The organism is Rheinheimera fenheensis (assembly GCF_039871805.1).
In the GTDB taxonomy this organism is placed as follows: domain Bacteria; phylum Pseudomonadota; class Gammaproteobacteria; order Enterobacterales; family Alteromonadaceae; genus Alishewanella; species Alishewanella fenheensis.
In genome coordinates, this window is the sequence record NZ_JBDPJM010000001.1 from 230,686 (window position 1) to 286,421 (window position 55,736).

General features: G+C 50.3%; 63 protein-coding genes (2 of these 63 only partly in view). 32 read left to right on the forward strand and 31 right to left on the reverse strand.

The window, feature by feature from the left end:
- From ABGI61_RS00850 to ABGI61_RS00865, 4 genes are all read left to right on the forward strand, one after another.
- Window positions 1–329 carry the 3' portion of a pseudouridine synthase gene (locus ABGI61_RS00850; RefSeq protein WP_347595435.1) on the forward strand. 328 nt of this gene lie to the left of the window's left edge, so 329 of the gene's 657 nt are visible here — the last part of the coding sequence; its start codon lies beyond the left edge, outside the window; its stop codon occupies window positions 327–329.
- Window positions 330–508: 179 nt separating this feature from the next.
- A complete protein-coding gene (locus tag ABGI61_RS00855; RefSeq protein ID WP_347595438.1) occupies window positions 509–1,591 on the forward strand; it encodes an OmpA family protein in 1,083 nt (360 codons plus the stop codon).
- 227 nt (window positions 1,592–1,818) lie between these two features.
- The gene (locus ABGI61_RS00860) at window positions 1,819–2,157 is read left to right on the forward strand and encodes a hypothetical protein (RefSeq protein WP_347595441.1); all 339 of its coding nucleotides are present in this window, start codon (window positions 1,819–1,821) and stop codon (window positions 2,155–2,157) included.
- A 92-nt stretch (window positions 2,158–2,249) separates the two neighbouring features.
- The gene (locus tag ABGI61_RS00865; RefSeq protein ID WP_347595444.1) at window positions 2,250–2,987 is read left to right on the forward strand and encodes a DUF3530 family protein; all 738 of its coding nucleotides are present in this window, start codon (window positions 2,250–2,252) and stop codon (window positions 2,985–2,987) included.
- Here ABGI61_RS00865 and djlA read toward each other — a convergent pair.
- Window positions 2,982–3,788 carry a co-chaperone DjlA gene (gene djlA / locus ABGI61_RS00870; protein WP_347595447.1) on the reverse strand — a complete coding sequence of 269 codons (807 nt, stop codon included), beginning with the start codon at window positions 3,786–3,788 and terminating at the stop codon, window positions 2,982–2,984. The two genes, ABGI61_RS00865 and djlA, sit on opposite strands and share 6 nt — an antisense overlap.
- A gap of 160 nt (window positions 3,789–3,948) precedes the next feature.
- On the opposite strand from djlA, the gene ABGI61_RS00875 reads away from it, so the two are divergent.
- The 7 genes from ABGI61_RS00875 to ABGI61_RS00905 all read left to right on the forward strand — a co-directional run bounded on the left by ABGI61_RS00875 (window position 3,949) and on the right by ABGI61_RS00905 (window position 12,573).
- A complete protein-coding gene (locus tag ABGI61_RS00875) occupies window positions 3,949–6,207 on the forward strand; it encodes an LPS-assembly protein LptD (RefSeq protein ID WP_347595450.1) in 2,259 nt (752 codons plus the stop codon).
- An 11-nt stretch (window positions 6,208–6,218) separates the two neighbouring features.
- The gene (surA, locus tag ABGI61_RS00880) at window positions 6,219–7,508 is read left to right on the forward strand and encodes a peptidylprolyl isomerase SurA (protein WP_347595453.1); all 1,290 of its coding nucleotides are present in this window, start codon (window positions 6,219–6,221) and stop codon (window positions 7,506–7,508) included.
- Window positions 7,509–8,504, forward strand: coding sequence for a 4-hydroxythreonine-4-phosphate dehydrogenase PdxA (pdxA, locus tag ABGI61_RS00885; RefSeq protein WP_347595456.1), 996 nt, complete (start codon window positions 7,509–7,511; stop codon window positions 8,502–8,504).
- Window positions 8,497–9,309: a 16S rRNA (adenine(1518)-N(6)/adenine(1519)-N(6))-dimethyltransferase RsmA gene (rsmA, locus tag ABGI61_RS00890; RefSeq protein ID WP_347595459.1), complete on the forward strand. Its 813-nt coding sequence runs from the start codon at window positions 8,497–8,499 to the stop codon at window positions 9,307–9,309. The genes pdxA and rsmA overlap by 8 nt, the downstream gene beginning before the upstream one ends.
- Window positions 9,306–9,683: a Co2+/Mg2+ efflux facilitator ApaG/CorD gene (gene apaG, locus ABGI61_RS00895; protein ID WP_347595462.1), complete on the forward strand. Its 378-nt coding sequence runs from the start codon at window positions 9,306–9,308 to the stop codon at window positions 9,681–9,683. The genes rsmA and apaG overlap by 4 nt, the downstream gene beginning before the upstream one ends.
- The gene (locus ABGI61_RS00900) at window positions 9,683–10,483 is read left to right on the forward strand and encodes a symmetrical bis(5'-nucleosyl)-tetraphosphatase (protein WP_347595465.1); all 801 of its coding nucleotides are present in this window, start codon (window positions 9,683–9,685) and stop codon (window positions 10,481–10,483) included. The genes apaG and ABGI61_RS00900 overlap by 1 nt, the downstream gene beginning before the upstream one ends.
- 77 nt (window positions 10,484–10,560) lie before the next feature.
- Window positions 10,561–12,573, forward strand: coding sequence for a methyl-accepting chemotaxis protein (locus ABGI61_RS00905; protein WP_347595468.1), 2,013 nt, complete (start codon window positions 10,561–10,563; stop codon window positions 12,571–12,573).
- Between the two features lie 84 nt (window positions 12,574–12,657).
- Here the strand turns inward: ABGI61_RS00905 and ABGI61_RS00910 are convergent, their stop codons facing one another.
- From ABGI61_RS00910 to rplU, 5 genes are all read right to left on the reverse strand, one after another.
- Window positions 12,658–13,038 carry a DUF3718 domain-containing protein gene (locus ABGI61_RS00910; protein WP_347595471.1) on the reverse strand — a complete coding sequence of 127 codons (381 nt, stop codon included), beginning with the start codon at window positions 13,036–13,038 and terminating at the stop codon, window positions 12,658–12,660.
- Between the two features lie 62 nt (window positions 13,039–13,100).
- Window positions 13,101–13,592 (reverse strand): type 3 dihydrofolate reductase, encoded by a 492-nt coding sequence (gene folA, locus ABGI61_RS00915; RefSeq protein WP_347595474.1) that lies wholly within the window; start codon window positions 13,590–13,592, stop codon window positions 13,101–13,103.
- Window positions 13,593–13,601: 9 nt separating this feature from the next.
- Entirely contained in the window at window positions 13,602–14,759 is a 1,158-nt protein-coding gene (cgtA, locus tag ABGI61_RS00920; RefSeq protein WP_347595477.1) for an Obg family GTPase CgtA, read from the reverse strand.
- 163 nt (window positions 14,760–14,922) lie between these two features.
- Window positions 14,923–15,180: a 50S ribosomal protein L27 gene (rpmA, locus tag ABGI61_RS00925; protein WP_008220951.1), complete on the reverse strand. Its 258-nt coding sequence runs from the start codon at window positions 15,178–15,180 to the stop codon at window positions 14,923–14,925.
- A 15-nt stretch (window positions 15,181–15,195) separates the two neighbouring features.
- Window positions 15,196–15,504 carry a 50S ribosomal protein L21 gene (rplU, locus tag ABGI61_RS00930; RefSeq protein WP_040551912.1) on the reverse strand — a complete coding sequence of 103 codons (309 nt, stop codon included), beginning with the start codon at window positions 15,502–15,504 and terminating at the stop codon, window positions 15,196–15,198.
- A gap of 209 nt (window positions 15,505–15,713) precedes the next feature.
- On the opposite strand from rplU, the gene ispB reads away from it, so the two are divergent.
- Window positions 15,714–16,685, forward strand: a complete 972-nt coding sequence (ispB, locus tag ABGI61_RS00935) for an octaprenyl diphosphate synthase (protein WP_347595482.1) — start codon at window positions 15,714–15,716, stop codon at window positions 16,683–16,685.
- Between the two features lie 65 nt (window positions 16,686–16,750).
- Here ispB and mdh read toward each other — a convergent pair whose 3' ends face one another.
- Window positions 16,751–17,689: a malate dehydrogenase gene (mdh, locus tag ABGI61_RS00940; RefSeq protein WP_347595485.1), complete on the reverse strand. Its 939-nt coding sequence runs from the start codon at window positions 17,687–17,689 to the stop codon at window positions 16,751–16,753.
- Window positions 17,690–17,900: 211 nt separating this feature from the next.
- Here mdh and argR point away from each other — a divergent pair, with 211 nt between their 5' ends.
- The gene (argR, locus tag ABGI61_RS00945; protein WP_347595488.1) at window positions 17,901–18,368 is read left to right on the forward strand and encodes a transcriptional regulator ArgR; all 468 of its coding nucleotides are present in this window, start codon (window positions 17,901–17,903) and stop codon (window positions 18,366–18,368) included.
- Window positions 18,369–18,372: 4 nt separating this feature from the next.
- Here the strand turns inward: argR and ABGI61_RS00950 are convergent, their stop codons facing one another.
- The 3 genes from ABGI61_RS00950 to ilvC form a co-directional block, all read right to left on the reverse strand.
- Complete coding sequence (locus tag ABGI61_RS00950; protein ID WP_347595491.1) at window positions 18,373–19,296, reverse strand: Dyp-type peroxidase; 924 nt, start codon at window positions 19,294–19,296, stop codon at window positions 18,373–18,375.
- 644 nt (window positions 19,297–19,940) lie between these two features.
- Window positions 19,941–20,387, reverse strand: a complete 447-nt coding sequence (locus tag ABGI61_RS00955; RefSeq protein WP_347595494.1) for a methylglyoxal synthase — start codon at window positions 20,385–20,387, stop codon at window positions 19,941–19,943.
- Window positions 20,388–20,543: 156 nt separating this feature from the next.
- Window positions 20,544–22,022: a ketol-acid reductoisomerase gene (gene ilvC, locus ABGI61_RS00960; protein WP_347595497.1), complete on the reverse strand. Its 1,479-nt coding sequence runs from the start codon at window positions 22,020–22,022 to the stop codon at window positions 20,544–20,546.
- A gap of 141 nt (window positions 22,023–22,163) precedes the next feature.
- Here ilvC and ilvY point away from each other — a divergent pair, with 141 nt between their 5' ends.
- Window positions 22,164–23,078 carry an HTH-type transcriptional activator IlvY gene (ilvY, locus tag ABGI61_RS00965; RefSeq protein ID WP_347595500.1) on the forward strand — a complete coding sequence of 305 codons (915 nt, stop codon included), beginning with the start codon at window positions 22,164–22,166 and terminating at the stop codon, window positions 23,076–23,078.
- Between the two features lie 20 nt (window positions 23,079–23,098).
- On the opposite strand, the gene ABGI61_RS00970 is transcribed toward ilvY, so the two are convergent.
- From ABGI61_RS00970 to zapE, 8 genes are all read right to left on the reverse strand, one after another.
- Window positions 23,099–23,512: a ClpXP protease specificity-enhancing factor gene (locus ABGI61_RS00970; RefSeq protein WP_347596634.1), complete on the reverse strand. Its 414-nt coding sequence runs from the start codon at window positions 23,510–23,512 to the stop codon at window positions 23,099–23,101.
- A gap of 5 nt (window positions 23,513–23,517) precedes the next feature.
- Window positions 23,518–24,156 carry a stringent starvation protein SspA gene (sspA, locus tag ABGI61_RS00975; protein ID WP_347595503.1) on the reverse strand — a complete coding sequence of 213 codons (639 nt, stop codon included), beginning with the start codon at window positions 24,154–24,156 and terminating at the stop codon, window positions 23,518–23,520.
- 75 nt (window positions 24,157–24,231) lie between these two features.
- Window positions 24,232–24,969 (reverse strand): cytochrome c1, encoded by a 738-nt coding sequence (locus ABGI61_RS00980; protein ID WP_347595506.1) that lies wholly within the window; start codon window positions 24,967–24,969, stop codon window positions 24,232–24,234.
- Complete coding sequence (locus ABGI61_RS00985) at window positions 24,969–26,243, reverse strand: cytochrome b (RefSeq protein WP_440590646.1); 1,275 nt, start codon at window positions 26,241–26,243, stop codon at window positions 24,969–24,971. Before ABGI61_RS00985 ends, ABGI61_RS00980 begins: the two co-directional genes overlap by 1 nt.
- Window positions 26,243–26,833 (reverse strand): ubiquinol-cytochrome c reductase iron-sulfur subunit, encoded by a 591-nt coding sequence (petA, locus tag ABGI61_RS00990; RefSeq protein ID WP_347595509.1) that lies wholly within the window; start codon window positions 26,831–26,833, stop codon window positions 26,243–26,245. The genes ABGI61_RS00985 and petA overlap by 1 nt, the downstream gene beginning before the upstream one ends.
- A 258-nt stretch (window positions 26,834–27,091) precedes the next feature.
- Window positions 27,092–27,484, reverse strand: coding sequence for a 30S ribosomal protein S9 (gene rpsI / locus ABGI61_RS00995; RefSeq protein WP_040551910.1), 393 nt, complete (start codon window positions 27,482–27,484; stop codon window positions 27,092–27,094).
- A gap of 12 nt (window positions 27,485–27,496) precedes the next feature.
- On the reverse strand, window positions 27,497–27,925 hold the full coding sequence (gene rplM / locus ABGI61_RS01000; protein WP_347595513.1) for a 50S ribosomal protein L13: 429 nt from the start codon (window positions 27,923–27,925) through the stop codon (window positions 27,497–27,499).
- Between the two features lie 202 nt (window positions 27,926–28,127).
- Window positions 28,128–29,219 carry a cell division protein ZapE gene (gene zapE, locus ABGI61_RS01005; protein WP_347595516.1) on the reverse strand — a complete coding sequence of 364 codons (1,092 nt, stop codon included), beginning with the start codon at window positions 29,217–29,219 and terminating at the stop codon, window positions 28,128–28,130.
- A 144-nt stretch (window positions 29,220–29,363) separates the two neighbouring features.
- On the opposite strand from zapE, the gene ABGI61_RS01010 reads away from it, so the two are divergent.
- From ABGI61_RS01010 to ABGI61_RS01020, 3 genes are all read left to right on the forward strand, one after another.
- Window positions 29,364–29,804, forward strand: coding sequence for a Z-ring associated ZapG family protein (locus tag ABGI61_RS01010; protein WP_347595519.1), 441 nt, complete (start codon window positions 29,364–29,366; stop codon window positions 29,802–29,804).
- An 88-nt stretch (window positions 29,805–29,892) separates the two neighbouring features.
- Window positions 29,893–31,242 carry a DegQ family serine endoprotease gene (locus ABGI61_RS01015; protein ID WP_347595522.1) on the forward strand — a complete coding sequence of 450 codons (1,350 nt, stop codon included), beginning with the start codon at window positions 29,893–29,895 and terminating at the stop codon, window positions 31,240–31,242.
- 48 nt (window positions 31,243–31,290) lie between these two features.
- A complete protein-coding gene (locus ABGI61_RS01020; RefSeq protein WP_347595525.1) occupies window positions 31,291–32,418 on the forward strand; it encodes a trypsin-like peptidase domain-containing protein in 1,128 nt (375 codons plus the stop codon).
- Between the two features lie 10 nt (window positions 32,419–32,428).
- Here ABGI61_RS01020 and murA read toward each other — a convergent pair whose 3' ends face one another.
- The 7 genes from murA to ABGI61_RS01055 are packed head-to-tail and all read right to left on the reverse strand — an operon-like array spanning window position 32,429 to window position 36,954.
- Window positions 32,429–33,688, reverse strand: a complete 1,260-nt coding sequence (gene murA / locus ABGI61_RS01025) for a UDP-N-acetylglucosamine 1-carboxyvinyltransferase (RefSeq protein WP_347595528.1) — start codon at window positions 33,686–33,688, stop codon at window positions 32,429–32,431.
- Between the two features lie 6 nt (window positions 33,689–33,694).
- Window positions 33,695–33,952 (reverse strand): BolA family protein, encoded by a 258-nt coding sequence (locus tag ABGI61_RS01030; protein WP_347595531.1) that lies wholly within the window; start codon window positions 33,950–33,952, stop codon window positions 33,695–33,697.
- 9 nt (window positions 33,953–33,961) lie between these two features.
- Window positions 33,962–34,255, reverse strand: a complete 294-nt coding sequence (locus ABGI61_RS01035) for an STAS domain-containing protein (protein WP_347595534.1) — start codon at window positions 34,253–34,255, stop codon at window positions 33,962–33,964.
- Complete coding sequence (locus ABGI61_RS01040) at window positions 34,252–34,899, reverse strand: MlaC/ttg2D family ABC transporter substrate-binding protein (protein ID WP_347595537.1); 648 nt, start codon at window positions 34,897–34,899, stop codon at window positions 34,252–34,254. Before ABGI61_RS01040 ends, ABGI61_RS01035 begins: the two co-directional genes overlap by 4 nt.
- The gene (gene mlaD, locus ABGI61_RS01045) at window positions 34,899–35,363 is read right to left on the reverse strand and encodes an outer membrane lipid asymmetry maintenance protein MlaD (RefSeq protein WP_347595540.1); all 465 of its coding nucleotides are present in this window, start codon (window positions 35,361–35,363) and stop codon (window positions 34,899–34,901) included. The genes ABGI61_RS01040 and mlaD overlap by 1 nt, the downstream gene beginning before the upstream one ends.
- Window positions 35,364–35,365: 2 nt before the next feature.
- On the reverse strand, window positions 35,366–36,148 hold the full coding sequence (gene mlaE / locus ABGI61_RS01050) for a lipid asymmetry maintenance ABC transporter permease subunit MlaE (RefSeq protein WP_347595543.1): 783 nt from the start codon (window positions 36,146–36,148) through the stop codon (window positions 35,366–35,368).
- Window positions 36,145–36,954 carry an ATP-binding cassette domain-containing protein gene (locus ABGI61_RS01055; RefSeq protein WP_347595546.1) on the reverse strand — a complete coding sequence of 270 codons (810 nt, stop codon included), beginning with the start codon at window positions 36,952–36,954 and terminating at the stop codon, window positions 36,145–36,147. The genes mlaE and ABGI61_RS01055 overlap by 4 nt, the downstream gene beginning before the upstream one ends.
- A 247-nt stretch (window positions 36,955–37,201) precedes the next feature.
- On the opposite strand from ABGI61_RS01055, the gene ABGI61_RS01060 reads away from it, so the two are divergent.
- Genes ABGI61_RS01060 through ABGI61_RS01110 form a run of 11 tightly spaced genes read left to right on the forward strand, consistent with a single transcriptional unit; the run spans window position 37,202 to window position 44,925 of the window.
- Complete coding sequence (locus ABGI61_RS01060; protein ID WP_347595549.1) at window positions 37,202–38,179, forward strand: calcium/sodium antiporter; 978 nt, start codon at window positions 37,202–37,204, stop codon at window positions 38,177–38,179.
- Between the two features lie 16 nt (window positions 38,180–38,195).
- Window positions 38,196–39,164, forward strand: coding sequence for a KpsF/GutQ family sugar-phosphate isomerase (locus ABGI61_RS01065; protein ID WP_347595552.1), 969 nt, complete (start codon window positions 38,196–38,198; stop codon window positions 39,162–39,164).
- Entirely contained in the window at window positions 39,165–39,719 is a 555-nt protein-coding gene (gene kdsC, locus ABGI61_RS01070; RefSeq protein ID WP_347595555.1) for a 3-deoxy-manno-octulosonate-8-phosphatase KdsC, read from the forward strand.
- Complete coding sequence (gene lptC / locus ABGI61_RS01075; protein ID WP_347595558.1) at window positions 39,716–40,270, forward strand: LPS export ABC transporter periplasmic protein LptC; 555 nt, start codon at window positions 39,716–39,718, stop codon at window positions 40,268–40,270. The genes kdsC and lptC overlap by 4 nt, the downstream gene beginning before the upstream one ends.
- Entirely contained in the window at window positions 40,260–40,745 is a 486-nt protein-coding gene (lptA, locus tag ABGI61_RS01080; RefSeq protein ID WP_008220883.1) for a lipopolysaccharide transport periplasmic protein LptA, read from the forward strand. The genes lptC and lptA overlap by 11 nt, the downstream gene beginning before the upstream one ends.
- Window positions 40,742–41,464 carry an LPS export ABC transporter ATP-binding protein gene (lptB, locus tag ABGI61_RS01085; protein WP_008220880.1) on the forward strand — a complete coding sequence of 241 codons (723 nt, stop codon included), beginning with the start codon at window positions 40,742–40,744 and terminating at the stop codon, window positions 41,462–41,464. The genes lptA and lptB overlap by 4 nt, the downstream gene beginning before the upstream one ends.
- A gap of 49 nt (window positions 41,465–41,513) precedes the next feature.
- Window positions 41,514–43,004 carry an RNA polymerase factor sigma-54 gene (locus tag ABGI61_RS01090; protein WP_347595563.1) on the forward strand — a complete coding sequence of 497 codons (1,491 nt, stop codon included), beginning with the start codon at window positions 41,514–41,516 and terminating at the stop codon, window positions 43,002–43,004.
- Window positions 43,005–43,030: 26 nt separating this feature from the next.
- The gene (gene hpf / locus ABGI61_RS01095; RefSeq protein ID WP_008220877.1) at window positions 43,031–43,318 is read left to right on the forward strand and encodes a ribosome hibernation promoting factor; all 288 of its coding nucleotides are present in this window, start codon (window positions 43,031–43,033) and stop codon (window positions 43,316–43,318) included.
- Window positions 43,319–43,342: 24 nt separating this feature from the next.
- Window positions 43,343–43,798: a PTS IIA-like nitrogen regulatory protein PtsN gene (gene ptsN / locus ABGI61_RS01100; RefSeq protein WP_347596640.1), complete on the forward strand. Its 456-nt coding sequence runs from the start codon at window positions 43,343–43,345 to the stop codon at window positions 43,796–43,798.
- Window positions 43,795–44,652: an RNase adapter RapZ gene (gene rapZ / locus ABGI61_RS01105; protein ID WP_347595567.1), complete on the forward strand. Its 858-nt coding sequence runs from the start codon at window positions 43,795–43,797 to the stop codon at window positions 44,650–44,652. The genes ptsN and rapZ overlap by 4 nt, the downstream gene beginning before the upstream one ends.
- Window positions 44,653–44,655: 3 nt before the next feature.
- Window positions 44,656–44,925: an HPr family phosphocarrier protein gene (locus tag ABGI61_RS01110; RefSeq protein ID WP_347595570.1), complete on the forward strand. Its 270-nt coding sequence runs from the start codon at window positions 44,656–44,658 to the stop codon at window positions 44,923–44,925.
- 20 nt (window positions 44,926–44,945) lie between these two features.
- On the opposite strand, the gene ABGI61_RS01115 is transcribed toward ABGI61_RS01110, so the two are convergent.
- Genes ABGI61_RS01115 through ABGI61_RS01140 form a run of 6 tightly spaced genes read right to left on the reverse strand, consistent with a single transcriptional unit; the run spans window position 44,946 to window position 50,778 of the window.
- A complete protein-coding gene (locus ABGI61_RS01115; RefSeq protein ID WP_347595573.1) occupies window positions 44,946–45,314 on the reverse strand; it encodes a Na+/H+ antiporter subunit G in 369 nt (122 codons plus the stop codon).
- Between the two features lie 8 nt (window positions 45,315–45,322).
- Complete coding sequence (locus tag ABGI61_RS01120) at window positions 45,323–45,592, reverse strand: K+/H+ antiporter subunit F (protein ID WP_008220865.1); 270 nt, start codon at window positions 45,590–45,592, stop codon at window positions 45,323–45,325.
- Complete coding sequence (locus ABGI61_RS01125; protein WP_347595577.1) at window positions 45,586–46,122, reverse strand: Na+/H+ antiporter subunit E; 537 nt, start codon at window positions 46,120–46,122, stop codon at window positions 45,586–45,588. The genes ABGI61_RS01120 and ABGI61_RS01125 overlap by 7 nt, the downstream gene beginning before the upstream one ends.
- A complete protein-coding gene (locus tag ABGI61_RS01130; RefSeq protein ID WP_347595580.1) occupies window positions 46,119–47,630 on the reverse strand; it encodes a monovalent cation/H+ antiporter subunit D in 1,512 nt (503 codons plus the stop codon). The genes ABGI61_RS01125 and ABGI61_RS01130 overlap by 4 nt, the downstream gene beginning before the upstream one ends.
- Window positions 47,630–47,983 carry a Na+/H+ antiporter subunit C gene (locus tag ABGI61_RS01135; RefSeq protein ID WP_347595583.1) on the reverse strand — a complete coding sequence of 118 codons (354 nt, stop codon included), beginning with the start codon at window positions 47,981–47,983 and terminating at the stop codon, window positions 47,630–47,632. Before ABGI61_RS01135 ends, ABGI61_RS01130 begins: the two co-directional genes overlap by 1 nt.
- Complete coding sequence (locus ABGI61_RS01140; RefSeq protein ID WP_347595586.1) at window positions 47,983–50,778, reverse strand: monovalent cation/H+ antiporter subunit A; 2,796 nt, start codon at window positions 50,776–50,778, stop codon at window positions 47,983–47,985. Before ABGI61_RS01140 ends, ABGI61_RS01135 begins: the two co-directional genes overlap by 1 nt.
- A gap of 324 nt (window positions 50,779–51,102) precedes the next feature.
- Between ABGI61_RS01140 and ABGI61_RS01145 the strand changes: the two genes are divergently transcribed.
- From ABGI61_RS01145 to ABGI61_RS01160, 4 genes are all read left to right on the forward strand, one after another.
- Complete coding sequence (locus tag ABGI61_RS01145; RefSeq protein ID WP_347595589.1) at window positions 51,103–52,482, forward strand: class II fumarate hydratase; 1,380 nt, start codon at window positions 51,103–51,105, stop codon at window positions 52,480–52,482.
- Between the two features lie 140 nt (window positions 52,483–52,622).
- Window positions 52,623–53,708 (forward strand): YjgN family protein, encoded by a 1,086-nt coding sequence (locus ABGI61_RS01150; RefSeq protein ID WP_347595592.1) that lies wholly within the window; start codon window positions 52,623–52,625, stop codon window positions 53,706–53,708.
- On the forward strand, window positions 53,708–54,745 hold the full coding sequence (locus ABGI61_RS01155) for a M48 family metallopeptidase (protein ID WP_347595595.1): 1,038 nt from the start codon (window positions 53,708–53,710) through the stop codon (window positions 54,743–54,745). Before ABGI61_RS01150 ends, ABGI61_RS01155 begins: the two co-directional genes overlap by 1 nt.
- 91 nt (window positions 54,746–54,836) lie before the next feature.
- Window positions 54,837–55,736, forward strand: the 5' portion of a protein-coding gene (locus ABGI61_RS01160; protein WP_347595598.1) for an amidohydrolase. It continues 750 nt past the right edge of the window; the window shows 900 of its 1,650 coding nt (coding positions 1–900); it begins with the start codon at window positions 54,837–54,839; the stop codon falls past the right edge of the window.

Genomic DNA, 55,736 nt, shown 5'->3' on the forward strand with positions numbered 1-55,736 from the left:
GCATAGATTTGCCGCTCATTTGTGACTGGCCGAACCGACCAAAACAGCACATTTGTTATCTGTACGGCAAACCTTCACTGACGCATTATCAGGTTCTGAGCCGCTCAGACAACGAAAGCCGTCTTAAACTAATGCCGGTAACCGGCCGCTCACATCAGTTACGCGTGCATTTGCAATGGCTGGGACACCCTATTCTGGGCGATAAGTTTTATGCCGACAGCAAAACGGTAGCGACGGCAGCGAGGTTACAGCTACATGCCGAGCAACTCTGCTTTTTGCATCCGGAACATTCCAATGCATGCTGCTTTATTGCTCCCTGCCCGTTTTAATCATAAAAAACTCATTTTTATATTAACCTAACGTTCATTTAGCTCGTATATCATTGTGGCATAATGTTGTTAAACAAATAATTTGTACTACTTTTTTATTAAAGTATTTTGTTAATCACAGTAATCTGCATATTCAATAATCTGCAATTAAGGTGTCTGGTAAATCTAAGGAGATATGGATGAAACTTAATAAAACGTTTTTAGCTGTTGCTGCCGCACTTCCGTTATTCAGCACTGCCGCTTTTGCCGACACAGTTAGCGCCGCTGATTTAAAAGAGCGGGTGTTTGGCTCAGTGTTTGGCGAATACTACATGCCCGATACAGATAAAACCGAGTCAGCAGCCTGGAACTACATGGAAAAAGATTGGGGTTACGGTTTTGAGTTAGGTTATTACCTGACTGAAAACTGGGCACTGCGCGCTGAATTTGCCAAACTGGATCTGAAATCAAAGTTAGATGGCTCAGATTCTGACGGCGATCGCATCGGTATCAATGCGATGTATCATTTACCTTCTATGTCTTCTGTTTATTTAGTGGGTGGTTTAAACCGGATGGACGCCATACAAACCACTACAGCAGTAAACCTGGGTGTAGGTTACAAACATTTCTTTAATCAAAACTTTGGCGTCTTCGCTGAGGCGAACCGTTATCAGGGTATCGACGAATCATACGGCGATGCCGGTATTAAACTGGGTCTGACTTATGCATTTGGCTCTGCAGCCGCTAAGCCTGCTCCGGCACCTGCACCAGCGCCAGCCCCTGCTCCTGTCCAGGCAGCACCGGCTGACTCAGATGCCGATGGCGTGGTAGACACCATGGACCGCTGTGCAGATACGCCAGCCAACCACAAAGTGGATGCCACCGGCTGTACAGTGTATGAAGAGAAAATGGCCGCTGTTGGCGATATCGACATTGAAGTTCGCTTCCCGTTCGACTCAGCCGTAGTGCCGCAAAGCCAGCGCTCAGATGTTGAGAGCCTAGGCGCCTTTATGCAGCGTTTCCCGGAGTCTACCGTGTTAATTGAAGGCCATGCGTCTAACACCGGTAACCCGGCGTATAACATGCGCTTATCTGAGCGTCGTGCTAATGCTGTGGCTGACATGCTGAAGAAAGACTTTAATATCGCGGCGTCACGCATCACCGCTGTTGGCTTTGGTGTCACCCGGCCACGAGTGGAAGGTAACACTGCCGAAGCTCATGCTGCTAACCAGCGCATTGAAGCTAAAGTAACGGCTAAAGTGAAAGAGCCAGTACTTCGCTAAGAGTACTGTGCTAAGGTAAGACCTGTTAAAAAGCCGCTGAAAATCAGCGGCTTTTTTTATGCTGCCAACAATCGAGCATTTTTATAGTGCCGCAGCCGAAAAAGCTGTGTTAGCATGCCCTGCTGGTGTGCTGAGATGGCCGCCATGATATCACAGCACGTCTGTTAAATTTACCCGCAACGCTGGCGCAGGAGGCAGATACCGGTAATGTGGAGTGGGAGTTTATTATGCTTAAATATCATCGTCTGCTGGCTATCGCAGCTTGCTGCTATACGGCTAGTGCCGTAGCACAACAACCTGCTATCGTCTCGTTAAGTGCTAATGCGCATGTTTGCAATGCTGAAGCGGAAACCGCCCGGCTGGCACAAAACCCGCAACTACGCGAAATGGCCAGAGCATTGGTCGAGTTTAAACCTACCAAATTTTGCTTTATTTTGCCTGACGCTGCCACTGTCACCTTACTGGAGCAGCAACCGGGTTACATTAAATTCGATTATAAATCGCAAGTGTTGTTTACCTTTAGCCAGTATGTCGTCTCGGGCACCACGCTAGCCAGTAAAGGATAAAGTTTTCGCCGGCTAAGCCGACACCATGTTATTGGTGTTCGAGTTAAGTGTATAGAATGCGTTTGATGACATCGTCCTTCAAGCAAGCTGTTGTGCTGGCTGCAGTTCTGCTAATGCTGCCGGCAATGGCCAACGAACAAAATAATCTGATGGATTTGCAGCGACAGCTACCGGCTGAAGAGCTGCTGCAGCTGAGTGCCCAGCAAGAAAATTTTTGGGTACTGCAACGCGATACCCTGACCAGCTACACCAAAGGCACTGCCATTTTATTACCTGATACCAGTGAACACCCGGCCAGTCCCAAACATATTGATCACTTGCGACAACGACTGCCGCTGCATGGCTGGCATACGCTGGCGCTGATGCCGCCGGAACTGAGTACCCCACTTGTCGACCAGAACCAGACCGATTATCACCAACGGTTGCTCAGCCGGTTACAGGCCTTGCAACAGCAGGCGCTGAAGCAGCCCGGCAGCCTTATTATTATCGCCCAGGGCAACAGTGCGGCAGTGGTCAACCGGCTGTTGGCCGATGGCGAGCTTGCCGAGCCGGTTGCTTTTGTTATGCTGGGAGCTTATCTGAATGACCCACAATTAAACCGCAGCATTGCTGAAGCACTGGCACAGCAACAGGTGGCTACACTGGAGTTGGCGCACCAGTTTGACAACCCACGCGTGGCGCAGCAGCTGTTACGCCGCCAACAACTAGCCAACAAAGCATTAAAAGCAGTGTACCGGCAGCGGCAGCTGACCGGCTCGGCCTATCATGCCGACATACAAGAGTGGGTTGAAAAAGAAATTGTCGGTTGGCTAAGTAGTATTGGCCTATGACGAGGCTTTTGGACGCTGTTGTTTAATCAGCTCATAAGCGGCCTGTATGTCTTGCGTGCGGCGCTTTGCCACGTCAAGCATTTCAGCAGGCACGCCTTGCGCCATCAATTTATCCGGATGGTGCTGCGCCATCAGTTTGCGATAGGCCTTTTTCAGCCCGGCATCACTGACATCTTCCGCCACACCAAGCAGCTGATAAGCATCTTGCAACCTGCTGCTGGCTGCCTGTTTTGCCGGCCCAGACGAGAAACGATTTTGCGCCTGATAGGCCCGCAGTAACAGCTCCAGTTGTAGCTGACTGAAATTAAGGTAACCAGCCACCTGCTGTAATAAGCTGTATTGCGTCTCTGTCATCTGGCCATTAACACAAGCGGTGCTAAGCTGTATCTCTAAAAACAGCTGTAACACGTCTTTACGTCTGCGGTAGGTTTGATAGAACTGGCCGAGCTGTTGCCGTAGCGGAAAATTTACCGCTTTACCGTCACGAAAGGCGGCCTGTGCTTCGGTTTGCTGTTGTGCCGTCAGGCCCAGTTGCTGCATGAACTGCGTTGCCTGTTGAATATGTGCACTGGTCACCACACCCATCGCTTTAGCAATGTGTCCCATAGTGGCGAAGGTGGTATAACGGAACAAACTCTGTTCGTCGGCATTATCACTGAACAAACCGGAAAAGCCGCCATGGCGCTCAAATTGCTGTTTAAAGGTTCGGTCAAACCAATGTCCGATTAACAGACCAAGCAGTAACCCGGGTAGTTTAAGTAGTGCCAGACCGAATAAGGCACCAAGAATTTTGCCCCACACTTTACTGTCCTTAAGCTTGTCGCTGCATACACCCTGCGCCAGAGGGCAGTATTAATAACGCTACTATATCGGATTAGCAGGATTTCTAAAATTGATTTATCATAGCCAGTCCGCTGTAGGCATATCGCTGTTAGAACTAAAGTAAGGCAAGAGTAGCTGCATGAAGCATGGGTTAGCTGTGGTTTTTTTTCTTCCGGTTGTCACGACCAGCACACTGGCTTATGCAGAGATCCCGCCAGCCATGTGTTATCAGCCATTGCAGCGTCCACCAGCGCTAGCGCAGCTCAACCCAACTGATCCGTCGGTACGTATCGCCTCAGATCAGGTAGATTTAAGCGACAATCAAAGAGCAAACTTTAACGGTAACGTACAGATAAGCTTTAAAGACACGCTGCTGCTTGCCCCAAACGCCCGTTACAGCAGTATTACCCAACTGATGCAGGCCGACGGTGGTATCGAATACTTTAATCATGCACTACAGGTTAGCGGCAGTATGTTTAGTGCTAATTTACAACAGAACAGTGCCCGTCTGGACGATGCCCGTTACCGGTTTATTGACCAGGCAGGCCGCGGTTATGCCACTGCACTTATCGCCAGCGCAGATGCCATCCGGCTGAATGATGCCTTGTTTACTACCTGCCCAGAGCAGGATGACAGCTGGGCACTGCATGCCAGCGCCATTAATATTGAAGCCGAAGAAGGCTGGGGCGAAGCCCGTAATGCCGTATTTAAAATTAAAGATGTGCCGGTGCTATACCTGCCCTATGTAACGTTTCCGGTTAATGAAGCACGTCGTAGTGGCGTATTACTGCCTAAGTTTGGTAGTTCGCAGAGACTCGGTGTCGATTTTGAGCTGCCCTACTATTTTAACCTGGCCGAAAACTATGACCTGACCTTAACCCCACGCTACATGAGTAAACGCGGCGCTCAGCTTAAGTCTGAATTTCGTTATTTGACCGAGCAGCATCAAGGTAATGTGCAGCTGGAGTATTTAAACTCTGATAACGAAAAAGCCGATAATTTTGGTGCCCGTTATCTGGGTCACCTGAGCCATGTCAGCGACTTTACCCCGCAGTGGCGTGGTTATGTTGATTTTACTGATGTCAGCGATGACGCTTACCTGACAGAGCTGGGCTCAGATTATTCCAACCAGAGTGATACCCAACTCCTGCGTGAGGCGGCGCTCAGTTTTTATGGCGACCAGGTGCATTCGCAGTTAAGGGTACAAGGCTTTGAAATTTTGGGTAATTACAGCAAAGCTTATAGTGCCCTACCTGAATTAAGCCTGACCTCAGCAACGCCAATTGCCCTCTCTTCCTGGCTGGATTTTTCCTGGCAGGCGCAGTACGCCCATTTTCGCAACAGCACCGCGGCGATTACTGATGCTGACCGTCTGCACCTGGAACCTACGCTGACACTGCCCTTTATTACGCCGGCTTTTGAGTTAACCGCAGAGACCAGTTTGCTGTATACCTATTATCAGCAAACTGCAGCCGAGCAGCAAAGTGACGTGGTAAGTTCCGTTAGCCGCACTGTACCCAAGGTCCGGCTTTACTCGCGGCTGAATTTAGAACGCGAGTACGACTGGTTTGGCGAGAATGCCCTGCAAACCTTTGAACCACAAATTCAATATTTGTACATTCCGTATCGGGATCAAACTGACATTGGCCTGTATGACAGTGCCCGTTTGCAGGATGACTTTCACGGCTTATTCCGCACCAACCGCTACTCGGGTATAGACCGCATCAACGAAGCCAACCAGGTCACCGTTGGCTGGACCAACCGTTTTTACGACAGTGCCGACAATGAGCTGTTCCGCTTTAGTCTGGGCCAAATCTTCTTTATGGAGACACCTGACAGCGCCACAGCAGGCGCAGATGACATCAGCTCCGCCGAGTCTATGTTAGCGTCTGAGCTTATTTGGCACTGGTTTGAAAAATGGTACTTCAGCAGTGCGCTGCAATACGATATCGACAATGACCAACTGATGAAAAGCAGCGCGGCGCTGGATTACCGGGCCAGCGACAAAAGTTTATTCCAGTTGAACCATAGATACAGCCGGGCAGTCTCAGGACTGGAAATTCAGCAGTTAGGTGTGCTGGGCACCACCGCCATTGCCGACAACTGGCAGCTGGTGGGCAGTTACTATCGTGATGTAACAAATCATCGTATGATAGATGCCACTATCGGCTTACAATATGAGTCATGTTGTTGGGCAGTGCGGTTGGTCGCAAAGCGGCAGATCCTGACCGACCTTGAATTACCACTGGACAATTTCAGTCAGGCCAGTGGCCTGGACACCAGTATCGGACTGCAGTTTGTATTAAAAGGCTTTGGCGATCGGGCTGGTTTTGGTGTTACCGACATGCTGTCTAACGGTATATTCAGCTACCGTCGGCCTTATTTATTAACTAATTGATGTAGGAATTTATGAAGTTATCTCAACTCGTCGCCACAACCTTGTTGTGTTGTGCCAGCGTTGCCAGCCTGGCAGCTGAGCGTGAAATCGACAGTGTCGCCGCCATAGTGGATAACGGTGTGGTATTACAAAGCGATGTCAACGACATCGTCGAGCGGGTAAAGCGCAATGCTAAAGCACAAGGCCAGACCCTGCCCTCAGACGCGGCACTGCGCACCCAGGCCATGGAGCGGTTAATTCTGAACAGCTTACAGCTGCAAATGGCCGAACGCATGGGTCTGCAAATCAGCGATGCGCAGCTTGACGACACTATCCGTAATATCGCCCAGGGCGAGAATCTGTCGCTGGAAGCCTTCCGCCAGCAAGTGGTAGCAGAAGAAGGTGACTATGAGCGTTTTCGTGAGCGGCTGCGTGAAGAGATGATTACCGGCGAAGTGATGCGGGCTAACGTGCAGCGCCGCATTTATATCAGCCCGCAAGAAATTGACAGCGTCATAAAGCTGATGGAAGAGCAAGGTGCCAGCAATGAGCAATACAATATTGGCCATATTTTAATTGCCATTCCAAGCCAGGCGACCACCGAAGATATCAATGATGCCAAAGAGCGTGCTGATAAAGTGATGCAGCTTTTACGCGACGGCAGTGACTTTAAACGCATTGCAATTGCGTCATCTTCAGGCGCCAATGCGCTGGAAGGCGGTGATTTGGGTTGGATGAATATCAATGAAATGCCCACCCTGTTCTCTGAAGCGATCCGCGGCCGCAAAAAAACCGACTTAATTGGTCCGCTGCGCTCAGGTGCTGGCTTTCATATTTTGACCATCTTCGACATTCGAGGTGAAAACGTTGCGGCCATCAATGAAGTTAAATCGCGCCATATTCTGATTAAGCCGTCGATTATTTTAAGTGAAGAGCGCGCCCGCACTATGCTGGCCGACTTTGCCGCTAAAGTACGTGCCGGAGAGGCCGATTTTGCTGAACTGGCAAAACAACATTCAGAGGATCCAGGTTCAAAGCTTAATGGTGGTGAGCTGGGCTGGAGTGAGCCAGGTATTTTCGTGCCAGCCTTTCGCGATACGTTAAACCGCCTGGCGATTGACGAAATCAGCGAGCCATTTCGCACCGAGCATGGTTGGCATATTGCTCAGGTGCTTGATAAACGTACGGTAGATGCCACTGCAGATAAAAAGCGCGAGCAGGTGTACCGGATGATTTTCAACCGTCGCTACAATGAAGAGGCTACCAACTTCCAGCGTGAACTGCGCGCTGAAGCCCACATTGAAGTGTTAGCGGAGAATTAAATGACATTGCGTATCGGCATAACGCCCGGAGAGCCGGCCGGTATAGGCCCGGATCTGGTGATCAAGCTGGCTCAGCAAGACTGGCCAGCAGAGCTGGTAGTATGCGCAAATGGCCAGCTGCTTAGTGAGCGGGCGGCTCAGCTGGGCTTGCCGCTGCAGTTAACGCCTTATGATGCCAGTAGCTTACCGCGGCCACAACATGCCGGCAGCCTGACGTTAGCCGATTTCAGCCTTGCCGAACCTGTAACCGCAGGTAGCTTAAACGCCGCCAACGGCCGTTATGTTATTGATACGCTTACTTTTGCCGGTGAAAAATGTATCAGTGGTGAGTTTAATGCTATCGTGACCGGACCGGTACACAAAGGCATTATTAACAAAGCCGGCATTCCCTTTAGCGGCCATACCGAATTTTTTGCTCAGCAATCTAACACCCCTTATGTAGTGATGATGCTGGCCACTGAAGGCCTGCGCGTGGCGCTGGCAACGACCCATATACCGCTGGCTTATGTAGCCAAAGCTATTACTACCGACAGGCTGACGAAGGTACTGACGATATTGCATCAGGACTTGCAACAGAAATTTGCTATTGCAAACCCCCGTATTTATGTCTGTGGCCTCAATCCTCATGCTGGTGAAGATGGCCACTTAGGCCGTGAAGAGCTGGACATTATTAGCCCGACTCTGCAGCAACTGCGCGAAGCCGGTATGGATTTGATAGGCCCACTGCCGGCGGATACCCTGTTTCAGCCGAAATACCTGCAGGATGCCGATGCTGTTCTGGCGATGTACCACGATCAGGGTCTGCCGGTACTTAAACATATGGGGTTTGGTCGCTCGGTTAATATTAGCCTGGGTTTGCCACTTATTCGCACCTCAGTTGACCACGGCACGGCGCTCGAGTTGGCAGGCAGCGGCAAAGCAGATGCCGGTAGTTTATTCCATGCCCTAAACCAGGCCATTAGCCTGGCCACTAAAACGACAAACATCCATGACTGACAATGTACACCAGGGTCACCGCGCCCGTAAGCGCTTTGGCCAGAATTTCTTACATGACCCTGTAGTGATCGGCCGTATTGTTAAAGCCATCGCTCCCAAAAGCGATGATATTCTGGTGGAGATTGGCCCTGGCCTGGGCGCGCTGACCGAGCCGGTCGCTGAGCTGGCTGGCCATCTTACCGTGATAGAGCTGGATCGGGATTTGGCCGAGCGCTTAAGCCAGCATCCGCAACTGGCCAGCAAACTGACCATTCATCAAGCTGATGCGATGAAGTTTGACTTCACCACACTGCTACACGAGGGTAAAAAGTTAAAAGTGTTCGGTAATCTGCCGTACAACATTTCTACGCCGTTGTTGTTTCATCTGTTCCAATACGCAGACTTAATTGAAAATATGCATTTTATGCTACAAAAAGAAGTCGTCGATCGCATGACTGCCAGCCACGGCAGCAAAGCCTTTGGTCGCTTAAGTATTATGACGCAGTACTACTGTCATGCGATGCCGGTTGTTGAAGTAGGCCCGGGCGCGTTTAAACCGGCCCCCAAGGTAGACTCTGCCGTCGTGCGCCTGCTGCCAAAACCCGTCGCTGAGCGCGCCAAGGTGCCGGCAGAAGTGCTTAACCGGGTCTGTCTGGAAGCGTTTAATCAGCGGCGTAAAACCATCCGCAATGGTTTTAGCAATTTTGCCAGCGCCGAACAGCTTGAGCAGCTTGGGCTTAACCCATCATTAAGACCTGAACAGCTTAGTGTCGAGGATTTTGTTACTGTCGCCACCTGGTTACATCAGCAAGAGAGCCAATCATGAGCTCACATTACAATGTACCGGTATCGGTAGAGACCTTTTACATTGCCGCTCAGTCTGATCCGGCAGCACAACGCTACGTGTTTGCTTATACCATTACCATCACGAACCACAGCGACACCACAGTGCAACTGTTACGCCGCTACTGGTTAATTACCGATGCCAACGGTAAGCAAACCGAAGTCGCCGGCGACGGCGTCGTAGGAGAGCAGCCGACACTGGCACCGGGCAGCAGTTACCGCTATACCAGTGGTGCTGTGCTGGATACACCGGTAGGCACCATGCAAGGCCATTATGAAATGGTTGATGCCAGTCAGCAGCCGTTTGTGGCAGCCATTCCGCTATTTCGTCTGGCTATGCCTAATATTCTTAACTAATGGCAACCTATGTTATTGGAGATTTGCAGGGCTGCTATGATGCGCTGCAACGCTTGTTAGAACGCATCAGATTTGACGATAGTAATGACCAGTTGTGGTTCTGTGGTGACCTTGTCGCGCGCGGCCCACAGTCGCTTGAGTGCCTTAAATTCGTTAAAGGATTAGGTAAGTCGGCAGTCACGGTGCTGGGCAACCATGACTTACATTTAATCGCCTGTCATTATGGTATCAGCCAGCCCAAACCTCAGGATAAACTGCAAAGCCTGTTTGCCAGCACACAGCGTGATGAGCTGATCCATTGGCTATGTCAGCAACCTTTGTTACATCAAAGCAGTGATGGACGCCAGACTCTGGTACACGCAGGGCTCGCGCCTGAGTGGAGCCTGGCACAAGCACTGTTATTAACGGCTGAAATACAGCAACAGCTACAGACAGCACCACAACCTTTGCTGGAAATAATGTATGGCAACAAACCCGAGCGCTTTAGCGACGCGCATAGCCAGGTGCAGCGCTGGCGTTTTACCATCAATGCCTGCACCCGGATGCGCTTCTGCCGCCAGGACGGCTCATTAGAGTTAAAAGAAAAGGGCCATCCACGTAGCCAAACGGCATTGGTGCCCTGGTATGAATTCTGGCGCAACCGGCTGGACACCGAGCTATTTTTTGGCCACTGGGCAGCATTAAACGGTTATAGTCCGGTAGCGAATATTCATGCGCTGGATACAGGTTGCGTCTGGGGTAATGCCCTGACGGCGTATTGTATTGAAACTCAGCAGCGCTATAGTGTGGCAGGTGTTTAGCGAAGCCTGTATATTAGGTAACAGCTTTCTGGTGCAGCGCGTTGGCCTGCACGTACCGTACTAAAATGGGAGTTATTATGAAGTTAACCGTTGCATTACGGATTATCGGTGGCTTTGGTATTATTTCACTGCTCCTGCTGCTTATCGGCGCTACTGCCTATATCAGTTTGAGCAACATTAGCAGCTCTACCGCCGAAGTAAATCAGGTCTCTATACCTGCGCTGGAAAACAGTGCTCAGATGCAAAGTGAATTCGTCATCATGAGCAAGCTCAGCCTACAGGCGTTTAATGCCACTGAGCTGAATGAGGTTGATCAGTTACTGCAGCAGTTCAGCACTGAGCAACAACGTTATCAGCAGGCCTCAACGCAATTGGCCCGCGCCGTGCAGGATAATGCTCAGCTGAAAGGCGCTGCCGCCGAAGTGGCTAAATCTTATGATGCCTTCACCCCTGTCAGCAGCGCCCTGTTCAGTCAGCTCAAAACCAACCTGCAGTTACGTGATAGTATCGACAGTAAAATTGCTGATGTCGAAATGAACGCTGATGATATGGCATCGCTCATTCTGGACTTTACCGATGTCAGAGATGTGCAGCGCCGCTTTCCGAATGCATACAAGGCTGCTACTAATATAGAAACCGGTATCAACACCCTGGTCAGCAATGTGGTTGATCTGAATCGCACCACCTCAGACAGCACGGCGAACACCATAGGTAACGAAATCGGCTTTCGCTTAAAAGAGTTAAACGACCAATTTGCCGTTATTGAAAGTGATACTGCAGGCCAGGTGGCACTGGTAGCCGATATGGCAGAAAAAGTGACTGAACTGAATAGCTTGCTGTCAGGTAGCAACAGCGTAGTCACGCTGAAAATGCAGCGTCTGCAAGGCATTGCCAACGCAACCGGTTTACTGGCGCAGGCCGAACAGCAAACGACTACTGCAATGGCCAGTCTGGCAGGTTTATTATCGCAGGCCCGCACTGCAGCAGAGACGATACAGCAGGAATCAGCTAATGGCGTTGCTAATGCCATTACCACCATTTTTATTGTTGTGGTGGTATCAATACTGCTGGCAGTGGTTATTGCTTATATCACGGTAAAAAGCATTAAAAACCCGCTGGATAAGGTGAATGCCATCCTGGGTGTAGTGGCATCGGGCGATCTGACGCAAAAGCTGGACGATAAAGCCCAGGACGAATTTGGTGAGCTGGCGCGTAACTGCAATAAAGTTATTGCCAGCTTACAGCAGCTTATTCAGGGTATTATTTCCCGCTCTACTCAACTGGCTGCTGCCTCAGAACAAACCTCAGCCATTACGGTGCAAACCACTCAGGCTATCCGTGAGCAAAAATCTCAGGTAACTCAGGCCGCTACAGCGACTACTGAAATGAGCAGTACGGCTCAGGGCGTGCTACAAAGCTCGAACGATGCCGTGGCGGAGATTAAAAACGCTGATAATGAAGCCGAGCGTGTTAAAGGTATCTCACTGGAAAACAAAGCCATTATCCTGCAGCTGTCGCATGAGGTTGAACAGGCTTCGGAAGTCATTAACAAGCTGCATAAAGACAGTGCTTCAATTGGCAGCATTTTAGATGTTATCCGCGGCATCGCCGAACAAACCAACCTGCTGGCACTTAATGCCGCCATTGAAGCGGCACGTGCCGGTGAACAAGGCCGGGGCTTTGCCGTAGTAGCGGATGAAGTGCGTTCGCTGGCCAGCAAAACGCAGGCTTCTACCCAAGAAATTCAGGCGATGATTCAGGTGCTGCAATCAGGTGCTCATGCTGCGGTAGAAGCAATGAACAAAGGCAAGAAACAAGCTGAAAACTGCGTAGAAAAAACTGAAGTGGCCACCAAGGCGCTGGACTCTATTACACATGCTGTGCATCTGGCGCACGATATGAGCATGCAAATTTCTGATTCGGCGCAAGAGCAAAATCAAGTGTCACACGAGATCAGTAAGTTACTTGAGTCTATCGTAACCATTGCCGAGCAAACAGCTTCTGGCGCCGAGCAAACGTCAGAGTCGAGCCATGAAGTGGCGCGTTTGGCCGAAGAGTTGCGGGTGTCAGTAGAGCAGTTTAAAGTCTAAAGCGCTAATGCGAATAAATAATAAGCAATAAAAAATCCGCCGGCAGGCGGATTTTTTATTGCTTAGCGCTGACCGCTTTTCAGCTTAATCACCTTCACCGGCACGGGCTTTTAACACCGCCAACAGTGGCGATGCACCAAAGCCGTTAGCTTCTGCCCAGGCAATATCACCTGAGCCGGCTACAGAAGAGCCGGGTAACTGTTTTACGATAAACTCCCCGACATCCGCCGCATTACTTTTAAAGGCATGACGAATAAGAGTCTCGCCATTACACACCACACCATCATAGATGTTACGTAAGCGCAGACGGTAATCACTCAATACCTTACGCAACCGGTTTTTATCATCGGCCGCCACGTAATCACACATAGAAGCAGCTAACTGATCATCTGCTAACGCAACCGGTGCCATTAACAGCGACACGCTTACGGCAGCACCACAAAACAAAGTTGGCAATAATCTCATGTACTACTCCTTGCTGAATTTCGACTGAATCATCTTAGCAAGTTGTGTTAACAGGTGCAAACTCAGCCTTGGCGTTGCCAGGTTCGAAAATAACAATGATAGGGGTTTTGTGCATCTGCCGGATGTTCGCTTTGCTGCACTAACTGCCAGTCTGCCGCGGTATGATAATCCGGGAAAAATGCATCCCCTTCAGTCGTTAAATCAATATCGGTCAGGTATAAACGCTGCGCCAGTGGCAGCGCCTGGCGATATATCTCGCCACCGCCGATAATCATCACCTCGTCATGCCCTTGCAGTAGCTCAAGCGCCTGTAGCAGGCTATTTACCCACTCAGCGCCGCGATTATCGGTTGGCGGCGTGCGGCTTATCACCAGATTGCGCCGGCCGGGTAACACCCGGCCAATTGAATCAAAAGTTTTACGGCCCATCACCACAGGCTTACCCAAGGTCACCGCTTTAAAATGCTTTAAGTCGGCCGGTAAGTGCCAGGGCATTTGGTTATCTTTACCGATAACCCGGTTAGCGGCCATAGCCGCGACTAAGGAAATGATCATAGCCAGCCCTTAACGCTGATAGATCACTTCAACGTCGTAATCATCGTCGTCAAAGTCGTCATCGTCGTCGTCTTCATCTATAACCGGCTGAATATCGGTCGGGCTATCATCCCATTTGAAATTCACCGGATCAGCAATTGGCTCGGCGGCCTTTTCCACTGGTAACTGCTCAATGTAATTCAGAATATCTGCCGATAAGCGCTCAGTATTAGTGCGGCTGGCAGCCGCAATTTTAAACACCGGGCCGTCCCAGTTCAGCGCGCTGGTGACCTGGGCGATGATTTCTTCCAGTTCATCTTCCATCACCAGATCAAGCTTATTAAACACCAGCCAGCGTGGCTTAGCCGCAAGCTTGGCACTGTATTTGGCCAGCTCGTTAACGATGGTAACCGCATTCTCGGCCGGATCTGAGCCATCAGCTGGCAGCACATCCACCACATGCAATAACAGCCGGCAACGCTCTAAATGCTTTAAAAACTGGATACCCAAGCCAGCGCCCTCGGCCGCACCTTCAATCAAACCCGGAATATCGGCTATCACAAAAGAGCGATGTGACTGTACCCGCACGACGCCTAAGTTAGGCACCAGGGTGGTAAAAGGATAATCGGCTACCTTAGGTTTAGCGGCAGACACGGCGCGGATCAGGGTTGATTTACCGGCATTAGGCAAGCCTAACAAGCCAACATCGGCTAATAACAACAGCTCTAAACGCAGATTGCGGATTTCACCTGGCGTACCATTGGTCTTTTTGCGCGGCGCCCGGTTAGTGCTACTGGCAAAACGGGCATTACCCAAGCCATGCCAACCACCTTTGGCAACCCGTAAACGCTGGCCATTGCGGGTGAGATCGCCCAGCACTTCGTCAGTATCAACATCTACTGCGCGGGTACCAACCGGCACCCGTAGCTCTAAATCTTTACCGCGTTTACCGGTACAGTTAACACTGCCGCCGTTTTCACCACGCTCAGCACGGTGAAATTTCTCAAACTGATAATCGACCAGGGTGTTGAGGTTTTCATCGGCGACCAGATACACATCTCCGCCATCGCCACCGTCACCACCGTTGGGGCCGCCCTTAGAAATAAACTTTTCACGTAAAAAACTGATAATGCCGTTACCGCCGTCACCGGCTTCTACGCGGATTATCGCCTCATCTACAAACTTCATCGGGTGCGTCCTGATTAATCAGATTTGAACCAGCTTTTATTAACTGGCGCTAAGTATAACGTAGCTTGGTAAGCCTTGTCGAAAAACGCCATCTCGGCACGCTGATAGCAGCTTAGCAATAAAAAACCCCGCACCAGGCGGGGTTTAGTTGAATGTGTGCAGCTTATTCGCTGACGATGCTCACAAACTTACGGTTGTGCTCACCTTTCACTTCAAACTTCACTTTACCTTCAGTTAAAGCGAATAAAGTGTGGTCTTTACCGATACCTACGTTAGTACCAGCGTGGAATTTAGTACCACGCTGACGCACGATGATGCTACCAGCTAAAACAGACTCACCGCCGAAGCGCTTAACACCTAAGCGTTTAGCTTCTGAATCGCGACCGTTACGGGTGCTACCTACACCTTTCTTACTTGCCATGTGTCGATACTCCTATTACGCGCTGATGCTGGTAATTTTCACTTCAGTGAACCACTGACGGTGGCCCATCTGCTTGCGTGAATGCTTACGACGACGGAACTTAACGATTTTGATTTTATCGCCACGGCCATGAGTGACCACTTCCGCTACTACTTTACCACCTTCAACTAAAGGTGCACCGATAGAGATGTTTTCGCCGTTAGCGACCATCAACGGTGTAAATTCGATTGTTGCGCCGGTTTCTAAGTCTAGTTTTTCTAGACGAAGAGTTTGACCTTCCGTCACACGGTGCTGTTTACCACCACTTTGGAAAACCGCGTACATAGTTAACTCCGTACAAAGCACGCCATCGCTTGATAAGGGGCGTGTTAATTCAATTCACAGGGCGCGAATTGTACGCAATTTCCCCTACCCCCGCAAGTAGAAATAAAAAAAAGATCACCGCTTAAACAAAAGGATCCGGTTTTGCTTTGGGACTTATCGGCCCTTAGTGTAGAATTAGCGCCATTGTTAGGTTTAAGCAGTTGTTTTGCATGACGCTCGAACAGATCCAGCAACTGGCTGCCGCCGATATGGCTGCGGTTAATGCGCAGATATTTTCCCAGCTCAATTCTGATGTGGCTTTAATTAACCAGCTCGGTATTTACATTGTTAATAGCGGCGGTAAACGTTTACGGCCACTGCTGGCGGTATTAGCAGCCCGTGCACTGGGCTATAACGGCAGCGCTCATGTCACAGTGGCGGCCATTATAGAGTTTATCCACACCTCTACCTTGCTGCATGACGACGTGGTGGACGAATCCACCCTTCGCCGTGGCAAGCAAACCGCTAACGCTGTGTTTGGTAATCAGGCCAGCGTACTGGTGGGCGACTTCCTGTACAGCCGCTCGTTTCAGATGATGGTGTCGTTAAACGAGATGCGCATCATGCAAATTCTGGCCGATGCCACTAACGTCATCGCCGAAGGCGAAGTGCTGCAGCTGATGAACGTGAACGATCCTGACACCACTGAACAAAGCTATATGCAGGTCATTTACTGTAAAACCGCCAAATTGTTTGAAGCCGCCACTCAGCTGGCTGCTATAGTGGCACAGCAACCTGAAGCTGTGGTGAATGGCTTAAAACTGTATGGCATGCATTTGGGCACTGCCTTTCAGCTAATTGATGATGTGCTGGACTATCAGGCTGACGCCACTGAATTGGGTAAGAATATCGGTGATGATCTCGCCGAAGGTAAACCGACGCTGCCGCTAATTCATGCGCTGAAGCACGGCACCAGTGCGCAGCAGGCGCTGATCCGCCAAGCGATCAGTGAAGGCAATGGCCTGGCGCAGTTAGACGCTATTATGAGTGCACTGGAGCAAACCGACGCCTTTGGCTATACCCGCCGCTTGGCCGCGCAGGAAGCTGACAAAGCGCGTGCAGCGCTGGCGGTATTACCCGACTCAGACTACAAGCAGGCGTTGTTGGCACTGGCTGATATTGCCGTGTCGCGCAGCCATTAATGATTTAAACCTGCTACAGCAGACAAAAAAAGGCGCCGTAGCGCCTTTTTTTACCGCTGAATAACTTAGTTATTCTTTACAAACTCTTCGCCTAAAGTGATATCGGCTTTTAAAGTGCCTAACATATCATTCATAGCTTTTTGCTCATAAGCACTTAAACTACCAATAGGTAACAGCTTTTCTACGCCATTTTTGCCCAGCAGCATTGGCTGTGCGAAGAAACGGGCGTGTTCGCCGTCACCTTCAACATAAGCATACTCAGTCACGGCTTCGCCTTGCAGACCTTTGATCAGTGAAATACAGAAACGGGCTGCTGCCTGGCCCATTGATAAGGTCGCAGATCCGCCACCGGCTTTGGCTTCAACCACTTCGGTACCAGCATTTTGAATGCGGTGTGTCAGTGAGGCGACTTCGTCATCAGAGAAGCTTACGCCGTCAACCTGAGACAGCAGTGGCAGTATAGTGGTACCACTGTGGCCACCAATTACCGGGACTTTAATCGTCGCAGGGTTTTTGCCTTTTAACTCGGCAACAAAGGTTTCAGCACGGATCACATCCAGCGTAGTAACACCGAATAAACGGCGCGGGTCATAAGTGCCGGCTTTTTTGAACACGTCAGCAGCAATGGCAACAGTCGTATTTACCGGGTTAGTAATAATACCTACCAGGGCCTTAGGGCACTGCTGAACGATAGCTTCGGCTAAGGTTTTCACCACACCGGCGTTGATGTTGAATAAGTCTGAACGGTCCATACCAGGTTTACGTGGCATACCGGCAGGGATCATCACGATGTCGGCACCGGCCAGTGCGGTGTTCAGATCTTCCTTGCCATAGCCTGTTACTTTAACAGCGGTAGGGATATGGCTTAAGTCAACCGCGACACCCGGCGTTACCGGCGCCAGATCGTATAGCGCTAAATCTGTACCGGCAGGTAAGTCTAATTTCAGCAATAATGATAATGCCTGGCCAATACCACCGGCGGCACCTAAAACGGCAACTTTCATGATTATCTCCCTTGAGAACGCTTGAATGGAAAAACGCGCCAACAATACTGAAACCGCGGCGAAATTACAAATAGCTTAAGCCTAAAGTCTAAGCATTTTAGTCAATTTTAGTGTACTTTAGCCCACTAGCAGCGTCAGATTAGCCAACAAAGTGTATCGGTGGGCTAACTTTGCTAAGATAACGACACGCATTCAGAGGTAAAAGTGTGATATGACCAAGCAAGCCAAACAAGAAGCGTTAATTCAGGTATTCAAAGCCTTGTTGAAAACTGAGAGTTTTGGCTCTCAGGGTGAAATTGTCGACGCGCTGAAAAACGAAGGCTTTGACAATATCAGTCAGTCAAAAGTGTCGCGAATGTTAAGCAAGTACGGCGCCGTGCGCACCCGTAACGCCAAACAGGAGATGGTCTATACTTTGCCACCTGAGTTGGGTGTACCGACCACCAAAAGTCCGCTGCGTCAGTTAGTGCTCGACATCGAGCATAACGATGTGATGATTATTATCCGTACCAGCCCGGGCGCAGCCCAGCTTATCGCCCGCTTGTTAGATTCAGTCGGTAAGGCTGAAGGCGTACTGGGTACTATTGCCGGTGATGACACTATTTTTATTGCACCGAAAAGTATCCGCCATATCGACGATACCTTACAAAAAGTTACTGAACTGTTTGAGAAGGTGTAAAGCACTACACAGCGCCACTGGCAGCCAGCTCTAAAAAACTGATCGATGGCGCAAAAAACGCGGCACTGAGTTCAAACCGGTGATAGTTAAGCAGCAAATCATGGCCGGCAGCGGCGCCAAGCCCCAGCCGCCTCGTAAGTTGTTGCTGTAATGCTTCAGCACTGGCAGCATATTGTAGCTGCAATAAGCCCTGCTGCTTTAGCTGATAAAACGGCATATTCTGGTGCAGCACCGCAGAGTCGTTATCCTGCTGCCACATCAGGGCAGCATAGCTGTCGGCGCTTAGCCGCTCGTCAGCCAGCAAACGGCCACTGACTTTCTCAAATCCCAGTATGGCCTCCTGCTCTGGCTGAGTTAGCCGCTGCCAAGCCGTTTGGTTGAACCCCAGTTGCTGAAAATATAAATAGCTGCCGCCAGCAAACAGCGGTTGTTTGGCCGCATCAACCAAAGCTATCTGCCGTTTCTGCCGCGCTTTTGGGTTGAAGGGTGTATCAATAAAGCCGGTCAGCTGACGCCCATCCAGATAACGAAAGCCCTGCAGCGCATCTAACACATCGACATGTCCCTGCAGCAGCTGCAATACCTGCTGCGCGGCGATAACATTGACATCTAAGCGATCGGAGCGGATCTGCAGTAGCAAATCCACCGGCACCGCGGCCAGGCCGATATTGTCATCCTGCGGCTCGGGGAAAGCATGCAATAACGCCGGGCGCGCATCCGGATACAGCAAATCCCAATAGTTGCTGCCCACCGCCACCACACCCGTTAGCAAGGCTTCAGAGAAATGATCGGCCAGCCGGTCGAATAACTGCGGAATACGCGCCAGTTTATAACGCAGTGCTTTCTCCTGCCCTTCCAACGCATTAAGCAGTAAATAGCTGCCATGCAAATTGGCTTCTGCACATATTCCCAGTTGTTCTCTGGCCATAGTTATTCCTTTTACCAACGCCTTTCGCCGCTAAGCTACAGTAATATGCCATTCGTGCCCGGCTTTTTGTGAGAAATATCTCACAAACAAGTGCGTTTAAACGCTATTTACTGCTGTAAACTCTACCGCAAGCCTGATGCAACTGCATGATATATATCAAGTTAACTTAAACCATTAACATTTTACAATAATATTACAGCAGGCTTTTTTCTAAAACATCATGCTGCACACCCGCGTTAGAGTGCATAATTAACTCGTCGACGGATAGACCCACTGACAAGAAGACAGCGGGTGACTGCAGGATGCAGTGTCTGGCTAGGATAGCACAAGGACGACCAACAGACATGCTCAGGATGAGCACGGTTTTCAGAGTCTTCACCAGCGCTGAAAGCTCAGGGATGAAACGGAACACACTCAGGATGAGTGCGCATTATCGGGATGATAGTGCACAAGGATGACAGGACAAGGCAAGATGCCTTTAGGAACACTCCGGGATGGAGCCAGGGAAGAAATACTACGGACAGTATCGACAGGATGACGAAACAGGACCTTAGGTGGCCGCGCAGTTTGCGGCCCACCTTCCTGCTCTACCGCTAACAAGCCCACCTCAGCCGCAAACAGCCGTAATTGTCACTTATCACTTGTCACTTGTCACCAGCTACCTTAGCGTCAAAACGCTGTTGATAAGCGGCAAAATCGGGCACCTCGCGCTGATAGTTTTGCTGATATAAACTCGAGTGAATAATAAAGTCGGCTGTCGCCTGGTTACACGCCACCGGTATATTCCATACTACGGCTAACCGTATCAGCGCTTTGACATCCGGGTCGTGCGGCTGTGATGACAGCGGGTCCCAGAAAAACACCAGCCAGTCTATTTTTTGCTCGGCAATCATGGCACCAATTTGCTGATCGCCCCCTAGGGGCCCACTCGCCAGGCAGATGACATCGCGCTTTAAGGCATTGCCAATCAGCTTGCCGGTTGTTCCGGTCGCCACCAGCTGTTTATCAGCAAAAAAAGCCTGATGCCGGCTTACCCAGTCTAACAGGGCGGATTTTTTACCATCGTGTGCAACCAGGGCTATGGTTTTCATTTACAGCGCTCCTTGAAGCAAAAAACGCAGCTTAACGTGAAAAAAAAGCCCTGCATAGCAGGGCAAAACAACCAAGGTCCACGTATAACATCGTTATTGGTCAGCACATACCGCCGCTTCTGGCGTACGGTACGGCTATAACCACATCATTCTTTACTACTGCGCTGAAGCGATTCGCTTCATCGCTGTCATATAACCGCGTAACGTTTTGCCGACACGTTCTACCGGGTGCTGACGAATCGCTTCGTTCACCGCGATAAGCTTAAGGTTATCCACCCCAGTGTCGCCGCTAACACCTTTACCAATCAGTTCACTGCTCAGGCCATTAACCAACTCTTTTAACAGCGGTACTGCAGCATGAGCAAACAGGTAGTTACCGTATTCGGCTGTATCTGAAATCACCACGTTCATCTCGTACAAGCGCTTACGGGCAATGGTATTGGCAATAAGCGGTGTTTCATGCAGTGACTCATAATAAGCAGACTCTGCTACGATGCCGGCATCCACCATGGTTTCAAACGCCAGCTCTACACCGGCTTTTACCATAGCGACCAACAGCAAGCCACGATCAAAATACTCCTGCTCAGCAATTTTCTCTGCCGACACCGGCGCCTGCTCAAAGCCACTGCTGCGGGTTTGCTCACGCCAGGTCAGTAGGTTTTTATCATCATTGGCCCAATCAGCCATCATGGTGCGGGAAAACTCACCGCTGATGATGTCGTCCATATGTTTTTCAAATAATGGCCGCAAGGTGCTTTTCAGCTGCTCAGCCAACTCGAAGGTTTTGATCTTGGCCGGGTTACTTAAGCGGTCCATCATGTTGGTAATGCCACCATGCTTCAGCGCTTCGGTAATGGTTTCCCAGCCATACTGGATAAGTTTTGCTGCGTAACCGCGCTCAACACCGTCAGCCACCATCTTGTCAAACGCCAGAATAGCGCCGGTTTGTAGCATACCGCACAGGATAGTTTGCTCGCCCATTAAGTCTGACTTTACTTCAGCCACAAATGACGAGTGCAATACTCCAGCCCGATCACCACCGGTAGCCACCGCATAGGCTTTGGCGATATCCAGACCACGGCCGTTAGGGTCATTCTCTGGGTGTACAGCAATTAATGTTGGCACACCAAAACCGCGTTTGTATTCTTCACGCACTTCAGTACCCGGGCATTTAGGCGCAACCATAATGACGGTGATATCCGGGCGGATCTGTTTGCCTTCTTCAACAATATTAAAACCGTGTGAGTAAGCCAGCGTGGCGCCCTGCTTCATCAGCGGCATTACCGCATCCACTACGCTGCTGTGCTGTTTATCCGGTGTCAGGTTTAATACCAGATCAGCGGTCGGAATAAGTTGCTGATAAGTACCAACGGTAAACCCGTTGCTGTTGGCCTTTTGAAAAGACGCGCGCTGCTCGCTTATCGCCTCTTCTCTTAGTGCATAACTGATATTTAACCCCGAGTCGCGCATATTCAGGCCCTGGTTTAAACCCTGCGCCCCACAACCGATAATGACGATATTCCAGCCTTTTAACAGCTCACAGCCGTTGGCAAATTCGCTCTTGTCCATAAAACGGCACTGGCCCAACTGGCCCAGCTGCTGCCGTAAATTCAATGTATTAAAATAATTTGCCATAATGCTTCTCTAAATGCGTTTTTACCGCTCAGACCTGATTGCTGAGCATAAGCCGGCGCAATGGCGGGCTTTAATGCGTTAATACTAGCTAATGCATTTAATTGCGTGAAGTGATATATTTTCAAGTCTGTATTTCACTTTATGAAACAAAGTATCAGTATGGACATTCGCAGCGCCCAGTTGTTTCAGCATTTGGCGACCAGCCTTAACTTCAGCAAAACCAGCGAGCAAATGTATGTCAGCCCGCCAACCCTGACCAGAGTGATCCAACGGTTGGAGGAAGAACTCGGTGCTGAACTGTTTTTCCGCGATAAACGCTCGGTACGGCTGACCCCGGCCGGCCAGCGGTTTGGCCGCTTTGTCCGCAGCTGGCTGGATGAATGGCATCAGCTACAACTGGATTTACAGCTGGCAAGTGCCGAGTTAACCGGTGAAATCCGGCTGTTTTGCACGGTAACCGCCAGCTATAGCCATCTGCCGGCCATTTTAGATAAGTTTCGGCTGATGTGCCCGAAAGCTGAAATTAAACTGACCACAGGTGATGCGGCTTCCGCTATTGAGAAAGTACGGCTGGACGAAGCGGACATAGCCCTGGCCGCTCGGCCGATGCATCTGCCGACTAATCTGGCCTTTAAAAGTATTGCCAGCTTACCTGTGATGCTGATTGCGCCAACGGTACCTTGTAAAGTGACCAGCCTGCTGGAGCAGCAGCCAATACCCTGGAGTCAGGTGCCGCTGATCATGCCAGAGCATGGCCCGGCGCGCAGCCGCTTTGACCGCTGGGTGCAGGATAGCGGCATTACCCCGCTGGTCGTCGCCAAAGTAGATGGCCATGAAGCCATGGTGTCGATGGTGGCGCTGGGAACAGGTGTGGCCTTGGTAGCCGATGCTGTGGTCATACACAGCCCGGTGAAAGACCGGGTACGGCTGCTACAGCTGGACTACCAGTTTGAAGCCTTTGATTTAGGCGTCTGTATGCTGAATAAGCGGCTTAATGAGCCGCTTATTCAGGCATTCTGGCAGGTGGCTACAGCAAAGGGTGAACTTAAGCGTTAGAGACAGAGTGCGTAGCAGAGTTACTTAACCACCTTCAGATGAGAGGCTTTTTTCGGCTTGGGCGGCTCGGGATCAGGATTATCATCATCCGGCAGCATATCAACCAGATCAGCATCGTCTTCATCTTCTTCCAACGTAAAGACGGTGCCTGCGCCGTTCTCGCGGGCATAAATGGCCAACACGGCATTAAGTGGAATATATAGCGCAAACGGATGGCCGCCAAAACGGGCACTAAACGTGACCGCATCATTGCCCAGCTGCAAATTCCCCACCGCCGTAGGGGCGGTGTTTAACACGATTTGGCCGTTTTGCACAAACTGCATTGGCACCTTTACGCCGTGCACAGTTGCATCAACCACCAGGTAAGGCGTGCAGTTGTTGTCGACTATCCAGTCGTAAAACGCCCGTAGTAAATAAGGGCGGTTTGCGGTCATTTTCATTACAGCTTCATTCCGCGACGAATTTCACGCTCAGCATCGCTTAGCGAAGCCTGGAATGCATCACGTTCAAAAATACGCGTCATATAGTTTTTCAGCTCTTTGCTGCCCGGGCCAGATAACTCGATGCCCAACAGCGGTAAGCGCCACAACAGCGCAGCCATATAACAATCGACCAGACCAAACTCTTCGCTCATAAAAAACGGCGCTTCATTAAACAATGGCGCTATCGACAGCAAGCCTTCTTTTAGCTCCTGCCGGGCGCTAGCGGCGTTGTCCTCGCCATTCAAAATGCTTTGAGCCAGGCGGTACCAGTCTTTTTCTATACGGTACATCATTAACCGTGCCTGGCCACGCGCCACCGGATACACCGGCATTAATGGCGGGTGCGGGAAACGCTCATCCAGGTATTCCATAATGATATTGGCCTGATACAACGCCAGTTCACGGTCAAGCAGCGTTGGCAGGCTACCGTACGGGTTAACCTCGTACAGGTCTTCCGGCAAATTATCCTGGGTGACCTGAAGAATATCGACAGTTACGCCTTTTTCCGCCAGTACGATGCGAACCTGATGGCTAAACATGTCATCCGCTGCTGAAAACAGTGTCATCACAGGGCGTTTATTGGCAGTGATCGCCATGTATTCCTCCGGTAAAATAAAAAACGGCAAAGGGGCGCTAAGGCCCCTGTAAACATAACTAGTTGAAAAAACTAATTAATGTACATCGCGCCAATATTCTTTCTTCAGCAAATAAGCCAGAACAAAGAAGATCAGCAGAAATACCATAACCTTGACACCAAGTTCACGGGATTCCAGTTTGGTTGGCTCGCCAACATATTCCAGGTAGTTTACCAGATCTGCCACGGCACGATCATATTCTTCTGTGCTCAGCTCACCGGTACCATCGGTTTTAATACCAACATAAACCTGCTTCGATTCACCGTCTACCAGACGGGTCTCATAGGCTTTGTAGGGTAATCCCTGCAATTCCTGTAGCACGTGTGGCATACCCACCATGGGGAAAACATCATTGTTCACACCAAAGGGGCGTGACGGATCAGCATAAAAACTGCGCAGGTAAGTATACAGCCAGTCCGGGCCGCGCACCCGGGCGACGTTAGTTAAATCTGGTGGTGTAGCGCCAAACCATTTTTCACCGTCTTTACCTGACATCGTGTTGGTAATGTGGTCACCGACTTTTTCGCCGGTAAACATCAGATTCGCCATGCCAACGTCTTCCGGGATATCTAAGTCACGGAACGTGCGCGAGTAGCGCTGATACTGCATTTGGTGACAGCCTAAACAATAGTTCTGGAACAGTTTGGCACCATTTTGCAGTGATGCTTTATCGGTCAGATCTATTGGCGCTTTGTCCAACGGTATGGCTGGCCCAGCTGCCATCGCCAGTGACGAGGCTAATAATGCGGCAGCAGACAATAACTTTTTCATCATTAGGTTACCCTCACTGGCAGTGGTTTAGTGGCTTCGTTTTTGCTGTAGAAGAACAACAACACAAAGAAACCAAAATAGGTGAACGAGAACAGCTGCGACAACAGGGTATAAGTTGGTGTTGCCGGTAATACGCCCAGAATACCTAATGCCACAAAGCTGATGCAGAAATTAACCAGGTTAACTTTGTGCAAGTTGCTGCGGTAGCGCACTGAACGCACCTTGCCACGGTCCAGCCATGGCAGTAACGCCAGCGCGATGATTGCAGCAAACATGGCGACAGCGCCCATAAAGGGGTGCGGAATAGCACGTAAAATGGCATAGAACGGTGTGAAGTACCAAACCGGTGCAATATGCTCTGGCGTTTTCAGCGGGTTAGCCGCTTCAAAGTTTGGCGGCTCCAGGAAGAAACCACCGCCTTCCGGGAAGAAGAAAATAACCCAGGCAAAGATTAATAAGAAGCCGGCAACACCTACTAAATCTTTCACCGTGTAATATGGGTGGAATGGAATCGCATCGACGATCACTTTCTTACCACCGCGGGTGAAATACTGGTGGAAGGTGAACTTTTTATCGGCGTCAGTTTGCTCAACACTGCCATCGTTATCGCGCTTAATCTCGATACCGTCTGGGTTGTTAGAGCCAACTTCATGCAGCGCCATAATGTGCAGGAAGACTAAAATCACCAGCACCAGTGGCAGCGCAATTACATGCAGGGCGAAGAAACGGTTTAGCGTAGCACCGGAAATAACATAGTCACCGCGGATCCACAGCGTTAAATCTTCGCCAATAAACGGGATAGTACCAAAGATACCGATAATAACCTGCGCACCCCAGAACGACATCTGGCCCCATGGGAGTAAGTAACCCATAAAGGCTTCAGCCATCAGCACCAGGAAAATCAGCATACCGAAGATCCACAGCAGTTCACGTGGTTTCTGGTAAGAGCCGTACATCATGCCGCGCAGCATATGCAGGTACACGACAACGAAAAACGCAGACGCGCCGGTAGAATGCATATAACGCAGTAACCAACCGTACTCGACGTCGCGCATAATATATTCAATAGACGCAAAAGCACCTTCAGCAGAAGGCACATAGTTCATGGTTAACCAGATACCGGTCAGAATTTGGTTAACCAGTACTAAAATGGCCAGCGAGCCAAAAAAGTACCAGAAGTTAAAGTTTTTTGGCGCCGGATACTGCATGACGTGCAGGTTCATTTTATCCATGAACGGCAGGCGGTATTCAATCCAGCTCATCAGGTTCTTGAACATCAGACGGCCCCCTCATCTTCACCAATTAAAATGGTATTGTCATCAACATACATATAAGGAGGGACCATCAGGTTGGTTGGTGCCGGTACGCTCTGGAATACCCGGCCGGCCATATCAAACTTAGAGCCGTGACAAGGGCAGAAAAAGCCAGAGGTAACGCCCTCAACCTGCGCCGAGAAATCGCTGGGTAAATAGGTTGGTGAGCAGCCCAGGTGAGTACAGATACCGACAGCAACGAAAATTTCCGGCTTTTTCGAGCGATAGCGGTTTTGGGCATACGCAGGTTGTTGCTCTACTGCAGACTCCGGGTCGCGTAACTTATCTTCATGGTTTGCCAATGCATCTAACATGGCTTGTGGCCGTTTAACGATCCATACCGGCTTACCACGCCACTCTACCCGGATTAACTGGCCCGGTTCCAGCTTACTGATATCCGCACTGACAGCGGCACCGGCTTGCTTGGCTTTTTCACTCGGGTTCCAGGACGCGATAAAAGGCACAGCAGCTCCGACGGCACCAACACCCCCCACTACTGAGGTAGCAATGGTAAGGAAGCGGCGGCGACCTTGATCTACAGGCGCATTGCTCATCCACTCATCTCCACGTTAACGCTTAAACAGAATTTAAGCGGCTGAATTTCAGCAATTATTATAAATTGAAAAAATAACGCCGATCATAATGAAAAGCCCTGCTTTACACAAGGATTAAGGCAGCCTGAATCGGTATTATCTTAGTCAACTGCGATGTACGGCATGACACAGCTACTGGTTTGCCGCTGCGGCATCGCCGCATTTTCAAGCTAAAAAAAACCCGGCAACAAGTGCCGGGCTTTGAGTACAGAAAAACGCTTAACGTTTTGAGTACTGTGGACGTTTACGTGCTTTACGCAGACCCACTTTCTTACGTTCAACCTGACGGGCGTCACGGGTAACGAAGCCTGCTTTACGCAGTGCTGGACGCAGTGACTCGTCAAATTCCATCAGTGCACGGGTGATACCGTGACGGATAGCACCGGCCTGACCGCTGATACCACCACCTTTAACAGTGATGTACAGGTCGAATTTCTCAACCATGTCTACCAGCTCTAATGGCTGACGCACAACCATACAAGCAGTTTCACGACCGAAGTAGTCGGTTAATGCGCGCTGGTTAACAACGATGTTGCCTGAACCGGCTTTTAAGAACACACGGGCCGTTGAGCTTTTACGACGACCAGTTCCGTAATATTGATTCTGTGCCATGATATGCTCCGATTAAATATCTAATACTTGCGGTTGCTGAGCAGCATGCTGATGCTCGGCGCCGGCGTAAACTTTCAACTTACGGAACATAGCGCGGCCCAGAGGACCCTTTGGCAACATGCCTTTAACAGCAGTTTCCAACACCATTTCTGGCTTTTTGTCGATTAACTTCTCAAAGTTGATTTCTTTGATACCACCTGGGAAACCAGTGTGAGAGTAATACATTTTGTTCTTTGCTTTGTTGCCAGTAACAACAACTTTCTCCGCGTTTACTACGATGATGTAATCACCGGTATCAACGTGCGGAGTGTACTCTGGCTTGTGCTTGCCACGTAAACGGGCAGCGATTTCAGTTGCGATACGGCCCAGCGTTTTACCTGACGCATCAACAACATACCAGTCGCGTGTTACGCTTTCTGGCTTAGCAGTAAAAGTTTTCATTCGCTTTATCCAAAAATAACTTAGTTACACCTGACACAGTGCAGGGCTGATGCAGCTTGTGTCGTTAGCGTACCCCTTCGAGTACAAAAACTACCGGGCTAACGGCAGTAATAGGCTGTAACGTAGGCCGGGCGCGGATTATATATTAAGCAGTTTTAAAAATCAGCACCCTGAGTAAAAATTCTTTGTTAAAACCGCCTTATCAGGGCAAATGCGGCCGGGCCAGATAATCGTGCGACTGCATTTCCTGTAACCGGCTGATACAGCGCTTAAATTCAAAACTGAGAATACCCTGGCTGTATAACTGCTCTAAACCGGTTTCGGCCGAGATAATCAGCTTAACGCCGCGCTCATAAAATTCATCTACCAGGGCAATAAAACGCCTGGCCACATCATCATTATGCTGGCCCATTTGCTTCACACCAGATAGCAACACGGTGTGATAGCAGCGGCTCAGCTCCATATAATCGTATTGGCTACGCGCACTTTCACACAGCTGGGTAAAGGCGAACCACACCACGCCATCGGCCTCATAACGTGCTTGCACTTTACGGTTTGCCACTTCGATCGCCACATCTTGCTGGCGTGGGTCTGCTGACAGCGCCATAAAATACTGCAATAAGTTAGTCTCTGCCTGCTGATCTAACGGCGCGTGGTAAATTTCGGCCTTTTCCAGCGTGCGCAGCCGGTAATCAATACCACTGTCGACATTAATGATCTCGGTGTGCTGTTTAATCAGCGCTATCGCCGGTAAAAAACGGGCACGCTGCAAGCCATTGCGGTACAAACCGTCTGGCTCAATATTAGAGGTTGCCACTAGCGTAATGCCGCGAGCAAATAGTGCCTGCATTAAGGTGCCTAAAATCATTGCATCAGTGATATCTGAGACAAAAAACTCATCAAAGCACAGAATGTCAGTTTCCTGCTTAAACTTATCAGCGACTTTTTGCAGCGGGTCGGCCACGCCCTTTAGCTGTTTTAACTCTTCATGCACCCGGTGCATAAAGCGGTGAAAGTGAATCCGCATTTTACGGCTGCCCGGCAGGCATTCGTAAAAAGTATCGACCAAATAGGTTTTACCCCGGCCAACTCCGCCCCAGAAGTATAACCCCTTAACCGGTTCTACTTTGGCAGGCTTGCCCAGTAACCGCCGCCATAAACCGGGCTTTTCCGGCTCCTGTCGCAACATGTCATCATATAAACGCTGTAACTGACGCACGGCAAACTCTTGTGCTGCGTCATACTGAAAATCATCACGGGTTAAATCTTGTTGGTACTTTTCTAGTGGTGTCATGGCAGTTTTACTTGAAAGTGGCGCCGCTCAGCCTTAAATATCAGCAATAATAGTAACATGCCTTACCACTGCGGATAAGAAGTTAGGTTACACTATTGCAGGAAACCAGACGAAATAGGCAACAGCGTTGCCGCAGGAGTTGTTATGGAATATATGTACGCAGGTGCCTGGCTGGCAGCCGGTTTAGTAATAGGTGCAATACTAGCCCGTATTTTTACGCTGCGTCAGTTGGATCAACACAAGTTGAAACTGGAACTGGCAGAGAGCCAGGCACAGCTGGAGCAGTACCGGCAGGATGTATCTACCCATCTGGAAACCACCAATCAGCTGATGACACAGTTACAAGACAACTACGCCCGTATTGCCCGCCATATCGCTGATTCACGCATGCAATTGGTAGAGCGGCCAACCGAGTCAGTGAAGCAGGATATTAATTACCTGTCAGGAGATACTGCTGCTTATATCCGCCAGTCATTGCATCAAATAGACGAAAAGCGTCGGGTGTACTCAACAGCAGAGCAGCAACCACTGGACTACTCTGGCGAAGCCAGTGGCCTGATTAAAGAGCGCAAACCGGCGCAATAAATTGTTACATAAAGCAAAAAGCTAAGCTGAACTTTTTTTATTGAGACACGTTCTTAGTCGCACACTGCTTTTAGGAGACTAATACGCTATGAATAAGAAATTTTCCGTGTTAAGTGCTGCCGTGGTGGCAGCGCTGACCTTCTCTGCGTTACCTGTAGCGGAAGCGCGCATTCCATTTTTTTCTAATGATAAAGAGATGCCTACACTGGCGCCAATGCTAGAGCAAGCCACGCCTGCCGTAGTGCATATATCAGTAGAAGGTAGCCGTGAAGTACGCCAGCGTTTACCTGAAGCTTTCCGTTATTTTTTTGGCCAGCGAGGCCCGAATGAATACCGTGAAGAGCGGCCATTTCGTGGCTTAGGCTCAGGCGTGGTAATCGATGCTGATAAAGGCTATATCGTTACCAATAATCATGTGATTCAGGATGCCAAAGAGATTGAGGTTCGGTTAAAGGATGGCCGCACTTTTAAAGCGAAAAAACTGGGCGCCGATCCGGAAAGCGATATCGCGCTGCTGCAAATTGAAGCTGACAAACTGGTACAAATTCCTTTAGCAGATTCAGACAAACTCCGCGTGGGCGATTTTGCTATTGCTATCGGTAACCCCTTTGGTCTTGAACAAACCGTTACTTCAGGCATTGTCAGCGCGCTGGGCCGGGGTGGTTTAGGTATTGAGGGGTTTGAAGACTTTATTCAAACCGATGCCGCCATTAACAGTGGTAACTCCGGCGGCGCCCTGGTTAACCTGCGAGGTGAATTAATCGGTATTAATACTGCAATTTTGGGCCCCAATGGCGGCAATATCGGTATCGGCTTTGCCATACCGGCCAATATGATGAAAAACCTGGTTGATCAGATAGTGGAACACGGTGAAATACGTCGCGGCAGCCTGGGGATCCGCGGTGGTGATGTCACGGCAGATTTAACCGAAGCGATGAATTTAAGTGTCAGCCGCGGCGCCTTTGTAAACGAGGTACTGCCGGATAGTGCCGCTGAACAGGCCGGTTTAAAGTCAGGTGATGTCATTATCAGCATGAATGGCAACCGCATTAACTCTTTCCTTGAGCTCAGGGCTAAAGTCGCCACTTTAGGTGCCGGCCGCGAGGCTGAACTTGGCATTTTACGTGACGGCAAAGAGCGCAAGGTTAAGGTAAAACTGCAGGAGCTCTCAAGCGGTCAGGTTGCCGCCAACCAGTTACACCCTATGCTGGAAGGCGCAGAGCTGTCTAACACCAGTGGCGGCGTAAAGATTGACAGCGTCGCTAACAATTCACCGGCGGCGCAAATTGGGCTGCAGGCAGATGACGTGATTTTGGGTGTTAACCGCCAGCGGGTTGAGAACCTGGCGGCGCTGCGCAAAGCGCTCGAAGGCCGCAGTGGTATAGCGGCGCTAAATATTCAACGCGGTAACTCGACCTTGTATGTATTAATCCGCTAGCCGTATCAGCTGAAGCGGTAGTGGCAAGCTACTGCTTCAGCCGGTTTAATGTTATGCTATCTGCATATTTCCCTTACCAAAATTGCTGGCGCTGTGGCGAAATTCTGGGTTTTTCTGCTTAAGAGCACTTTGTACGGCTTAGCGCTGGCGTTTATCCTGCTTTGGTTAATGCCGTCGGTTAACCTGCCAGCTTTTCAAGGTTTCAACGGCCAGGATGCCAGTGACGATCCTACACCGGTAAGCTATGCCCGCGCAGTGCGCCGTGCGGCACCTGCTGTGGTGAATGTCTATACCCGTAGCACACTGGTAGACCCAAGGGCATTAAGGCCCCGCACTATAGAGCGGCAGGAGCTGGGTTCTGGTGTCATTATGAGCAGCCAGGGCTATATTCTGACCAATTATCATGTCGTGTACGGTGCCGACTATATTGAAGTGGCGCTACAGGACGGCCGTATGCTCGAAGCCGTGCTGATTGGTCAGGACGAGCTCACTGACTTAGCGGTGCTGTATGTGCAGGCTGATAATTTACCGGTTATTCCACAAGACGATAAACTCGAGCCGCAGGTGGGCGATGTGGTGCTGGCCATAGGTAACCCGCTTAATCTGGGCCAAACCATCACTCAGGGTATTATTAGCGCAAATGGTAATAATGGCTTAAGTTCGCGTGGTTATATCGATTTTATGCGGATGGACGCTGCTATTAACCGTGGAAATTCCGGCGGTGCCTTAGTCAATACCAATGGTACGCTTGTCGGTATCAACGCGGCAGCGTTTCAGTTGGAGAATCAGGACATTCAGGGCATCTTCTTTGCCGTACCTTACACCCTGGCCGTTAACGTGATGCAAAAGCTGATTAAGCAAGGCCGGGTCACGCGCAGCCATCTTGGCGTATCTGGTGATGCAGTAATAAATGCGGCCGGCGAGCGGTTAATTTCTTCTGGCCAGGTGCTGTACGGCTTAAGTATCACAGCTGTTAACGCTAATGGCCCCGCTGCAGAAGCTGGCTTGCAAGTAGGTGATATCTTGCTGAAAATCGCTGACCAGCGCTTTGACAGTGTGCAGCAGGCATTAAATATGATTGCCGAAACGCCACCCAATTCAACCTTGCCACTGACGGTCGACCGCAGTGGCCAACTGCTGACGATAAATGCCGTAGTGCGGGAATTGCGCCGATAAAAAACGCGGCTTAAGCCGCGTTTATCCGTTCAATATTAGCACCGAGGCGGCGCAATTTATCTTCAATCTGCTCGTAGCCGCGGTCGATATGATAAATACGGTCAACCACCGTTGCGCCTTCAGCGACCAGGCCAGCAATAACCAAGCTGGCGGATGCGCGCAAATCTGTTGCCATTACCTGCGCTGCCATCAATTTGTCACTGTGCTGGCACACCGCAGTATTACCCTCAAGGCTAATCTTGGCGCCCATACGTTGTAATTCAGGCACATGCATAAAGCGATTTTCAAAAATGGTTTCGGTGACCATACCTACGCCATCCGCCACCACGTTTAACACGGTAAACTGCGCCTGCATATCGGTTGGAAAACCCGGGTGCGGCACTGTCTTTACATTAACGGCTTTCAGCTTGCGGCCAATCATATTGGCGCGGATCCAATCCGGGCCAGTACTTACCTCTACGCCGGCCTCGCGCAGTTTATCCAGTACCACTTCAAGCTCTGCCGGATCTGTATTGCGGCAGGTTACATCACCGCCGGTAACTGCAGCGGCGACTAAGAAAGTGCCCGTCTCGATACGATCGGGCAGCACTTTATGGTTGCCACCTTTCAGTGCGGCTACACCTTCAATCACAATACTGTCGGTACCGGCACCACGAATTTTAGCGCCCATGGTATTCAGATAACGGGCCAAGTCGACCACTTCCGGCTCACGCGCTGCGTTATCGATGGTTGTAACACCATCGGCGAGCACGGCTGCCATCATCAGGTTTTCCGTGCCGGTCACACTGACCATATCCATAATGATATGCGCACCCTTCAGCCGGTTGGCTTTGGCTTTAATGTAACCATTCTCGACGCTGATCTCAGCGCCCATTTTACGCAGGCCATCAATGTGCAGGTTGACCGGCCGCGCGCCGATAGCACAGCCACCTGGTAAAGAGACTTCTGCCTGACCAAAGCGGCTAAGTAGTGGCCCCAGGGCTAAAATAGAGGCACGCATGGTTTTAACCAGCTCATAAGGCGCAAACTGGTTATTTACTCCAGCGGCATTTACCTGCACCTGATTGTTAGCAAAACTCACCTCTGCGCCAAACAACTGCAGCAATTTAACGGTGGTTTCGATGTCTTTCAGCCGAGGTACATTGCTGATCGTAGTGGGTTTTTCAGACAGTAAGCTGGCAAACAGAATAGGCAAGGCGGCATTCTTGGCGCCCGAGATATTTACCTCGCCGCGTAACACCTGACCACCGGTAACTAAAAATTGCTGCATAAAATACTACATCGGAGGATTTAAAAGTTGTTCTCTACGCCACTGCTGTGGGGTAAAGGTCTTAATGCTAACGGCATGAATACTGCCGTCCGCTATCGCGGCCATAATGGGCGCGTATACCATTTGTTGCTGTTTTACCCGGCTAAGATCAGAAAAGCACTCACCCACGGCAATTACCGCATAGTGCGAGCCTTCAGCGCTTACCCTGGCTTCAGTCAGCTGAAGCTGATCAATTAACAGCTGCTCTAGTTGTTTCGTGTCCACAGATAAACCTTAATCGCTAATCGGCAATAACGGCCGCACGGCCGTTACATCGGCTAATGATAACAGCTGTTTGGGGACATTACATAATGCTATTACGACACCGCGCTGCTTAGCTTGTGCCAGCTGTTGCAATAACCAGGCTAGCCCGGCGGTATCGATAGCTGTTAACTTCGCAAAATCAAACTGTATTTCACCTGACGCCTCATTTAACAACGTAAAGGGTGAATACAGCATTAACGTATCACGATTTAATACACCGGTAAAACGCAGCCACTGATCTTGTTTAACGATGTTCAGTGTCACTTTTCCTCCGGCTTGGTGATCGGTGCCTTGGCTTTTTCTACCAACAATGCAGTGACACTATTCAAACCTTGCTGCCGGATCAGATTACCCAGTTCAGCGCGCTTGCTATCGAGTAAAGAAATCCCTTCAGCAACCATGTCGAACACCAGCCAGTTGCCTGCGTCGCGGCCACGACGCAGCTTAAACTCAATATTGATGTCTGGTTTGCCGGGGTCAATCACGCGGGTTTTAATACTGATAATTTTCTGGCTGTCGTTAATGCGGCCCGGCTCAATCATCACTTTTTGGTCTTTATACTGGGTAAACACGCCCGCATAGGTCGCAACCATATAGTTTTGAAAGGCGTCAACAAACGCGAGTAAATCATCGCGCGGTGTTTGACGCAGGTCGGCGCTATTACCAATTACGCGCAACGCGGCATAGCGGCTGTCGATGTAAGGCACCAGCTCTTCATTAACGATATCGCGCAGCACTTCCGGGTTGGCGCTGATCTTACTCTGGTCACGGGCAATACGGCTAAACGTATTGTCGGCCAACACTTCCATCATCTTGTAGGGATCATCGTAGGTGGGGGTATCCGCACCTGTGGCTGTGCCACTAAAAGCTAGCGCTGCCGCCAGCAACAAAGCATATACTTTCATCATTAATTCCCGCGGTTAAATAAGAATTGTCCGATCAGCTCTTCAAGAACTAAAGCTGACTTAGTGTCTTCGATGTAATCACCGGCCACCAGAATTTCAACCGTTTCATCTAAAAAGCCCGGCTGCAAGCCCAGATATTGCTCGCCCAATAAACCAGAGGTCAGAATGGCCAGGGTGCTGGTTTCAGGAAAGTTGTTATACTGGCTGCTGATTTCCAGCGTTACAACCGGCGTATAAAAGGTCGTGTCCAGCTCGATAGCCGCTACACGGCCAACCACAACCCCACCAACTTTGACCGGTGAACGCACTTTAAGGCCGCCGATATTGTCAAACTTGGCATAAAGCTTATAGGTTTCGCCATTACCGCCAATACCACTGTTCGCTACCTTTAACGACAACATCAAAAATGCCGCCAAAGCCAAAACGATAAAGCCACCAACTAAAATTTCAATTTTCCGTGTGGTCATTGTTATCCACCAAACATTAATGCAGTTAAAATAAAGTCAAAACCCAAAACAGCAAGTGAAGCTGTTACCACAGTTTGCGTTGTTGCTGCGCTGATCCCTTCCGAGGTTGGCACGGCATCAAACCCTTTGTGCAGGGCTATCCATATTACGATTAACGCAAACACCACGCTTTTGATCACGCCGTTAATAACATCCTCGTAAAAATCGACGTTTGCCTGCATAGCAGACCAGTAGCCGCCACCATCTACGCCCAACCAGTCAACACCGACCAAATGCCCACCCAAAATACCTACCGCAGTAAAAATGATGGCCAGTAACGGCAAGCTGATTACGCCAGCCCAAAACCGCGGGGCAATGATACGCCGCAATGGGTCAACCGCCATCATCTCCATGCTGGACAGTTGTTCAGTCGCCTTCATCAGGCCAATTTCAGCGGTAAGGGCACTGCCGGCACGCCCGGCAAATAGCAATGCGGCTACCACAGGCCCAAGCTCACGTAATAAGCTAAGGGCAACTAAAGGCCCCAACATTTGTTCGGCGCCAAACTTTACTAATACGGTGTACCCTTGTAGCGCCAGCACCATACCGATAAAGAGTCCCGACACCAGAATGATCAGTAGCGATAAAACACCAATCACGTAGAGCTGCTTAATCAGCAGCGGAAAACCTTTACGAATGTCAGGCTTACCGATCAGAGCACCAAACAGCATCAGCCCCGCCCGGCCAAAACCGGTTATGCTATTAATCGTCGCTGCGCCAAGTCGTTGTAAGTTATCTGCGATCACCTGGCTAACTCCATAAGCTCTGTGGCATAAGGTGCCGCTTTAAAATGAAACGGCACCGCGCCGTCAGCTTCACCCTGCAAGAATTGCTGCACCAGTGGCGACGGGTGCGCCCGTAATTGCTCTGGCGTACCCTCGCCAATGACTGTCTGCTCAGCCACGACATAGACGTAATCTGCAATGCTCATCACTTCAGTCACATCATGTGACACCACAACTGAGGTTAACCCCAGTGCATTGTTCAGCGACTTGATAAGCCGTACTATCACGCCCATAGAAATCGGGTCCTGTCCGGCAAACGGCTCATCATACATAATCAGCTCAGGATCCAGTGCTATGGCACGTGCCAACGCTGCCCGCCTTGCCATACCACCAGACAGCTCTGCCGGCATTAAATCCCGTGCGCCCCTAAGCCCGACAGCTTCAAGTTTCATTAACACAATCAGCCGTATCAAAGACTCCGGCAGCTTGGTATGTTCACGGATCGGAAAAGCAACGTTATCAAACACCGACATTTCACTGAACAGGGCCCCGCTTTGAAACAACATGCTCATGCGTTTTCGCAGCTGGTACAACGCCCGGCGTGATAGTTGCGGAATGTCCTGACCGTCAAACAGTATCTTGCCACTGCTGGGCTTTAACTGCCCGCCAATCAGCCGCAGTAACGTCGTTTTACCTATGCCACTGGGGCCCATAATGGCGGTGACTTTGCCACGGGCAAACTGCATATTCAGATCGCGGTAAATTACGCGCTCACCCCGGCTGAAGTTCAGTTGCTGTATATCAATCAGAATATCTGCCAAATTCACTCTCTTTGCCTGCCTGCAGGCTTACACTTATTGCGACGCAATATACATACAACGATGTATGTTTTCAATCAGAGGTCTGTCAAAGCTGCAATATTGTAAACGTGTTGCCCGATAAAGTCGTTACAAAAAATCGTAACAAACTGTGCGAAAAATCGATGACTACGCACGAGCACAGCTTTTTTTGCAATTAATGGCAATAAACTGGAAAATAACCGTTGATCGCCTGGTAACACTTAAGGAATTTGCTTTGTCGCCGCTGTTATTAGCCATTATTTTTGTTGTGGTCGGCTTGATCTTATTGATCTGGAGTGCCGACCGTTTCGTGTTTGGCGCCGCCTCTGTCGCCCGCACGGCGGGTATTTCTCCTATGGTTATTGGCCTAACCATTGTTGCCATGGGCTCATCAGCACCAGAAATGCTGGTATCAGCCAGTGCCGCCTGGCAAGGTCGCATCGATACCTCTGTCGGTAATGCGTTGGGTTCAAACATCACCAATATTTTGTTGGTTATTGGTGCAGCCGCCTTACTAAAACCTATTGCAGTGTCATCATTGACGCTAAAACGTGAATACCCGCTGTTGCTGCTTTGCACCTTACTGGGTTACTACTTTATCTCAGACAATGCCTTAACCCGAACTGAAGGCATATTACTGCTGATAGCCTTTGTTAGTTTTCTCTGTTTGCTGGTTTACTGGGGCAAGCACGCCCGTACCGATGACCCTCTGGTAGCTGAAATTAATGCCGAATTACCCGAGCCGGCGCCTCTGTTCAAAGCGATACTATGGGTAATCGCCGGTTTGGTCCTGCTGCTAGCCAGTTCGCAGTTGCTGGTGCACGGCGCCGTGACGATTGCACGCTATGCCGGCCTTAGCGATCTCGTCATAGGCCTGACAATTATTGCTATTGGCACCAGCCTGCCGGAACTGGCCGCCAGTGTCATTGGTATTTTAAAAGGTGAAGACGATTTAGCGCTTGGCAATATTATTGGCTCTAACATTTTTAATATTCTCGCTGTACTCGGATTAGGAGCTGTTATCGGTCCGGCGAGTCTGGATCCCATGGCGGCAGGTCGCGATGGCTACGTTATGCTGGGTGCCACGCTCGTCATGCTGTTAATGTCATTGCGCTTAGGAAGTATTCAACGCATTAACCGTGCTGAAGGCGCTATACTACTGGCTGCTTTTGCGGGTTATCAGTATTTACTGTTCTACAGCCTTAACCGTTAACAGACAGAGACGTCATATGCACACAGATTTTAGAAGCCGCGCTGCTGAGGTACTGAAAATTGAAGCCGCAGCGGTTGCTCAATTACAGCAGTATCTGGATGGCAGTTTTGATCTAGCTTGTCAGCTTATACTAGACAGCAGAGGTAAAACCATTGTCACGGGCATGGGTAAATCGGGCCACATTGGCAGTAAAATTGCCGCCACTTTGGCCTCTACCGGTTCGCCGGCATTTTTTGTCCACCCCGGTGAAGCCAGCCATGGTGATTTGGGTATGCTGACCCGCGATGATGTCGTCATTGCTATTTCGAACTCCGGTGAAACTGCCGAAGTGTTAACCATAGTGCCGGTGATTAAACGCCTGGGCATAAAACTTATTGCCATGACCGGCAACCCGGCGTCTACCCTGGCTAAGCTGGCCGATGCCCATCTGTGTGTAAAGGTAGAACAAGAAGCCTGTCCACTGGGCTTAGCCCCCACGGCCAGCACCACAGCAACGCTGGCGATGGGCGATGCCTTAGCGGTGTCTTTGCTCGATGCACGTGGTTTCTCAGCAGACGATTTCGCCCTGTCACATCCTGGTGGTAGTCTGGGACGCAAATTGCTGCTGCGGCTTGAAGATATTATGCATCGTGGTGAAGAGCTGCCCGCGGTGCCGAGCAGTGCCACGATTAAAGATGCTTTGCTGGAGATTTCGAAAAAAGGCTTGGGCATGACCGCGATTACCGAGCCCGATGGCCGTCTGGCCGGCATATTCACCGACGGCGATTTACGCCGATTGCTGGATTTACGGATCGACATTCATAGCAGCCAGATTGCTGAAGTGATGACCAGAAACTGCATTACAGCCAATGCACAAATGTTAGCAGCTGAAGCGCTGCAAATTATGCAGCAGAAAAAAATTAACGGTCTTATTATAGTCGATGAGCACAAAGTCCCGGTAGGCGCGATGAATATGCATGACCTGTTACGTGCCGGAGTAATGTAAATGTCCCTGTTTAGCGATCTATACCAAAGAGTTAATCAGTCGCTTTTAGAGCGCGCTAGCCAGGTAAAACTGCTGATTTGTGATGTTGATGGTGTATTTTCTGATGGCCGTATTTACCTTGGCAACAATGGCGAAGAGCTAAAAGCCTTTCACACCCGCGATGGCTACGGCATTAAAGCACTGCGTCAGGCCGGCGTCGAAGTCGCGGTAATTACCGGTCGCAACTCTGCCATTGTGCAGCAGCGCATGACGGCACTGAGCGTACAGTACATTTATCAAGGCCAGGAAAATAAGCTGGCGGCTTTTGAAGAGCTCCTGCAAAAATTGCAACTTAACGCCGCCAATGTTGCCTATATCGGCGATGATCTGGCCGACTGGCAGGTGATGCAACACTGCGGCCTGGCGGTAGCAGTGAAGGATGCTCACCCTTACCTGGTAAAGCATGCCGGTTATGTTACCAGCTTAAACGGTGGCTTTGGTGCGGTCAGAGAGCTGTGTGATTTACTGCTCATCAGTCAGCAGAAATTTGGTTTGTTCGACGGAAGCAGCGCATGAGAAAACTGCTGACCTTGGTGGTCCTGGCATTAACTGCAACAGCACTTTACCTCTGGTTTGAACCGGCAGAGCTGACAGACCCGCTAAAGACCGATCAAGAGCTGTTGCCTGATTATGTCGCGCAAAACGTTACCCGAAGGCTATACAACGCCGAGGGCTATCTGGCTGACACTGTCAGTGCAGAGCGGCTTGAGCATTTTGCCCAACTCGGTTTTACCCAGTTTGAACAGCCAGTGTATACCCTGTACAACGCACAGCAGCAGCCAAACTGGCGTGCCAGCAGCCGCTATGCAGTGTGGTTTCCACAGGATAAGATCATTCTGGAGCAGCAGGTACAAATTGTCAGTCAGCAACAAAACGAATTGATTCAACGTATTGAAACCGAGCAACTGGAAATGTTGTTTCCCAGCAATGCCTTGATTAATAATCACCCGGTTAGAATTCAGGGTCAGGGGTTTTATATTCTCGGCAACGGTATTAACGCAGACCTGAAAAGTAAAACCTTCCAGCTATTACAGCATGATAAAACGGTATATCAGAATGAAAACTAAGTTTTTTTTAGCATTATGTTTTGGCTGCGCCAGCCTGAGCGCCGCCCAACCAGACTACAGCCAGCAGATTCAAATAGACGCCGACCAACTGGTGTCGGTAGAGGAAAACATCCTCACCTACCGCTCTAACGTGCTGATAACGCAAGGTTCTTTACAAATGAAAGCCGATCAACTGGAAATTGATGCCAGTGCCGGCAAGGGTAAAGAGGTGTATACCGCAACCGGCAGCCCGGTAAGTTACTCACAGCAACTGGATAACGGCCAGCCGGTAACCGCTACGGCAGCGCAAATGCGTTACGAGCCTTCCAGCCGCACCCTGACGCTGAGCGGCGATGCCGAACTGACACAAAGTGGCAGTGTAGTAAAAGCCTCGGTTATCCGCTATAACGTCGAGAAAAAGCAGCTCAGTGCCGAAAGTAACGACTCTAAGCGGGTCACCACCATTTTTACGCCAGAGGAAAAGAACAATCCATGAAGTTAGTCGCCTCACATCTGGCTAAAAGTTATAAAGGCCGGCAAGTCGTAAAGGATGTCAGCCTGTCGGTGAACGCCGGCCAGATTGTTGGCTTGCTCGGCCCAAATGGGGCCGGTAAAACCACCACCTTTTACATGATTGTGGGTTTGGTGCCCTCTGATAAAGGCCATATCAGCCTTAATGAACAGGACATTACCTTCAGCCCAATCCACGAGCGGGCACGTTGCGGTATCGGCTATTTGCCACAGGAAAGCTCTATTTTCCGCAAGCTTAGCGTGTACGATAATTTATTGGCTATTTTGCAAACCCGTAAAGACTTAAGCCGCACCCAACGGGAGGAAATTGCCGACGATTTACTCGAAGAGTTTCATATCGGCCACATCAAACATAGCTTGGGCATGAGCTTATCCGGTGGCGAGCGGCGCCGGGTAGAAATTGCCCGCGCTCTGGCGGCTAATCCGGCCTTTATCCTGCTGGACGAGCCCTTTGCCGGTGTTGACCCTATTTCAGTATTAGACATTAAAAAAATTATTCAGCACCTGGCGCAACGGGGCATTGGGGTACTGATTACCGACCATAATGTGCGTGAAACCCTTGATGTGTGTGAAATCGCCTACATTGTCAGTCATGGCGAGCTGATTGCCTCCGGTGCACCACAAGACGTGCTGGCTAATCAGAAAGTACGCGATGTATACCTTGGCGAGCAATTCAGGCTATAGTTAGCAAAAAACAACAACAGCGTGTGATTCAGGAGAACGGTAGAAGTAGATGAAACCCTCTTTGCAACTTCGCTTAGGACAGCAGCTAACCATGACGCCACAATTGCAACAGGCAATTCGCCTGTTACAGTTGTCGACGATAGAGTTGCAGCAGGAAATTCAGGAAGCGCTAGACGCTAACCCCTTATTGGAAGCCGAAGACGAATTCGACAGCTTTAACCCTGAACCCAAAGAGCACATCGACCTATCTGACACCAAAGCGGCCGACGTCGATCATAATCCGGATGACAGCTTTGAACCCAGCGAGCCTGACAGCAGCGAGGCGATGACCGAGCAAAATATTCAGGAAGACTTACCGCTGGACAACAACTGGGATGATTTGGTTAGTGCAGAACCGGTCAGTGCCGGTAGCGCCGGCAATCCGGATGACGATTATGTCTATCAGGGTGAAACCAGTGAAACCCTGCAGGATTATTTGCGCTGGCAAATGCAGCTTACACCCTTTACTGACACCGACCGCGCCATCGCCGAGATTATTATTGAAGCCATCGATGACAATGGCTTATTAACCATCAGCTGCGAAGATATTCTCGACTCACTCGGCTTGCCAGAGGTAGAAGCCGATGAAGTAGAAGCCGTAATCAAACGCATTCAGTTATTTGACCCGGTTGGCGTAGGTGCCCGTTCGGTGCAGGAGTGTTTGTTGGTACAGCTACGTCAATTCGATCCGGCCACTCCCTTTCTCAGTGAGGCGCAAAGCCTGATCCGAGACCACACTGAATTTTTAGCCAATCGTGACTTTCGTTCTTTGATGCGGGTGACTAAACTCAAAGAGGATGAACTGAAAGAAGTGATGCGGCTGATCCACAGTTTAAACCCAAGGCCCGGCGCTGATGTGATACGACAAGAACAGCAGTACGTGATACCGGATGTGAGTGTGACTAAGGTAAAAGGTCGCTGGCAGGTTGAGCTAAACCCGGACGCGATGCCAAAAGTGCGCATTAACCAGCAGTACGCGGCGATGTCAAGAACAGCCCGAAATGCGTCCGACAGCCAGTTTATACGTTCACATCTGCAGGAGGCTAAATGGTTTTTAAAGAGTCTGGAAAGCCGTAACGAAACTTTATTAAAAGTGGCCAATTGTATTGTGCAACAACAGCAGGCCTTTTTTGAGCATGGTGAAGAGGCCATGAAGCCGATGGTGTTGAATGACGTAGCAGAAATGGTTGGCATGCACGAGTCCACCATTTCCCGGGTTACCACCCAAAAGTATATGCACACACCCAGAGGGATCTTTGAACTTAAATTCTTTTTTTCCAGTCATGTTAGTACAGAGAGTGGCGGTGAATGTTCGTCAACTGCCATAAGGGCGTTTATTAAAAAATTAGTGGCGGCGGAAAACCCGGCCAAACCGCTGAGTGACAGTAAGATGGCCGATATTTTGCTGGAGCAAGGAATTAACGTAGCACGACGCACCATTGCCAAATACCGTGAATCGCTGTTTATTCCACCGTCAAATCAACGCAAGACCTTGCTGTAAATAAGCCTAAAAGAAGGAATATGTCTATGCAAATCAATCTAACTGGTCGCCATGTTGAAATTACTGAAGCCTTAAAAGAGTACGTGGACAGCAAGTTTGCTAAGCTGGAACGCCATTTTGATCATATAAACAATGTACATGTGATCCTAAACGTGGAAAAATTGAAACAGATTGCTGAAGCCAAGCTCCACCTGAACGGCGGTGAAGTTTTTGCGGTTTCTGAAGATGAAAATATGTATGCCGCTATCGACCAGCTGATAGATAAACTCGATCGCCAGGTGATTAAGCATAAAGAGAAAATAGCCCGACACTAACCTGACATGATGAATCTAACTGCAATGCTTGCTGAGAACTGCACTAAAAGTGCAGTTCTTTTTAATAGCAAAAAACGGATCCTCGAGTACATTGCCGAGCTGGCGCATCAACAGCTGCCTGACATGACCGAGTACAGTATCCTGGAAGCCCTGATGACACGGGAAAAGCTTGGCTCTACCGGCATCGGTGGCGGTATCGCCATACCGCACGGCAAATTAAAGTCCGTGACCCAGCCGGTACTGGTCTTTGTGGTCAGTAAAGAGGCCATCCCCTTTGATGCAATAGACAATCAGCCGGTAGATATTTTTTGCGCTATTTTAATACCCGAAGAACAATGTCAGGCGCACCTTAGTACCTTAGCGGGTATCGCCAAGCTGTTAAGCCAGAAAGAACTCACAAAAAAAATCCGCCATGCTCAGACAAATCAGGAGTTGTACAAGCTGTTGGTGGATTACAGCACAGTGGATACCGACAAATGAAGCTGCTGGTAGTCAGTGGTCGTTCCGGCTCAGGCAAATCTGTCGCGCTGAGGGTGATGGAAGACCTAGGCTACTACTGTGTCGACAATATTCCGGTTAATTTGCTGCCTACGCTGGCGACCACTGTTATGGGGCAGTATGAGCGTGTTGCCGTAAGCATAGACGTGCGGAACCTGCCACAAGACCCCAATGAGCTGTCTGAGATTCTGTCTTACCTGCCACGCAAACTCGACCTGACCATTCTTTACCTGGATGCCGATCACGCCAGCTTAATTAAGCGTTTTAGCGAAACACGCCGGTTACACCCGCTGTCGCATCAGGCCATGTCGCTGGATGAAGCGATACAGCGCGAGCAGCAGCTGTTAGACCCTATATCCAGCCGGGCCGACCTCTATATTGATACCACCGACTTGAATGTGCATCAGCTGGCAGAACAGCTGCGTGAGCGCATTTTGGGCCAGAAAACCGGCCGCTTGGTGATTTTGTTTGAGTCTTTTGGCTTTAAATACGGTATCCCGAAAGACGCCGACTTTGTCTTCGACGCGCGCTTTTTACCTAACCCCCATTGGGAGCCTGATTTAAAGCCACTCACCGGGCTTGACCAACCGGTAAAAGATTATCTGGCGGCACAACCCGTTGTAGCCAAATACATCTGGCAAATTAACAGCTTTATCAGTACCTGGCTACCACAGCTGGAGCGTAATAACCGCAGTTATCTGACCATAGCCATTGGCTGCACTGGTGGCCAGCATCGCTCTGTGTATATGGTGGAAAGCCTGGTCGAAAGTTATCGCAGTTCACGCGACGACGTGCAGGTTCGTCACCGTGAGCTATCGCGTCACCACAAGGCGTAACTCATGCAATGTCGTCAAACCGTTACCATCGTTAATCAGCTCGGCTTACATGCGCGCGCTGCCACTAAACTGGCACAGTTATGTCAGCAGTTTCAAGCCAAAATAGAGCTGGTACAAGATGACAAAACTGCTGATGCCAGCAGTGTATTGGCGCTGTTAATGCTGGCCAGTAGTAAAGGAAAAACGCTGGAAGTCTGCACCCAGGGCGATGACGCTGAACAGGCGCTTATCGCCGTGATCGATTTAATCAATAAAGGTTTTGACGAGCAATAAGTTAATGCCCCAAAACCGCGCTATGGCAAGGGTTTACGGCTGTGCTGCTTACTTTGCGCCGGCGCTATATTATCCAGCCCTTTGGTTTTAGTTATCGCTTTTAATTTGTGGTGCAGTGCTGTCTTTATCAGCATATGTGCGCTGATCGGCGCTGTGATAAGCAAAAAGATGGTAATTAAAAGCTCATGCACACTGACGCCGCCTGACAAGCTAAAAAAGAAAATTGACCCCAGCAAAATGCCGCCCATACCCAGGGTGGTTGCTTTGGTTGGCCCATGCAGCCGCATAAAAAAGTCAGGCATGCGGGTTAAGCCAATTGAGCCGATTAACACGAAGCTGCCACCCAGTAACAGAAAAAATGCCACGGCCCACTCGATCCAGTTTTGCATAACCGCTCCTATTCGATAATATCGCCACGCAGCAAGAACTTACATACCGCCACAGTACTGACAAAGCCCAACATCGCAATCAGCAAAGCGGCCTCAAAATACAGCGGTGATCCCATCAACAAACCGTACAGAATAATCAGTGCTATGCTGTTGATATACATGGTATCCAGCGCCAGAATGCGGTCTGGCAAACTAGGCCCCCGCAGCAGGCGCCATAAATTCAGCAGTAGCGCCACGCTAATCATGGCAAACACCAACATGATGACATTATTTAGCATTGAAAAATCTCCTTCAGCGGTGCTTCATAACGCTGTTTGATCTCGGCAATAAGCTGCGCCTCATCTTTCAGGTTCAGCACATGGATCAGCAGCCAACGCTGCGGCAAGGGCTCGCCCTCAGGCAGTTGCTCAACACTGGGGTAAATTTCAGCGCTGACCGTGCCCGGCGTCATCGACACCGTACTGGCTAAAATAGTAATGGGCAATTCATGCTGCAAATCCAACGGCACTTTGACAAATGCCGGGCTTAACCGCTGCTTTGGCCCCAGTATCAACACTGCAACTTGGGCATTGGCTGTAATAATGTCACCAAACACCCGCAGAATATAACGCAGCGCCAGCATTGGCCGCTCAATCAGTGGCTGAGGGTTACGAAAACGCAACGTGAGTAATGGAATAACGATTGCCAGTATCAGACCAAAAAACACATGCACCGCTTCAATGCTCTGGTTTAGCAGTAACCAGACGACAAACAGCAACACACTGCGATAAGGCGTAGGCAACCAGCGAAACTTCGGCTTAAACCTCATGGCGTCACCTCCTGGCCTAAAATCAATTGTACTGACGTCTTAGTGTCATACAGTTGCGCCGCTGCCTGCAACGACAGCTCAGTCAGCGGGCCAGCAAAAATCACCAGCAAAGGGCTGGCTAACAATAACCAGCAGACCGCAAATACCTGCAATGGCTTAGCGGTTTCAGCAACAGTGTCAGTACCACTAATCCGCCAAAATAAGGTGCTACCGGCACGGGATAAGCCGATAATCACCACTAAACTGCTGACCAGCACCAGGGCCCACAACCAGAGCCGGCTGTTTGGGTCAGTCACCGACTGCAGCAACATCACCTTACCAACAAAGCCAGATAGCGGCGGCAAACCGGCGACACTCAGTGCGCCTACCATAAACATCATGCCCAGCAGCACCGGCTGCACCACTTTACGCCCGGAGACCAACCTGTCGGCCGCTTTTCCGCGCTGATTTGCGATCAGATCCGCGATTAAAAACAGCGCTGCCGTTACCAGCGTAGAGTGCACGGTATAATACAAGGCCGCAGCGGCTGCCTGCTGGGTTTGTAATGCAACCAGGCTCACCAGGGTACCTACGGACAGCAGCACCAGATTCGCCACCAGTTTACGAAAATCCTGGCTGGCCATAACACCAATAGCACCCAACGCAATAGTGGCTAAACCGGCAGGTAGTAGCCAGTCTGCAGCGATCCCCGACAACTCTCCTGCCTCGTTACCAAAAATGGTGGTATACACCCGCAGCAGCGCATAAACGCCAATCTTGGTCATCACGGCAAACAACGCGGCTACCGGCGCCGAAGCTGAAGCATAGGTTGCCGGTAACCAGAATTGCAGTGGTAGCACAGCAGCCTTTAGCGCAAACACTATCATCAGCATCAGGGCGCCGGATTTAACCAGCATCAGATCAGATGCCGGCAGCTGCGCCACTTTTTGCGCCATATCGGCAATATTTAAGGTGCCTGTTGTGCCATACAGCACCGCCAGCGAGATAAGAAAGATGGCCGAGCCCGTCAGGTTTAGCACGACATAATGCACAGCAGCTTTCGTTTTGTTCTTGCCACCGGCATGAATTAACAACGCATAGGAGGCAATCAGTAATACCTCAAAAAACACAAACAGGTTAAATAAGTCACCCGTTAAAAAAGCGCCGTTAATACCCATCACCTGAAACTGAAATAGTGGATGGAAAAACGAGCCTTTTTCATCTTCACCGGCACTGCCATAACAAATGGCGCCTAATGCCAGGAATGATGTTAAACACACCAGCACCACAGACAAAGTATCTGCCACCAGAATAATACCGAAAGGCGCCTGCCAGTTACCGATAGCGTAATGGAGCTGCCCCTGCTGTTGCACCTGCATGAGTAACAGCACTACCAGCATCAGCTGAATGGCGCTGGATATCATACTGACCCAACGACGCCGGTTTGGTGAATAATGGATAGGCGGCAGCATAATGAGCAGCGCGGTAAACATCGGCAACAGCACCGGTGCCGTAATTAAATGCCACATCAACGGCTCTCCTTTTTAACTACATCGGCATCAGGCAATTTGCCATCAACATGGTCATTACCTAAATCTGCCCGCGCCCGAATCGCTAAAATCACCAAAAACGCGGTCATGGCAAAGCCAATCACAATGGCAGTCAACACTAAGGCTTGCGGCAGAGGATCAGCGTATTGCTCACTGGTACCCAGTACCGCTGCGCCACGCAACGTTAAGCGGCCTGAAGCAAAAATAAACAGGTTTACCGCATAAGACAGCATGGTCAGCCCCAGCATGACCGGAAAGGTACGGCCGCGCAGCATGAGGAAAATGCCGCAGGCGCTTAAAAAGCCAACACAACATGCAAACAGAGTTTCCATCAGATGGTCTCCTTATGCACCGGCCGGTGCGCTGTGGTCATTTTACCCAGGCTCGCCAGGATCAGTAAGGTGGAGCCCACTACGGTGACATAAACGCCCAAATCAAACGCCATGGCGCTGGCAAGTTCTATTTTGCCCAAAAGCGGAACATCGAAATAATCAAACCATGAGGTTAAGAACGGCCGGTTAAACAGCCAGCTGGCTACGCCAGTAAGCAGCGCAATCATCAGACCTACTGCGACTACGCGCTGATACTCAACGTTCATACGGGCTTTAACCCAGTCTACCCCTTGCGCAATATACTGCAGAATAATCGCCACTGCAGTGACTAAGCCGGCAATAAAGCCGCCGCCCGGTAAGTTATGGCCACGGAAGAAGATATAAATCGACACCATGATGGCCAGTGGCAACAAACTTTGTGACACGGTGGACAGCAACAATGAGTGACGCTCTAATGCCCAGGGTCGGCCCTCACCATCGCTGCTGGGTTTAAACAGCGGTATGCGAGTCAGCAGTTTAAAAATACCCAGTGAGGCAATGCCCAATACAGCGATCTCGCCCATGGTATCAAAGCCGCGAAAATCCACCAGGATCACATTAACCACGTTAGTACCGCCGCCACCGATTTTGGCATTGGCAATAAAATAGTCAGAGATGGTATTAAAGGGCCGGGTCATTAATGCATAACTTAAACTACCGATGATCACCCCGACCATGCTGGCAATACTTAAGTCACGCACCACCCGCGATGATTCCGATTGCTTCGGTGTTTTATGCGGCAGGAAAAACAGCGCCAGCATAAGCAAAATAATGGTCACTACCTCAACCGACAGCTGGGTAAGCGCTAAATCAGGCGCAGAAAAACGGGTAAAGGCGATAGACACCATCAGCCCAACCACAGAAATCATCAGCAGCGCGACGACACGTTTACGGTGCCACAGCACGGTAGCAAAAGCGGCGATCAGCAACATCACGGCACCCGTGGCGTTAACAGCGTCTATTGGCAGCTCTTCTCGCCCGCCCCATAAGATAACCAGGTCGGTCAAAGGTAAGCCGGCTAAAATCACAAAACTAAGCAGCGTCAATGTCATGTAACGCTGTAACGAGCCACTGTCCAGCCATTGGTAAATACGGCCACAACGCTCGGCAAAACGTTTTACTGAGCGCTCAAAGCTATTCAATGCATCGACATCTGGCAGGGTATTTTGAAAATCAAATAAGTGCTTGCGGTTAACGTAAATCACAATGCCGCCCACCAGCGCCAGCGCACTCATCAATAATGGCAGATTAAAACCGTGCCAAATCGCCAGGCTATAGCTTGGCACATCGCCAGGTAGCACTGCAGCAGAGGCGGCCTGTAACAAATCACCGATCAGATAGCCGGGAAACAGGCCAACCAAAATACACAGCGCTACCAGCACTTCTACCGGCACCCGCATGTAGCGTGGAGGCTCATGTGGCGTTTTGGTTAAGCCCTTGGGTTGGCCATTAAAAAATACATCGTGGATAAAGCGCATTGAGTAGGCCACAGAAAACACCGCCGCCACGGTCGCCAGTACCGGGATGACCCAAGACAACGAGCCCAACAAGTGTTGGTGCAACGTCTCAGCAAAGAACATTTCTTTCGATAAAAAGCCATTTAACAGCGGCACCCCGGCCATGGCGGCAGCGGCCACCATCGCCAGCGTCGCGGTGATCGGCATAAACTGCCATAAGCCGTTGAGCCTGCGCATATCACGCGAGCCGGTTTCATGGTCAATAATACCGGCAGCCATAAACAACGACGCCTTAAAAGTGGCATGGTTAATGATGTGAAATAAGCCAGCCACGGCAGCTAAATCGGTGCCCATACCGAATAGCAAGGTAATTAGACCCAGGTGACTGATGGTGGAGTACGCCAACAAGCCTTTTAAATCATGCTTAAACAGCGCCAGATAAGCACCGAGCAACAAGGTAGCAAGGCCAGTTACGCTCACTAACACAAACCACAGTTCGGTGCCGGACAAGGCAGGGTAAAATCGCGCTAATAAAAAGATACCGGCTTTTACCATGGTAGCCGAGTGTAAGTAAGCACTTACCGGCGTGGGTGCAGCCATGGCATTGGGTAACCAGAAATGAAACGGAAACTGCGCCGACTTGGTAAAGCACCCCAGCAAAAACAGCACCAAAATTACCGGATACCAGGCATGTTGTTTAATAAGCTCAGCACTGGCCAGCACCTGTTGTAAATCGTAGCTACCCACTACCTGGCCTATAAGTAAAAACGCCGCTAACAACGCCAAACCACCGGCACCGGTTACCGTAAGCGCCATACGTGCACCGCGCCGGGCTTCAGCTTTGTGCCACCAGAAACTGATCAGTAAAAAGGAGCTGATGCTGGTTAGCTCCCAAAACAGCCACAGTTGCAGCAAATTACCCGACAACACTATGCCGAGCATGGCTGTCATAAACAGCATTAAATAGGCATAAAACCGCGGCATCGAGTCGCGTTCAGATAAGTAGTAACGCGCATACAAAATAATCAACAAACCAATGCCTAAAATAAGCAAGCCAAACATAAAGGCCAGGCCGTCAAGAATAATGGTGATATCCAGCCCCAGCAGCGGGATCCACGAAAGGAAAAATCTGACACTGCCGCCGTCTAAAATGGTACTGCTATGATAAAGCAACAACATCAGAGCAACAGAAGGCGGAATGGCTGTTGCCAGAGCGCAGGCACTGCGGCTCCAGCGGGCCGTCAGTACGGGAACCAGGCTTCCCAGTAGCGGCAGAAGTAAAATCCACAAGAGTGTCATAGCTGTCGCATATCCTTTTCTAGGTTAACCTTACCGACCTTCAGCCCGCTGTCTTAATGCCGATGATTAAGTCGTTGATGTGCATAGGCAGTGAACCAAGCATAGAAGACAGAGTGCCTTTGCTACAATGGGTGGGGTGAAAATCAGTTTGTCGGGTGTGAATCTTTCCGGTTTTTCAGCAATATTTATACCGGTATCTGGCAAAAATGTCTATTAACAGTACGTCATTCATAGACTTAACCCGCGGTACTTTGCCGTAAAAAACGCCTTGTTTACCGCAAAAACTAAGCTTGCTAAACCAGCAGCACAAACAGGAGCCAGCTGATGAACACCAGAACTGAGCACGACAGCATGGGGCCACTGGAAGTCCCGGTATCCGCACTGTATCAGGCGCAAACTGAGCGCGCCCGGCAAAACTTTCGCTTAAGCCCGTTAAAACTGCCGCAGCGTTTTATTCAGGCCTTGTTACTGCTAAAACACGCTGCAGCGCTGGCAAACCGACAATTGGGGGTACTGCCACCTTCGATTGCCGATGCCATTATTCACGCGGCACAAAACCAGCTGGTGCAGACCGATATGCAGCACTACCCGCTGGATGTGTTTCAGACCGGCTCAGCCACCAGCAGCAACATGAATGTCAACGAAGTACTGGCCACTCTGGCCAGCCGTGAATTGGACAGCCGTGTCAGCCCTAACGATCATGTTAATCTGGGCCAAAGCAGTAATGACAGCATACCCACAGCCATTCATATTAGTGCCAGCCTGGCGCTGGAGCAGCAGCTGCTGCCAGCACTGCAACGGTTACAACGCACACTGACTGAAAAAAGCCAGCAAATTGGTCATATCGTCAAAACGGGCCGCACCCATCTGATGGATGCCATGCCCGTTACCTTTGCACAGGTACTAGGTGGCTGGCAAGCGCAACTGGCGGCGGCAGAACAGGCATTGTTAACGCAGCAGCACAACCTGCAGCAATTGGCACAGGGCGGCACTGCCGTTGGCACTGGCGTTAACGCAGCTCCCGGCTTTGCTTTGCTGTTTTGTCAGGAACTGTCAGCACTGACCGGCCAGCCGTTTCGCCCGGCAAATAACTATTTCAGTGCAATTGGCAGCCAGGATACCGCGGTTGCCACGTCCGGTGCGTTAAAGGTATTAGCGGTAAGCCTGATGAAACTGTGTAATGACTTACGCTGGATGAACTCCGGCCCCCTGGCGGGCCTGGCAGAAATCAGTTTACCGGCGCTGCAGCCAGGCTCGTCCATTATGCCAGGCAAAGTTAACCCGGTGATCCCGGAGGCGGTTGCTATGTTGTGTGCTCAGGTGATCGGCAATGACGCCAGCATCACTATCGCAGGCCAAAGCGGCAACTTTGAACTGAATGTGATGTTACCGCTGGTGGCGTATAACCTGCTGCAAAGCATAGAGCTACTCGCCAATGGCTGTAACGCCCTGGCCGGGCAGGCTATTGCCGGTTTTAGCGTAAATGAAGCCAACATTGCCAAAGCGCTGGCACTTAACCCTGTCTTGGTCACTGCGCTTAATCCATTGATTGGCTACAGCAAAGCGGCCGACATTGCCAAACAAGCCTACCAACAGCAGCGGCCAATACTGGACGTTGCACAAGAGCATACCGGCTATAGCCGCACTGAGCTTGAGGCCCTGCTTAACCCGGCAAAACTGGCTAATGGCGGGGTAATAACCTGAGCGAGCGTTTATACAGTGGCATTGAATATTCAACGCTATTTCTTTTAACGTTTTAATAAATATTCGTTGCACTTTATGGTGGTTTTATCGGTATAATCCGGCCTTGTTTTACATCAACATAACAATAAGGAAGCTGTACTATGGAGAATAATATAACCAGCCCGACGCAACCCCGGGTAGGTAAGGTCGCATTTAGCGGTCAGGCCGGTGAGTTTTTTGGTATCTGGATCGTTAACCTGCTGCTAAGTATCGTTACGCTGGGCATTTACAGTGCCTGGGCCAAAGTACGTACTAACCAGTATTTCTATGGCCATACCCGCATTGATAACCAGCCATTTCGTTATCTGGCCAGCCCAATACAAATTTTAAAAGGCCGAATTATTGCCGTTATTATCTTTGCGCTGTTTTTTGCCCTTTCTTCTTTATCACCACAAGCCGCCTTGCTGCTGGCACTGCCGTTTATGCTGCTGTCACCCTGGCTGATTGTACAAAGCATGAAATTTAATATGCGTATGACCAGCTACCGCAATGTGCGCTTTGCTTTTCATGGTAACTACCTGGGCGCATTAAAATACTTTGTGTTATTGCCGGTACTGTCGGTCTTTACGTTGTATCTGGCCATGCCGTGGGCGCTGAAAAAAATAGACCAGTATCTGTGTAGCAACATCAGTTTTGGTGGTAAAAAGCTGCAAGTGAATACAGACACCAGCTCATACTATATTGCCGCCCTGGTTGCCTTTGCCGCCATTATGGGTCTGGCGATTGTTATTGGTATCGTCGCTGCGATTATCGGGTTTATTGCCGCAGCGACTGTAGGGAATGGCATTGACAGTACAGCCGGACGCGGTGCTGTGGCCGTGCTGATTTCAGTTGTGATGTTCGCCTTATACTTCGTTGGCTTCGCGCTAAGCGGTGCTATCTATCAGAGCATGATCCGTAACCACCTGTTTGGGCGCACAGAACTGCCGGGCGTAGCCAAATTTAAGTCGGAAATGCAGGTTATTCCCTATGCCTGGCTGATTTTATCTAACCTGTTGGCCATTATTGTTACCCTGGGTCTGGCCTACCCCTGGACTAAGATCCGCAAAGCCGCCTATTTGGCCAGTGTAACGACCGTTGCGGTTTATCCGGCGATCGACAGCCTGGTTGACGAAGTGCAGCAAGACAGTAACGCCTTTGGTGAGGAAGCCGCTGGCCTGTTTGATGTCGATGTGTCACTGGCATAATGCATAACACAACCTTTGTTCAGGGCCAGTTCCAGTTTGCCGGCAGCAGCACGCTACATGCTGCCGAGGCTGAACTTAGCCCGCAGGGCATGCTGCTTATCCGCAGCAGCGATAACAAAACTCTGCTGGCACAGGCCGGCACGGACGACTATCGCTTTGGCATTGCCGTGCCTGGTCTGGCGGTAGAGCTGCGTTTGCGTGACGGTGCTGTTTTCGTGCCCAGCGATAGCCGTTATCGCTGGCCGCGGCTGTCTAAACGCAGCGCACTGGCAGAGCGGCTGGAAAGCCATAAGTTATCCATTTTGGCGGCGCTACTGCTCTCGCCCTTGCTGCTGTGGTGGATCATTGTCGATTTAATGCCAATGCTGGCCAGCGCTGCCGTGCCACTGGTACCTGACAGTGTAAAACAGCAAATGGGCCGGCAAACCTTTTACAGTTTGCAAAAAACCACCTTAGCGCCGACTGAGTTACCCGCAGAGCAGCAAGCCATGGTGCGCTACCATTGGCAGATGGCGTTAAACCAACTTTCACTGGAACAGCGCCAGTATCAGTTGCATTTGTTTAAGTCAGACTTTTTCGGCGCCAATGCCTTTGCGCTGCCCGATGGTACTGTGGTGATTACTGATCAGCTGGTCAGCCTGCTAAAAGATCAACCCGATGCCATTTTGGCGGTCTTGCTGCACGAAATTGGTCATGTCGAAGGCCAGCATAGCGTGCGGTTAATCGCCCAGTCATTGGGGGCCACACTGGTGATCGGTATTGTGTTTGGCAACCCCGAGGGCGTGGCCGACTTGTTGCTAGGATCTGGCTCAGTGCTGCTGCAAAACGCCTTTTCGCGCGATATGGAGCGCGAGGCCGACCAGTTTGCTATTGCTAAACTGACCGCGCTGGGTAAATCGCCGCAGGCCTTTGCCGATGCAATGGCAGCCTTACTTGCCAGCCATGGCAATGATGGCGAGCAAAGCAGCGTGCTGTTGAAGTATCTTAGCACCCACCCCGACACGCGTGAGCGTATCGAACAGGCTACAGCCAACTAACCTAGAAGCGGCGCCACTTACCCTGGCGCCGTTTTGTTGTTAGCCAGTTTATTGTTATAGTTCAGCAAAATTCAAACAGGGATCCACCGTTATGTTTCGTGTTGCCAGCCTGGCGAGTGCCATCTTCAGTTGTAGTTTAACTGCCGCCCCTGTGGTCGTGTCTGAGATCAAGGGTTATGGTTTTGACAGCCAGCGCCAGCTGCAGCAGTTCAGTGTGCTGGTGTTTGACGATGAAAGCGGCAAAGTGCTGGCACGGGGTGATAACAGCCTGTTAGCAAAGTACCCCGAAGCGAAACAGCTTAACGGTCAGGGCAAAACCCTGTTACCCGGTTTAATTGACGGCCACGGCCATGTGCTGGGGCTGGGGCAAAACCTGGCGCAGGTAGAGCTGCGCGGCAGCCAAAGTGAGCAAGAAGCGGTAGCGCGCGTGGCTGCATTTGCAAACGCTAACAAAGACGCGCCCTGGATTGTTGGCCGCGGCTGGAACCAGGTACTGTGGCCTACCAATAGCTTTCCCAGCAGCGCCAGCCTGGATGAAGCCATTAGCGATAAACCGGTTTATTTGGAACGTATCGATGCTCATGCCGGCTGGGCCAACAGTAAAGCCCTGGCGCTGGCCGGCATCACCAAAGACAGCATAGATCCACCAGGCGGCGAGATAGTGCGCGATGCCAAAGGCAACCCCACAGGTGTATTAATTGACAATGCCATGCTACTGGTTGAGCAACATATCCCCACACCGGATAACGCAGCCAAAGTACGCGCGCTTAACGCAGCTTTTGACCACCTGCTGGCACTGGGCATTACCAGTGTGCACGATGCCGGTGTTGATACCGATACTGTCAAGTTGTATCAGCAACTGGCGGCTGAGCAAAAACTACCGATGCGTATTTACCCTATGCTGTCGGCACGCGACCCACAGCTGCCAGACTGGCTCAAGGCCGGCATTATCGATGACCCAGAGGATTTTTTAGATATCCGCTCAGTAAAA

Bases quoted from the DNA above. Each gene is read 5' to 3' on its own strand.
- ABGI61_RS00855 (WP_347595438.1), top strand. From the start codon at position 509: ATGAAACTTAATAAAACGTTTTTAGCTGTTGCTGCCGCACTTCCGTTA.
- ABGI61_RS00860 (WP_347595441.1), top strand. From the start codon at position 1,819: ATGCTTAAATATCATCGTCTGCTGGCTATCGCAGCTTGCTGCTATACG.
- ABGI61_RS00875 (WP_347595450.1), top strand. From the start codon at position 3,949: ATGAAGCATGGGTTAGCTGTGGTTTTTTTTCTTCCGGTTGTCACGACC.
- surA (WP_347595453.1), top strand. From the start codon at position 6,219: ATGAAGTTATCTCAACTCGTCGCCACAACCTTGTTGTGTTGTGCCAGC.
- pdxA (WP_347595456.1), top strand. From the start codon at position 7,509: ATGACATTGCGTATCGGCATAACGCCCGGAGAGCCGGCCGGTATAGGC.
- rsmA (WP_347595459.1), top strand. From the start codon at position 8,497: ATGACTGACAATGTACACCAGGGTCACCGCGCCCGTAAGCGCTTTGGC.
- apaG (WP_347595462.1), top strand. From the start codon at position 9,306: ATGAGCTCACATTACAATGTACCGGTATCGGTAGAGACCTTTTACATT.
- ABGI61_RS00900 (WP_347595465.1), top strand. From the start codon at position 9,683: ATGGCAACCTATGTTATTGGAGATTTGCAGGGCTGCTATGATGCGCTG.
- ABGI61_RS00905 (WP_347595468.1), top strand. From the start codon at position 10,561: ATGAAGTTAACCGTTGCATTACGGATTATCGGTGGCTTTGGTATTATT.
- ABGI61_RS00910 (WP_347595471.1), bottom strand. From the start codon at position 13,038: ATGAGATTATTGCCAACTTTGTTTTGTGGTGCTGCCGTAAGCGTGTCG.
- folA (WP_347595474.1), bottom strand. From the start codon at position 13,592: ATGATCATTTCCTTAGTCGCGGCTATGGCCGCTAACCGGGTTATCGGT.
- cgtA (WP_347595477.1), bottom strand. From the start codon at position 14,759: ATGAAGTTTGTAGATGAGGCGATAATCCGCGTAGAAGCCGGTGACGGC.
- rpmA (WP_008220951.1), bottom strand. From the start codon at position 15,180: ATGGCAAGTAAGAAAGGTGTAGGTAGCACCCGTAACGGTCGCGATTCA.
- rplU (WP_040551912.1), bottom strand. From the start codon at position 15,504: ATGTACGCGGTTTTCCAAAGTGGTGGTAAACAGCACCGTGTGACGGAA.
- ispB (WP_347595482.1), top strand. From the start codon at position 15,714: ATGACGCTCGAACAGATCCAGCAACTGGCTGCCGCCGATATGGCTGCG.
- mdh (WP_347595485.1), bottom strand. From the start codon at position 17,689: ATGAAAGTTGCCGTTTTAGGTGCCGCCGGTGGTATTGGCCAGGCATTA.
- argR (WP_347595488.1), top strand. From the start codon at position 17,901: ATGACCAAGCAAGCCAAACAAGAAGCGTTAATTCAGGTATTCAAAGCC.
- ABGI61_RS00950 (WP_347595491.1), bottom strand. From the start codon at position 19,296: ATGGCCAGAGAACAACTGGGAATATGTGCAGAAGCCAATTTGCATGGC.
- ABGI61_RS00955 (WP_347595494.1), bottom strand. From the start codon at position 20,387: ATGAAAACCATAGCCCTGGTTGCACACGATGGTAAAAAATCCGCCCTG.
- ilvC (WP_347595497.1), bottom strand. From the start codon at position 22,022: ATGGCAAATTATTTTAATACATTGAATTTACGGCAGCAGCTGGGCCAG.
- ilvY (WP_347595500.1), top strand. From the start codon at position 22,164: ATGAAACAAAGTATCAGTATGGACATTCGCAGCGCCCAGTTGTTTCAG.
- ABGI61_RS00970 (WP_347596634.1), bottom strand. From the start codon at position 23,512: ATGACCGCAAACCGCCCTTATTTACTACGGGCGTTTTACGACTGGATA.
- sspA (WP_347595503.1), bottom strand. From the start codon at position 24,156: ATGGCGATCACTGCCAATAAACGCCCTGTGATGACACTGTTTTCAGCA.
- ABGI61_RS00980 (WP_347595506.1), bottom strand. From the start codon at position 24,969: ATGATGAAAAAGTTATTGTCTGCTGCCGCATTATTAGCCTCGTCACTG.
- ABGI61_RS00985 (WP_440590646.1), bottom strand. From the start codon at position 26,243: ATGTTCAAGAACCTGATGAGCTGGATTGAATACCGCCTGCCGTTCATG.
- petA (WP_347595509.1), bottom strand. From the start codon at position 26,833: ATGAGCAATGCGCCTGTAGATCAAGGTCGCCGCCGCTTCCTTACCATT.
- rpsI (WP_040551910.1), bottom strand. From the start codon at position 27,484: ATGGCACAGAATCAATATTACGGAACTGGTCGTCGTAAAAGCTCAACG.
- rplM (WP_347595513.1), bottom strand. From the start codon at position 27,925: ATGAAAACTTTTACTGCTAAGCCAGAAAGCGTAACACGCGACTGGTAT.
- zapE (WP_347595516.1), bottom strand. From the start codon at position 29,219: ATGACACCACTAGAAAAGTACCAACAAGATTTAACCCGTGATGATTTT.
- ABGI61_RS01010 (WP_347595519.1), top strand. From the start codon at position 29,364: ATGGAATATATGTACGCAGGTGCCTGGCTGGCAGCCGGTTTAGTAATA.
- ABGI61_RS01015 (WP_347595522.1), top strand. From the start codon at position 29,893: ATGAATAAGAAATTTTCCGTGTTAAGTGCTGCCGTGGTGGCAGCGCTG.
- ABGI61_RS01020 (WP_347595525.1), top strand. From the start codon at position 31,291: ATGTTATGCTATCTGCATATTTCCCTTACCAAAATTGCTGGCGCTGTG.
- murA (WP_347595528.1), bottom strand. From the start codon at position 33,688: ATGCAGCAATTTTTAGTTACCGGTGGTCAGGTGTTACGCGGCGAGGTA.
- ABGI61_RS01040 (WP_347595537.1), bottom strand. From the start codon at position 34,899: ATGATGAAAGTATATGCTTTGTTGCTGGCGGCAGCGCTAGCTTTTAGT.
- mlaD (WP_347595540.1), bottom strand. From the start codon at position 35,363: ATGACCACACGGAAAATTGAAATTTTAGTTGGTGGCTTTATCGTTTTG.
- ABGI61_RS01065 (WP_347595552.1), top strand. From the start codon at position 38,196: ATGCACACAGATTTTAGAAGCCGCGCTGCTGAGGTACTGAAAATTGAA.
- kdsC (WP_347595555.1), top strand. From the start codon at position 39,165: ATGTCCCTGTTTAGCGATCTATACCAAAGAGTTAATCAGTCGCTTTTA.
- lptC (WP_347595558.1), top strand. From the start codon at position 39,716: ATGAGAAAACTGCTGACCTTGGTGGTCCTGGCATTAACTGCAACAGCA.
- lptA (WP_008220883.1), top strand. From the start codon at position 40,260: ATGAAAACTAAGTTTTTTTTAGCATTATGTTTTGGCTGCGCCAGCCTG.
- lptB (WP_008220880.1), top strand. From the start codon at position 40,742: ATGAAGTTAGTCGCCTCACATCTGGCTAAAAGTTATAAAGGCCGGCAA.
- ABGI61_RS01090 (WP_347595563.1), top strand. From the start codon at position 41,514: ATGAAACCCTCTTTGCAACTTCGCTTAGGACAGCAGCTAACCATGACG.
- hpf (WP_008220877.1), top strand. From the start codon at position 43,031: ATGCAAATCAATCTAACTGGTCGCCATGTTGAAATTACTGAAGCCTTA.
- ptsN (WP_347596640.1), top strand. From the start codon at position 43,343: ATGCTTGCTGAGAACTGCACTAAAAGTGCAGTTCTTTTTAATAGCAAA.
- rapZ (WP_347595567.1), top strand. From the start codon at position 43,795: ATGAAGCTGCTGGTAGTCAGTGGTCGTTCCGGCTCAGGCAAATCTGTC.
- ABGI61_RS01110 (WP_347595570.1), top strand. From the start codon at position 44,656: ATGCAATGTCGTCAAACCGTTACCATCGTTAATCAGCTCGGCTTACAT.
- ABGI61_RS01115 (WP_347595573.1), bottom strand. From the start codon at position 45,314: ATGCAAAACTGGATCGAGTGGGCCGTGGCATTTTTTCTGTTACTGGGT.
- ABGI61_RS01120 (WP_008220865.1), bottom strand. From the start codon at position 45,592: ATGCTAAATAATGTCATCATGTTGGTGTTTGCCATGATTAGCGTGGCG.
- ABGI61_RS01125 (WP_347595577.1), bottom strand. From the start codon at position 46,122: ATGAGGTTTAAGCCGAAGTTTCGCTGGTTGCCTACGCCTTATCGCAGT.
- ABGI61_RS01130 (WP_347595580.1), bottom strand. From the start codon at position 47,630: ATGTGGCATTTAATTACGGCACCGGTGCTGTTGCCGATGTTTACCGCG.
- ABGI61_RS01135 (WP_347595583.1), bottom strand. From the start codon at position 47,983: ATGGAAACTCTGTTTGCATGTTGTGTTGGCTTTTTAAGCGCCTGCGGC.
- ABGI61_RS01140 (WP_347595586.1), bottom strand. From the start codon at position 50,778: ATGACACTCTTGTGGATTTTACTTCTGCCGCTACTGGGAAGCCTGGTT.
- ABGI61_RS01145 (WP_347595589.1), top strand. From the start codon at position 51,103: ATGAACACCAGAACTGAGCACGACAGCATGGGGCCACTGGAAGTCCCG.
- ABGI61_RS01150 (WP_347595592.1), top strand. From the start codon at position 52,623: ATGGAGAATAATATAACCAGCCCGACGCAACCCCGGGTAGGTAAGGTC.
- ABGI61_RS01155 (WP_347595595.1), top strand. From the start codon at position 53,708: ATGCATAACACAACCTTTGTTCAGGGCCAGTTCCAGTTTGCCGGCAGC.